54 protein-coding genes and 2 riboswitches (2 of these 56 only partly in view) are annotated in these 55,693 nt (G+C 66.0%); of the genes, 15 read left to right on the top strand and 39 right to left on the bottom strand.

All coding sequences use genetic code 11. From position 1 onward, the window contains the following. Positions 1–595, top strand: the 3' portion of a protein-coding gene (locus HF027_RS04700; protein ID WP_168013384.1) for an OmpA/MotB family protein. The gene continues 65 nt to the left of window position 1, outside the view; 595 of the gene's 660 nt are visible here — the last part of the coding sequence; the start codon falls outside the window, past its left edge; the stop codon is at positions 593–595. Between the two features lie 4 nt (positions 596–599). Here HF027_RS04700 and HF027_RS04695 read toward each other — a convergent pair whose 3' ends face one another. The 7 genes from HF027_RS04695 to cbiE all read right to left on the bottom strand — a co-directional run bounded on the left by HF027_RS04695 (position 600) and on the right by cbiE (position 7,063). Then, on the bottom strand, positions 600–2,072 hold the full coding sequence (locus HF027_RS04695; RefSeq protein ID WP_168013382.1) for a cobyric acid synthase: 1,473 nt from the start codon (positions 2,070–2,072) through the stop codon (positions 600–602). Between the two features lie 10 nt (positions 2,073–2,082). Next, positions 2,083–2,808, bottom strand: a complete 726-nt coding sequence (bluB, locus tag HF027_RS04690) for a 5,6-dimethylbenzimidazole synthase (protein WP_168013380.1) — start codon at positions 2,806–2,808, stop codon at positions 2,083–2,085. 277 nt (positions 2,809–3,085) lie between these two features. Continuing rightward, entirely contained in the window at positions 3,086–3,691 is a 606-nt protein-coding gene (cobO, locus tag HF027_RS04685; RefSeq protein WP_168013378.1) for a cob(I)yrinic acid a,c-diamide adenosyltransferase, read from the bottom strand. A 144-nt stretch (positions 3,692–3,835) separates the two neighbouring features. Next, the gene (cobF, locus tag HF027_RS04680) at positions 3,836–4,621 is read right to left on the bottom strand and encodes a precorrin-6A synthase (deacetylating) (protein WP_168013376.1); all 786 of its coding nucleotides are present in this window, start codon (positions 4,619–4,621) and stop codon (positions 3,836–3,838) included. Next, positions 4,618–5,403 (bottom strand): precorrin-4 C(11)-methyltransferase, encoded by a 786-nt coding sequence (cobM, locus tag HF027_RS04675; RefSeq protein WP_168013374.1) that lies wholly within the window; start codon positions 5,401–5,403, stop codon positions 4,618–4,620. The genes cobF and cobM overlap by 4 nt, the downstream gene beginning before the upstream one ends. Next, the gene (locus HF027_RS04670) at positions 5,400–5,843 is read right to left on the bottom strand and encodes a cobalamin biosynthesis protein (protein WP_245184517.1); all 444 of its coding nucleotides are present in this window, start codon (positions 5,841–5,843) and stop codon (positions 5,400–5,402) included. Before HF027_RS04670 ends, cobM begins: the two co-directional genes overlap by 4 nt. Continuing rightward, the gene (gene cbiE, locus HF027_RS04665; RefSeq protein WP_168013372.1) at positions 5,840–7,063 is read right to left on the bottom strand and encodes a precorrin-6y C5,15-methyltransferase (decarboxylating) subunit CbiE; all 1,224 of its coding nucleotides are present in this window, start codon (positions 7,061–7,063) and stop codon (positions 5,840–5,842) included. The genes HF027_RS04670 and cbiE overlap by 4 nt, the downstream gene beginning before the upstream one ends. A 254-nt stretch (positions 7,064–7,317) precedes the next feature. Here cbiE and HF027_RS04660 point away from each other — a divergent pair, with 254 nt between their 5' ends. Continuing rightward, positions 7,318–8,064, top strand: coding sequence for a cobalt-precorrin-6A reductase (locus tag HF027_RS04660; protein WP_168013370.1), 747 nt, complete (start codon positions 7,318–7,320; stop codon positions 8,062–8,064). Here HF027_RS04660 and cobJ read toward each other — a convergent pair. The 8 genes from cobJ to HF027_RS04620 all read right to left on the bottom strand — a co-directional run bounded on the left by cobJ (position 8,058) and on the right by HF027_RS04620 (position 20,085). Next, positions 8,058–8,885, bottom strand: coding sequence for a precorrin-3B C(17)-methyltransferase (cobJ, locus tag HF027_RS04655; protein WP_245184515.1), 828 nt, complete (start codon positions 8,883–8,885; stop codon positions 8,058–8,060). The two genes, HF027_RS04660 and cobJ, sit on opposite strands and share 7 nt — an antisense overlap. Positions 8,886–8,970: 85 nt before the next feature. Further along, complete coding sequence (gene cobI / locus HF027_RS04650) at positions 8,971–9,723, bottom strand: precorrin-2 C(20)-methyltransferase (RefSeq protein WP_168013368.1); 753 nt, start codon at positions 9,721–9,723, stop codon at positions 8,971–8,973. After that, positions 9,720–10,349 carry a precorrin-8X methylmutase gene (locus tag HF027_RS04645; RefSeq protein WP_168013366.1) on the bottom strand — a complete coding sequence of 210 codons (630 nt, stop codon included), beginning with the start codon at positions 10,347–10,349 and terminating at the stop codon, positions 9,720–9,722. Before HF027_RS04645 ends, cobI begins: the two co-directional genes overlap by 4 nt. A gap of 68 nt (positions 10,350–10,417) precedes the next feature. Further along, positions 10,418–11,611, bottom strand: a complete 1,194-nt coding sequence (locus tag HF027_RS04640; RefSeq protein ID WP_245184513.1) for a cobalamin biosynthesis protein CobG — start codon at positions 11,609–11,611, stop codon at positions 10,418–10,420. After that, the gene (gene cobN, locus HF027_RS04635) at positions 11,608–15,633 is read right to left on the bottom strand and encodes a cobaltochelatase subunit CobN (protein WP_168013364.1); all 4,026 of its coding nucleotides are present in this window, start codon (positions 15,631–15,633) and stop codon (positions 11,608–11,610) included. The genes HF027_RS04640 and cobN overlap by 4 nt, the downstream gene beginning before the upstream one ends. After that, positions 15,633–16,757 carry a cobalamin biosynthesis protein CobW gene (gene cobW / locus HF027_RS04630; protein ID WP_168013362.1) on the bottom strand — a complete coding sequence of 375 codons (1,125 nt, stop codon included), beginning with the start codon at positions 16,755–16,757 and terminating at the stop codon, positions 15,633–15,635. Before cobW ends, cobN begins: the two co-directional genes overlap by 1 nt. Further along, a complete protein-coding gene (locus HF027_RS04625) occupies positions 16,754–18,187 on the bottom strand; it encodes a cobyrinic acid a,c-diamide synthase CobB (protein WP_168013539.1) in 1,434 nt (477 codons plus the stop codon). The genes cobW and HF027_RS04625 overlap by 4 nt, the downstream gene beginning before the upstream one ends. Positions 18,188–18,192: 5 nt before the next feature. After that, entirely contained in the window at positions 18,193–20,085 is a 1,893-nt protein-coding gene (locus HF027_RS04620) for an AAA family ATPase (RefSeq protein WP_245184511.1), read from the bottom strand. An 84-nt stretch (positions 20,086–20,169) separates the two neighbouring features. Then, positions 20,170–20,380: riboswitch (cobalamin riboswitch) on the bottom strand. Between the two features lie 233 nt (positions 20,381–20,613). Here HF027_RS04620 and HF027_RS04615 point away from each other — a divergent pair. The 5 genes from HF027_RS04615 (at position 20,614) to HF027_RS04595 (ending at position 24,128) form a co-directional block, all read left to right on the top strand. Further along, complete coding sequence (locus tag HF027_RS04615; protein ID WP_168013360.1) at positions 20,614–21,630, top strand: ABC transporter substrate-binding protein; 1,017 nt, start codon at positions 20,614–20,616, stop codon at positions 21,628–21,630. Continuing rightward, positions 21,627–22,724 (top strand): FecCD family ABC transporter permease, encoded by a 1,098-nt coding sequence (locus tag HF027_RS04610; RefSeq protein ID WP_168013358.1) that lies wholly within the window; start codon positions 21,627–21,629, stop codon positions 22,722–22,724. Before HF027_RS04615 ends, HF027_RS04610 begins: the two co-directional genes overlap by 4 nt. Next, complete coding sequence (locus HF027_RS04605) at positions 22,721–23,485, top strand: ABC transporter ATP-binding protein (protein ID WP_168013356.1); 765 nt, start codon at positions 22,721–22,723, stop codon at positions 23,483–23,485. Before HF027_RS04610 ends, HF027_RS04605 begins: the two co-directional genes overlap by 4 nt. A 79-nt stretch (positions 23,486–23,564) precedes the next feature. After that, a complete protein-coding gene (locus tag HF027_RS04600) occupies positions 23,565–23,951 on the top strand; it encodes a hypothetical protein (RefSeq protein WP_168013354.1) in 387 nt (128 codons plus the stop codon). After that, positions 23,952–24,128, top strand: coding sequence for a DUF1289 domain-containing protein (locus HF027_RS04595; RefSeq protein ID WP_168013352.1), 177 nt, complete (start codon positions 23,952–23,954; stop codon positions 24,126–24,128). It begins immediately after the preceding gene. 12 nt (positions 24,129–24,140) lie between these two features. Here HF027_RS04595 and HF027_RS04590 read toward each other — a convergent pair whose 3' ends face one another. The 11 genes from HF027_RS04590 to cobT form a co-directional block, all read right to left on the bottom strand. Continuing rightward, positions 24,141–24,908: an ABC transporter ATP-binding protein gene (locus HF027_RS04590; RefSeq protein ID WP_168013350.1), complete on the bottom strand. Its 768-nt coding sequence runs from the start codon at positions 24,906–24,908 to the stop codon at positions 24,141–24,143. Then, positions 24,908–25,906: a FecCD family ABC transporter permease gene (locus tag HF027_RS04585; protein ID WP_209316397.1), complete on the bottom strand. Its 999-nt coding sequence runs from the start codon at positions 25,904–25,906 to the stop codon at positions 24,908–24,910. The genes HF027_RS04590 and HF027_RS04585 overlap by 1 nt, the downstream gene beginning before the upstream one ends. Next, entirely contained in the window at positions 25,893–26,789 is an 897-nt protein-coding gene (locus tag HF027_RS04580) for a cobalamin-binding protein (protein ID WP_168013348.1), read from the bottom strand. Before HF027_RS04580 ends, HF027_RS04585 begins: the two co-directional genes overlap by 14 nt. Next, positions 26,789–28,639: a TonB-dependent receptor domain-containing protein gene (locus HF027_RS04575; RefSeq protein ID WP_168013346.1), complete on the bottom strand. Its 1,851-nt coding sequence runs from the start codon at positions 28,637–28,639 to the stop codon at positions 26,789–26,791. Before HF027_RS04575 ends, HF027_RS04580 begins: the two co-directional genes overlap by 1 nt. A gap of 85 nt (positions 28,640–28,724) precedes the next feature. After that, a riboswitch (cobalamin riboswitch) is annotated at positions 28,725–28,896 on the bottom strand. A gap of 255 nt (positions 28,897–29,151) precedes the next feature. Beyond that, a complete protein-coding gene (locus tag HF027_RS04570; protein ID WP_168013344.1) occupies positions 29,152–29,577 on the bottom strand; it encodes a bifunctional adenosylcobinamide kinase/adenosylcobinamide-phosphate guanylyltransferase in 426 nt (141 codons plus the stop codon). Next, a complete protein-coding gene (locus HF027_RS04565) occupies positions 29,529–30,179 on the bottom strand; it encodes a histidine phosphatase family protein (RefSeq protein WP_168013342.1) in 651 nt (216 codons plus the stop codon). The genes HF027_RS04570 and HF027_RS04565 overlap by 49 nt, the downstream gene beginning before the upstream one ends. Then, on the bottom strand, positions 30,131–30,889 hold the full coding sequence (cobS, locus tag HF027_RS04560) for an adenosylcobinamide-GDP ribazoletransferase (protein ID WP_168013340.1): 759 nt from the start codon (positions 30,887–30,889) through the stop codon (positions 30,131–30,133). The genes HF027_RS04565 and cobS overlap by 49 nt, the downstream gene beginning before the upstream one ends. Further along, entirely contained in the window at positions 30,886–31,440 is a 555-nt protein-coding gene (locus tag HF027_RS04555) for a bifunctional adenosylcobinamide kinase/adenosylcobinamide-phosphate guanylyltransferase (RefSeq protein WP_168013338.1), read from the bottom strand. The genes cobS and HF027_RS04555 overlap by 4 nt, the downstream gene beginning before the upstream one ends. Then, positions 31,437–32,528, bottom strand: a complete 1,092-nt coding sequence (cobD, locus tag HF027_RS04550; protein WP_168013336.1) for a threonine-phosphate decarboxylase CobD — start codon at positions 32,526–32,528, stop codon at positions 31,437–31,439. The genes HF027_RS04555 and cobD overlap by 4 nt, the downstream gene beginning before the upstream one ends. Further along, on the bottom strand, positions 32,525–33,520 hold the full coding sequence (gene cbiB / locus HF027_RS04545; protein WP_168013334.1) for an adenosylcobinamide-phosphate synthase CbiB: 996 nt from the start codon (positions 33,518–33,520) through the stop codon (positions 32,525–32,527). The genes cobD and cbiB overlap by 4 nt, the downstream gene beginning before the upstream one ends. A 132-nt stretch (positions 33,521–33,652) precedes the next feature. Beyond that, positions 33,653–34,720 carry a nicotinate-nucleotide--dimethylbenzimidazole phosphoribosyltransferase gene (gene cobT, locus HF027_RS04540; RefSeq protein ID WP_168013332.1) on the bottom strand — a complete coding sequence of 356 codons (1,068 nt, stop codon included), beginning with the start codon at positions 34,718–34,720 and terminating at the stop codon, positions 33,653–33,655. Between the two features lie 249 nt (positions 34,721–34,969). Here cobT and HF027_RS04535 point away from each other — a divergent pair, with 249 nt between their 5' ends. From HF027_RS04535 to HF027_RS04525, 3 genes are all read left to right on the top strand, one after another. Continuing rightward, positions 34,970–35,437: a 2-hydroxyacyl-CoA dehydratase gene (locus tag HF027_RS04535; protein ID WP_168013330.1), complete on the top strand. Its 468-nt coding sequence runs from the start codon at positions 34,970–34,972 to the stop codon at positions 35,435–35,437. 177 nt (positions 35,438–35,614) lie between these two features. Further along, positions 35,615–35,917 (top strand): winged helix-turn-helix domain-containing protein, encoded by a 303-nt coding sequence (locus HF027_RS04530; RefSeq protein WP_168013328.1) that lies wholly within the window; start codon positions 35,615–35,617, stop codon positions 35,915–35,917. Positions 35,918–36,299: 382 nt separating this feature from the next. Continuing rightward, complete coding sequence (locus HF027_RS04525; protein ID WP_168013326.1) at positions 36,300–37,841, top strand: EAL domain-containing protein; 1,542 nt, start codon at positions 36,300–36,302, stop codon at positions 37,839–37,841. A 62-nt stretch (positions 37,842–37,903) separates the two neighbouring features. Here HF027_RS04525 and HF027_RS04520 read toward each other — a convergent pair whose 3' ends face one another. Continuing rightward, positions 37,904–39,160 carry an NAD(P)/FAD-dependent oxidoreductase gene (locus HF027_RS04520; protein WP_168013324.1) on the bottom strand — a complete coding sequence of 419 codons (1,257 nt, stop codon included), beginning with the start codon at positions 39,158–39,160 and terminating at the stop codon, positions 37,904–37,906. Positions 39,161–39,404: 244 nt separating this feature from the next. Between HF027_RS04520 and cobO (HF027_RS04515) the strand changes: the two genes are divergently transcribed. Next, positions 39,405–40,004 carry a cob(I)yrinic acid a,c-diamide adenosyltransferase gene (gene cobO, locus HF027_RS04515; RefSeq protein ID WP_168013322.1) on the top strand — a complete coding sequence of 200 codons (600 nt, stop codon included), beginning with the start codon at positions 39,405–39,407 and terminating at the stop codon, positions 40,002–40,004. A 90-nt stretch (positions 40,005–40,094) separates the two neighbouring features. Beyond that, positions 40,095–40,814: a tellurite resistance TerB family protein gene (locus HF027_RS04510; RefSeq protein ID WP_168013320.1), complete on the top strand. Its 720-nt coding sequence runs from the start codon at positions 40,095–40,097 to the stop codon at positions 40,812–40,814. On the opposite strand, the gene HF027_RS04505 is transcribed toward HF027_RS04510, so the two are convergent. Beyond that, positions 40,811–41,194, bottom strand: a complete 384-nt coding sequence (locus HF027_RS04505) for a GFA family protein (protein WP_168013319.1) — start codon at positions 41,192–41,194, stop codon at positions 40,811–40,813. The two genes, HF027_RS04510 and HF027_RS04505, sit on opposite strands and share 4 nt — an antisense overlap. Before the next feature lie 318 nt (positions 41,195–41,512). Here HF027_RS04505 and HF027_RS04500 point away from each other — a divergent pair, with 318 nt between their 5' ends. Together HF027_RS04500 and HF027_RS04495 are read left to right on the top strand one after the other, a co-directional pair. Continuing rightward, positions 41,513–41,764: a type II toxin-antitoxin system Phd/YefM family antitoxin gene (locus HF027_RS04500; protein ID WP_168013317.1), complete on the top strand. Its 252-nt coding sequence runs from the start codon at positions 41,513–41,515 to the stop codon at positions 41,762–41,764. Further along, complete coding sequence (locus HF027_RS04495) at positions 41,761–42,000, top strand: type II toxin-antitoxin system YoeB family toxin (protein WP_168013315.1); 240 nt, start codon at positions 41,761–41,763, stop codon at positions 41,998–42,000. Before HF027_RS04500 ends, HF027_RS04495 begins: the two co-directional genes overlap by 4 nt. A 315-nt stretch (positions 42,001–42,315) precedes the next feature. Here the strand turns inward: HF027_RS04495 and HF027_RS04490 are convergent, their stop codons facing one another. From HF027_RS04490 to HF027_RS04450, 9 genes are all read right to left on the bottom strand, one after another. Then, entirely contained in the window at positions 42,316–42,669 is a 354-nt protein-coding gene (locus HF027_RS04490; RefSeq protein ID WP_168013313.1) for a hypothetical protein, read from the bottom strand. Between the two features lie 71 nt (positions 42,670–42,740). Next, positions 42,741–43,175 (bottom strand): hypothetical protein, encoded by a 435-nt coding sequence (locus tag HF027_RS04485; protein WP_168013311.1) that lies wholly within the window; start codon positions 43,173–43,175, stop codon positions 42,741–42,743. Between the two features lie 85 nt (positions 43,176–43,260). Continuing rightward, positions 43,261–43,593 carry a hypothetical protein gene (locus HF027_RS04480; protein WP_168013309.1) on the bottom strand — a complete coding sequence of 111 codons (333 nt, stop codon included), beginning with the start codon at positions 43,591–43,593 and terminating at the stop codon, positions 43,261–43,263. Positions 43,594–43,680: 87 nt separating this feature from the next. Then, positions 43,681–44,241 (bottom strand): 2-thiouracil desulfurase family protein, encoded by a 561-nt coding sequence (locus tag HF027_RS04475; protein ID WP_168013307.1) that lies wholly within the window; start codon positions 44,239–44,241, stop codon positions 43,681–43,683. Between the two features lie 50 nt (positions 44,242–44,291). Next, on the bottom strand, positions 44,292–45,326 hold the full coding sequence (locus HF027_RS04470) for an HTH domain-containing protein (protein WP_168013305.1): 1,035 nt from the start codon (positions 45,324–45,326) through the stop codon (positions 44,292–44,294). A 443-nt stretch (positions 45,327–45,769) separates the two neighbouring features. Then, positions 45,770–46,375 carry a cell wall hydrolase gene (locus HF027_RS04465; RefSeq protein WP_168013303.1) on the bottom strand — a complete coding sequence of 202 codons (606 nt, stop codon included), beginning with the start codon at positions 46,373–46,375 and terminating at the stop codon, positions 45,770–45,772. A 187-nt stretch (positions 46,376–46,562) separates the two neighbouring features. Continuing rightward, positions 46,563–48,380, bottom strand: a complete 1,818-nt coding sequence (locus tag HF027_RS04460) for an acyl-CoA dehydrogenase C-terminal domain-containing protein (protein WP_168013301.1) — start codon at positions 48,378–48,380, stop codon at positions 46,563–46,565. A 270-nt stretch (positions 48,381–48,650) separates the two neighbouring features. Then, the gene (locus HF027_RS04455; protein ID WP_168013299.1) at positions 48,651–49,409 is read right to left on the bottom strand and encodes an SDR family NAD(P)-dependent oxidoreductase; all 759 of its coding nucleotides are present in this window, start codon (positions 49,407–49,409) and stop codon (positions 48,651–48,653) included. A gap of 162 nt (positions 49,410–49,571) precedes the next feature. After that, positions 49,572–50,159, bottom strand: a complete 588-nt coding sequence (locus HF027_RS04450; protein WP_168013297.1) for a TetR/AcrR family transcriptional regulator — start codon at positions 50,157–50,159, stop codon at positions 49,572–49,574. Positions 50,160–50,256: 97 nt separating this feature from the next. Here HF027_RS04450 and HF027_RS04445 point away from each other — a divergent pair, with 97 nt between their 5' ends. Continuing rightward, complete coding sequence (locus tag HF027_RS04445; RefSeq protein ID WP_168013295.1) at positions 50,257–51,444, top strand: acetyl-CoA C-acyltransferase; 1,188 nt, start codon at positions 50,257–50,259, stop codon at positions 51,442–51,444. A gap of 22 nt (positions 51,445–51,466) precedes the next feature. Here the strand turns inward: HF027_RS04445 and HF027_RS04440 are convergent, their stop codons facing one another. After that, positions 51,467–54,934 carry a translocation/assembly module TamB domain-containing protein gene (locus HF027_RS04440; RefSeq protein ID WP_168013293.1) on the bottom strand — a complete coding sequence of 1,156 codons (3,468 nt, stop codon included), beginning with the start codon at positions 54,932–54,934 and terminating at the stop codon, positions 51,467–51,469. A gap of 176 nt (positions 54,935–55,110) precedes the next feature. After that, on the bottom strand, positions 55,111–55,693 hold the 3' portion of the coding sequence (pstB, locus tag HF027_RS04435) for a phosphate ABC transporter ATP-binding protein PstB (RefSeq protein WP_425338665.1). Its footprint extends 254 nt past the window's final position; only the last 583 of its 837 coding nucleotides appear in the window; its start codon lies off the right edge, out of view — the gene reads right to left on this strand; the stop codon is at positions 55,111–55,113.

Below are 55,693 nucleotides of genomic sequence, written 5' to 3'. Positions count from 1 at the left end.
GAGCTGGCTGACCAGCTACCTGGACGTGCTGACCCTGCTGATCACGCTGTTCGTGCTGTTGATCTCGATGACCGGCGGTGACGCAGGCGACCCCACCACGCCCCATGAGAGCGCCTTCCCCGGCTTGGCCCAGGTAGGTGAGCGCCAGGCAGGCATACTGCCGCGCCAGGGTGATGGTGTTAATGCCGCCTTCGACGACCTGGCGGTAGATGGCGTGGTCGTGGCCCGCCACGCCCAGGGCATGATGCTGCGCATCGCCGATCACCTGCTGTTCGATAGTGCCAGCGCCGCGCTCACACCCAGAGGCAAGGCCACCCTCGCCCAATTGACCGACAAGCTGGCGGCCTTCCCGGGGAGTATCTCTGTCGAGGGGCACTCCGACAGTCGCCCCATTACCACGGCGCGTTATCCCTCCAACTGGGAGCTATCGAGTGCCCGCGCCAGCGCCGTGCTGAGATTCCTGACCGAGCAGGGTATCGACGCCACACGTCTGCGTGCCATCGGCTATGCCGATACCCAGCCGCTCGCAGGCAACGAGACGGCCGCGGGCCGAGCCAGCAACCGCCGGGTGGAACTGGTGCTACACGACGATTGAGGCCTCAGCCCTCGGCAGGCCGCACCAACGACAGCAGCTGCTCCATGTCGAGGTGCGCCTCCAGGGTGTCGGCGAGGCGGTCGAGCTCACGCTCCCGGTGGGCCGCGTAATCGACCGCCGCGCCATCAGCCTCGAGCCCCAGCCGAGCGAGCAGCGCACTCAAGGCGCCGGCCTCGTCGAAGAGCCCATGCAGGTAGGTGCCCAGCACCTGGCCGTCCTCGCTGACCGCCCCATCGGGGCGGCCCTCGAGATGCATCAGCGGCATGTCGAGGGCCGGCCCCTCGCTGATGCCGTTGTGGATCTCGTAGCCGCTCACCGCCACCTCATCGCCGGCCGGGGTACCAACGAGGGTGCCGCTCACGTTGCGCAACTGCTTGCCCGCCACCATGCGAGTGCGCATGGCAAGAATCCCCAACCCCGCCACACTTCCCGGCGGCCCCTCCAGGCCCTCGGGGTCGTCGATGGCCTCGCCGAGCATCTGGAAACCGCCGCAGATACCCAACACCTTGCCGCCATAGCGCAGGTGTCGGCGGATGACCGGGTCCCAGCCCTGGGCGCGCAGCCAAGCCAGGTCACTGGCCGTCGCCTTGCTGCCCGGCAGCAGGATGACGTCGGCAGGCGGCATGGTCTCCCCGGGCCCCACCAGGGTCAGCGCGACCCGCGGATGCAGGCGCAGCGGATCGAGGTCGGTATGGTTGCTGATGCGCGGCAGCATCGGCACCACGATATGCAGCTCGGGCGCCGCCGTTTGCTGGGTGGCGAGCCCGACACCGTCCTCGGCGTCGAGCAACAGCCCATTGAGGTGCGGCAGCACACCGAACACCGGCTTGCCGCTGTAGGCGGTGAGCCAGTCGAGGCCGGATTCGAGCAGGGCGATATCGCCACGAAAGCGATTGATGATGAAGCCCTTGGTGCGGGCCTGCTCGGACTCCGCGAGTAGCGCCAGGGTGCCGACCAGCTGGGCGAAGACCCCGCCGCGGTCGATGTCGCCGACCAGCAGCACCGGGCAGTCGATGGCCTCGGCGAAGCCCATGTTGGCGATATCATTGGCCCTCAGGTTGATCTCGGCGGGACTGCCCGCCCCCTCGGCGATGACCACCTCGAAGCGGCTCGACAGTCGCTGCCAGGCCGCCAGCACCGTGGCGCGTGCCTGGTGCTTGAAGGCGTGGTAGTCGAGCGCGTCCATGTGGCCATGCACCCGGCCATCGAGGATCACCTGGGCGCCGCGGTCGGTCTCGGGCTTGAGCAATACCGGGTTCATGTCGGTATGCGGTTCAATCCCGGCAGCGCGGGCCTGCAGGGCCGTGGAACGCCCGATCTCGCCGCCTTCTGGCGTCACGGCACTATTCAGCGCCATGTTCTGCGGCTTGAAGGGTGCCACCGAGATGCCACGGCGGGAAAGTGCCCGGCACAGCCCCGCGACCACCGTGCTCTTGCCGGCGTCAGAGGTCGTGCCCTGGATCATCAGGGTCGGCATGGCGGTGTCCTCATGAATGGGGTGTCAGCTCGTCGATAGCCGAGGAAAGCGCTGCATCCGTCGGCGGCGTTTGCCAGCCGTTGCCGTGCACCCGCTCGGCCAATGGCAGGCGCTGCCGCCAGCCGGCTCGGGCCAGCTCCGGCCGGTCGAGAAAGTCGTCGACGTAGCCCAGGCACAGGTAGGCTAGCGGATAGACGTTCTCCGGCAGGCCCAGCACCTCGGCCAGATCAAACTGGTCGAGGATGCTGACCCAGCCCACGCCGATGCCCTCGGCCCGGGCCGCCAGCCATAGGTTCTGGACCGCCAGGCAGGTGCTGAACAGGTCCATCTCGACGATGCTCTGGCGCCCCAGGACGTGCTCGCCGCCACGGCTGCGGTCGCAGGTGATGCACAGGTTGAGCGGGCTCTCGAGGATGCCCTCCAGCTTGAGGCGGCGATACAGGGCGCCGCGCTCACCGGTGTGCGCCTCGGCCGCCTTGGCGTTCTCGCGCTCGAAGATGGCGTGCACCCGCTCGCGGACCTCGCGGTCGTCGATCAGCAGGAAGTCCCAGGGCTGCATGAAGCCCACCGAGGGCGCGTGATGGGCGGCCTCGAGCAGGCGGGCCAGCACCTCGGGCGGGATCGGGTCCGGGCGGAACTGGGCGCGCACGTCGCGGCGCTCGAAGATGGCCCGGTAGAGGCCCTCGCGCTGCACCTCGGGAAAGGCATGGTTGGGGCGCCCGGTCGGGTCTGCCATGCAGCGGTCTCCTGAAAATACTGTTTGTGGCATAGCACTGAACTGCAGGATGATGAGCTTACCCGGCGGAGCCGGACCTCCGCGAGGGCGCTGTGAACCCCTCCCTGGGCGCTACTTTTGCCCTGCTGCGCTCTCGCTTCCTGCTTCGCTTGCAGGACCTGGGCTGGCCATCCATGGCCAGCCCGTTCAGCGGAATCCGCCTCACCCATGGCAAAAGACCCTCGCTTCGCCCTGCCCCCGGCGCTCATCTCTCTGGCAGCAGTGTCGAGCGTACCGACTACAACTCGATCCCTTTCTGAGCCTTGATCCCCTGCTCCTTGAAGGCGTGCTTGACCACCTTCATCTCGGTCACGGTGTCGGCAAGCTCGATCAGGGCTTCCGGCGCGTGACGACCGGTGACCACCGCGTGCTGCATGACCGGGCGCGCCTGCAGATCATCGAGCACCCGGTCGAGGGCCAGGTAGCCGTGGCGCAGGGCGATGTTGAGCTCGTCGAACAGCACCAGGCCATACGACGGGTCGGCCAGCATGCGCCGGGCCTCGGCCCAGGCCGCCTCGGCGGCGCGCACGTCGCGCTCACGATCCTGGGTGTCCCAGGTGTAGCCCTCGCCCATGACGTGGTAATCCACGCCCGGCAGCGAGCGAAAGAAGGCCTCTTCCCCGGTCTGGAACTTGCCCTTGATGAACTGCACCACGCCGACCTTCATGCCATGGCCCAGGGACCGGGAAACCATGCCGAAGCCGGAGCTGCTCTTGCCCTTGCCGGGGCCGGTAAGCACCAGGAGCACGCCCTGTTCCTTGTCGGCAGCGGCAATCCGCTCGTTCATGATGCGCTGCTTGTGGGTCATACGCGCCGCATGGCGTTCGGGGTCGACGTGCTTCATCGGGCTCTCCAACATTCGAGGGAATAGCGTTGTGGTTCTGATGCCAATCCGGCGACAAGCCGGGAGCTCCTACGCCACGGACGGCGTCGGGAGCTACAGAGACGTATTCATCACGTCTCCGCGTCGTCTTGTCGCTGGTATCTCTCATTCGCCCGGCCGGGACAGCAGTGGCGTGCGCGCCAGCAGATAGACGTCCATGATCCAGCCGTGGCGCTCGCGCAAGGCGGCGCGACGCTCGACGATGGACGGCCCCACCTCGGCCAGCGGCCCGCCGATCAGGCACTGCTTGTCCATGCCGAGATAGGCGCCCCACCAGATGTGCAGGCCCTCCGGCGACAGCGCCTGGAAGGCGCCGCCGCCGTCGAGCATCACGGCCACGCTCGGGGCATCGTCCGGCCAGCCGCGCTCGCGCAGCCGCCGCCCGGTGGTGATCTGCACCGGCTCGGCCAGGGCGTTGAGGGGAATCCGGTGCTCGGCGGTGAGCACCTGCAGGCTGGTGATGCCGGGCACGATCTCGACCGCCAGCGCCGCGTCTCCCTCTCGCCCCTTGAGGCGCTCGGCGATGCGCAGGCTGCTGTCATAAAGCGAGGGGTCGCCCCAGATCAGCATGGCGACCCGCCCGCCCTGTGGCAGGTGGCGCGCCATCCGCTCGCCCCAGACGTCGGCGATCGCCGCATGCCAGTCATCCACCGCGCCCAGGTAATCGTCGCGCGTGTCGCGGCGCGGCAGGTCGAACTCCACCACCCGCGAGTGCGCGGCCTCGTCGAGCAGCTGGCGGCACAGCAGCCGGCGCAGGTCGACCAGGTCCGAACGCGCCTCGCCCTTGCGCGGCAGCAGGATCAGCTCGGCCTCGCGCAGCGCGCGAACCCCGGCCAGGGTCACGTGCTCGGGGTTGCCGGTGCCGATGCCGATCAGCGACAGATGGATCATGCGTCGCCCTCGGCGAAGGGCGAGTCCGCCGACTGGGGCCGGAAACGGCGGTCGTAGCCGATGGCGTAGAGGCGGCTGTCGTCGAAGTCGTCGCTTGCCAGCGCCGGGCCGACCAGGATCAGCGCGGTGCGATTCATGGCCGGGTCGAGTCGCGCGGCGATGGTGTCGAGCCGGCCGCGGATCACCTGCTGGTCGGGCCAACTGGCGCGCCAGACGATGGCCACCGGGCAGTCGTCGCCGTAAAACGGCACCAGGTCTTCCACTACCTGAGCAAGGTTATGGATGGACAGATGAATCGCCAGGGTCGCGCCGGTGCGCGCGAAGTTGGCCAGGCTCTCGCCGTCCGGCATGGCACTGGCCCGGCCCGGGGTGCGGGTCAGCACCACCGACTGGGCCACGCCCGGCAGCGTCAGCTCCTGGCCGAGGGTGGCGGCCGCCGCGGCGAAGGCCGGCACCCCGGGGGTGATGGCGTAGGGAATGTCGAGTGCGCGCAGCCGGCGCAGCTGCTCGCCCATGGCCGACCATACCGACAGATCGCCGGAATGCAGCCGCGCCACGTCCTGGCCCGCCGCGTGGGCCGTGGCGATCTCGTCGATGATCTCGTCGAGGGACAGCGGCGCGGTGTTGATGACGCGGGCGTCCGCCGGGCAGTGGGCGAGGATCGCCTCCGGGACCAGCGAGCCGGCATAGAGGCACACCGGGCTCGAGGCGATCAGGTCGCGTCCACGCAGCGTCAAGAGGTCTGGGGCGCCGGGGCCGGCACCGATGAAGTGAACGGTCATGTCGTGTCTCCTGCCGGGGTATCTCTTGTCACAACGGCGCTCGCCATCGCGGCGGTCGCGCCTTGATCCGGGGAAATCAGCCGGGGGCCGAGCAGCTCGCCACTCGGGCCCGCCGCCAGCAACGCCACGGCCTCGGCGACGCTGCCCGTACCGCGGGCCCGGCGGCTATGCGAGGAACGGGTGAGGGTCTCGGCCGTGGCCAGTAACGCATCGGGCACGGTCAGCGTCTCGAGCCCCCGGGCCTCGCCCAGGGCCTGAACCTTTAGCCGCATGCTGTCGGCCGCCGCCAGCCGGTCGACTGCGCCATATTGTTCCTCGATCCGCTCCAGCGCGTCGGCAAGTGAATCAAGCGTCGCTTCCCGGCGAAAGCCGAAGCCCGCGACCCTCAGCACTTTGCTTTCCATAGCCCCCTCCACCGCGCCGTTCATTTCACCGTTCATTTCACTATCCGCCACTGCACGATGGGATAGGCGGCCTTCCAGCCGCGCCGGCTACCGAGGGCGGTCGCCGAGGACAGCTCCAGGCGCAGCAGCTCGCCACCGGCCTCCTGCTGCCAATGAGCCAGCAGCGCCTCGGATTCCAGGGTGACGGCATTGGCCACCAGCCGCGTGCCCGCCGGCAGGCATGGCCATAGCACCGCCAGCAGCGCCTCGCAGAGCCCGCCGCCGATAAAGACCGCATCCGGCGCCGGCGCGTCGACCAAGGAATCTTCCAGCAGCGCCAGGGCATCGCCTTCGACCACCTCGAGCCAGTCGACGCCGAGTTCGCGAGCATTGCGGCGTGCCCGCTCGGCCCGTTCGGTGTCTCGCTCGATGCCCAGGGCGCGATTATCCGGGTGCGAAAGCAGCCACTCGATGGCGACCGAGCCCGAGCCGGTACCGAGGTCCCACAGCCGCTCTCCTGCTGTCGGCGCCAGGGCGGCAAGCGTGGCGGCGCGCACCGCCTGCTTGGTGATCTGGCCATCGTGGGCAAACCAGTGATCCGGCCGCCCGGGCGTCAGCGGCAAGGCCGGCCCGTCGCCCGCGACCTCAAGCCCCACCGCTACCGGATGGACGATGTCACCAGGCACCTCGGCATCGGCGCGCAAGGTGCGCACGCGCTCCTCATGGCCCCCCAGCGCCTCCAGCACGTGCAGCCGACTGGCGCCAAAGCCAATACGCCCAAGCAGCGCGGCCAGCTCGCCCACCGCCGGGCCGTCGCGCAGCAGCACCAGCAGGCGGCGTCCGCGATGCAGGTGCGGTCGCAGGCGCGTCAGTGGCCGGGCATGCAGGCCCAGGCAGGTGACGCGTTCCAGCGCCCAGCCGAGCCGTGAAGCTGCCAGGCTGAAGGTCGAGGGCGACGGCAGCGAGTGCCATTCGTGAGGCGCCAGATGCCTCGTCAGGCTGGTGCCGGCGCCGAACCAGAAGGGATCGCCGGAAACCAGCATCACCGTCCGCCGGCCGCGCTCGGCCAGGAGCTCGGGAATGCCGTCGGCGAAGGGTACCGGCCACTCGCGCACCTCGGCGGAAAGCGTCGGCAGCAGCCGCAGGTGGCGCCGGGCGCCAAACACCACTTCGGCGGCCTCTAGCGCCTCGCGGCTTGCCGGCGTGAGCCCGGCCGTGCCACTCTCGCCCCAGCCCACCACCGTCAGCCAGGGAGCGTCGTCCGCGTCAGTCATCATCCGAGTCCCGCTAAAAGAGCTGGGCTTTGCCGGCACCAAACCGCCGCGAGAGCGCTGTGAACCCATCCCTGGGCGCTACCGACGCCCTGCGGCGCTCTCGCATCCTGCTCCGCTTGCAGGGCCGGTGTGGGCCATCCATGGCCAACCCGTTCGGAGGGATCCTCCTCACCCCTGGCGTAGGACCCTCGCTTCGGCTTGTCCCCGGCGTGCCTTCTGCCAATTATCTGAAAGTTAAAAGAGCCCAAGAAGCTTTTATGAAAGTCCTTATTCTCGGCGGTACCACCGAGGCGAGCGCCCTGGCCCGCGCGCTCGCCGAGCGCGAGATCCCCGCGCTTTACAGCTACGCCGGTCGCGTCAGCGCACCCAAGCCGCAGCCGTTGCCCACCCGCGTCGGCGGCTTCGGCGGTGTGGAAGGCCTGGTCGACTTCCTGAGGGCAGAGCACATCACCCATCTGGTCGACGCCACTCATCCCTTCGCCGAGCGCATGAGCTGCAACGCTGTGGCGGCGGCCGAGCGAAAGGACACCGCACTGATCGCCCTGACTCGCCCGCCCTGGGCGCCTCAGCATAGCGATTGTGGACAGCAGGGCGATGACTGGCAGCGAGTCGATAGCATCGAGGCGGCGGTGGAGGCCCTCGCCGGCCCGCCGCAGCGGGTGCTGCTGGCGATCGGGCGCATGCACCTGGCCGCCTTTGCCGCGCGCCCCCAGCATCATTACCTGCTGCGGCTGGTCGATCATCCCGATACGCCGCCGCCATTGCCACGCCATCACGTGATCGTCGATCGCGGTCCCTTCACGCTGGAGAGCGATCTGGCCTTGCTGCGCGAACATGGCGTCGAGCGCCTGGTGTGCAAGAACGCCGGCGGCACGGGGGCAGCGGCCAAGCTCGAGGCCGCCCGCGCGCTTAAGCTGCCGGTTTTGATGATCGACCGCCCGGCGCTGCCGCCGCGTCGCGAGGCGCACGACGTTCAGGCTGTAATGGCCTGGCTGGGTCATTGAGCCGCCTCAAATGACGGCACCGACCTTGGCGTATAGACCCACTCGCTTTCCGCCCTCGTCCCGTGCGGGATACGCCGTGTCAGGCTGGAGCCCACCATCACCAGGGTACGCATGTCGGCCATCTCGGGTGTCGCCTCGCCCAGCGTGGTCACGATCAGGCGCTCTTCCGGCGTGGAGACGGCGCGGGCGAACATGATCGGGCGCTCATTGCCGCAGGCCTCGCGCAGCACCGTCAGGGCGCGGGCGAAGCCTTCCGGCCGCGACCGGGAGCGTGGGTTGTAGAAGGCCATGGCGAAATCGGCCTCGGCGGCCAGCCGCAGGCGCTTCTCGATCAGCGCCCAGGGCTTCAAATTGTCGGAGAGGTTGATACAGCAGAAGTCATGGCCAAGCGGCGCACCAAGCCGTGCGCTGGCAGCCAGCATCGCCGAAACGCCCGGCAGTACCTGGATATCCAGCGCCCGCCAGGCAGGATCGCCTGCCTCGAGCGCCTCGAACACCGCCGCGCCCATGGCAAACACGCCAGGGTCTCCCGAGGAGACCACCACCACCCGACGTCCCGCGGCGGCCATCTCGAGGGCCTGCTCGGCGCGGCGGACCTCCTCGCGGTTGTCCGAGCCGTGTCGGGTCAGGCCCGGCCGCGGCGACAGGCGCTCGACGTAGGGCACATAGCCCACGGCATCGGTGGCCTGTTCGAGCACGCTCGAGGCCTCGGGGGTGATCAGCGTCTCGCTGCCAGGCCCAAGACCGACAATCCTCACCCATCCTTCACGGCCTGCTGCGCGTCGGTCATACGGCGCTGCCATCGTCTTCGAAATGCTCATTTAGTACCCCTAAACTGCGCGCTCTCAGATGATGCCGCCTTGTCTGTCACTAGCTCGCCAGGCCGTGATTCGACTTTTTCTCCGCTCATGGCCGCCTCCCGTTGCCGTGAATCACCAGGATCGAGAAATAGGGCACGCGCTTTCCAACCTCGGCCAGCGGAACCACCCTCTGCTGCTCCATTGAGGCGTACTCGATCAGCCAGGCCTCCTCCTCGCGATCGGCGCTCTTAAGCGCACGGCGCAGCTTGTCGAGGTGGCGGCCGATCTTCATCACCACCAGGGCATCAGTGTGTGCGATGCGCTCAGTCAACATGGCCTCCGGCTGGGTCGCGGTCAGCACGGTCAGCACATCGTCGCCCCAGGTGATGGGCCGGCCCGTCGCCGTCCAGGCAGCAGACATGCCAGTGATGCCGGGCACTACCTCGACGGGCACCTTGCCCTGTAAGCGGGTATAGAGGTGCATGAAAGAGCCGTAGAAGAAGGGATCACCCTCGCAGAGCACCGCTACGTCATGGCCGGCACCTGCGATCTCGGCGAGCTGAGCCACTTGGTGTTCATAGAAGGACCCCAGCCAGGCGTTGTAGCGCGGGTCGTCGAAGGGAATCTCGGTGGTGACCGGATATTCCATCGGCAGTTCGACGGCATCGGGCACCAGCATGCCCTCGACGATGGTGCGGGCGTGCCCGCGACGCCCCTTCTTGCGGAAGAAGGCCACATGGGTGGCGCCACGAATCAGCCGGTCAGCGCGCACGCTCATCAGATCCTGGCTGCCGGGACCGAGGCCGACGCCATAAATAGTGCCGGAGCGGGTATCGGAGTGGGAGCTGAGCGTCGTCATTCGCGGCGATCCGCCATGGCATTGATGGCGGCCACCGTCACCGCGCTGCCGCCGAGCCGGCCGTCGACAATCACACAAGGTGTTGCACCGCTCTCCCACAGCGCCTGCTTCGATTCCGCCGCACCAACGAAGCCCACCGGGCAGCCGACGATCGCCGCGGGGCGCGGGCAGTCCGGGTCCTCGAGCATGTTCAGCAGGTGAAACAGCGCGGTCGGCGCATTGCCGATCGCCACCACCGCGCCCTCGAGCCGGGGCCGCCACAGTTCCAGCGCCGCCGCCGAGCGGGTGTTGGCCATCTCCCGGGCAAGCCCCGGCACCCGCTCGTCGTGCAGCGTGCAGATCACGGCGTTATCCGCCGGCAGGCGCGTACGGGTAATGCCCTCGGCGACCATCCGCGCGTCGCAGAGGATCGGCGCCCCATTCTCCAGGGCCGCACGCGCTCGATTCACCGCGTCATCGCGAAAGCGAATGTGCGGCGCCAGCGCCACCAGACCGGCGGCATGGATCATGCGCACCGCCACCGGTTCTTCTTCAGGCGAGAAGCGCTCAAGCTCGGCCTCACGCCGGATGGTGGCGAAGGACTCGCGGTAGATCGCCGGTCCGTCGGTTTCATAGACGTGAGGCATCCGTTATCTCCCAATCGATTCGTCATCGGGCACAAGGCGTCGCGAGACCGCGCCTCCTCATTCCCGTGTTATGTACTTTCCAGGACCGCGACGATGCGCTCGATGGCATCGGCTGGGCTGAGGTCGGTCGCGACCGGCGTGTCGTCGGCACGGCCACCCAGAATCAGGTCATAGCGGCCATCGCGCCCAGTCAGGCAGACCTCGGCCGAGCGACCGCGGGCGCAGCCCTTGGCGCAGCCGGAGATATGCACCCGGCCGCCACCTTGTTCGCTAAGCCGTTCGGACAGGCGCCCTTTCAACCGATCGGCCAGCCTCAGGGTCGCGACGCTCGCCTGGGTGCAATAGGGCGCGCCGGGGCAGGCGTCCATGGCCAGCCGCGGGTCACGCGCGTCATCGATCAGCCCCTCGACCGGCGCGGCATCTGCGCCGCCCTCGCCTTCCAGCAGCAGGCGTCGCCAGGGCGTGACGCGTACGCCGGTGACATCCTCGGCGCAGAAGGCAGAGCGAAGCACCGAGGCCGGTGCCCGGCCGAAGGGCAGCCCGACCACTCGGCCTCTAGGATGTGCGCCCGGCACCAGATGCGGGCCGGACGCAGCAGGCGCCGTCGTGGCCGCGGCATCAGCCGCCGCCCAGTCCGGCAGCGGCGCCGTGAAGCGCCGCATGCGCCCGGCCTCGAGGCCGCCAACGTCGACAAACCACCATGCCAGACGCGTCATCAACGCGACGGCGTCGTCGACATCATCGACCGGAATGCCGAGATCACGGCCGTCGACCCGCACCAGCAGGCCGCCCTCGCTCGAACGCTCGAGGCGCAGGTCGGCGGAGGCATCGGTCAGCACCGGCTCAGGGCCGGCGTCGATCGCCAGGCCCCACTTGTCGGGCAGCGTCGGCCAGGTCTCTAAGCGCTCCACGAGAAGGCTCGCCGCGCGGTGGGTGGCATCACCGTCGCGCCAGTCCGGGGCAAGCATCAGCGCCGGGCGGCGCTCGACCTCGGCGTTCGAGTCTACCAGGCCGTGCTCGACCAGAAACGCCATCAAGCTGGGCCAGCCGGCCTCGCTCACGCCACGCAGCTGCAGGTTGGCGCGGCGGGTGAGCTCGATCAGCCCGCTGCCGAAAGTCTCGGCGGCGTCACAAAGCGCCAGCCCCTGCGCCCGGGTGAGCCGCCCCAGCCGCGGGCGCACGCGTACCAGCAGGCCATCACTGCTGGCCATGGGCCGCCAGGCGCCGGGGCACCAGCCACGAACACGGGGCGAGGTCGTCAAGATGCCTCCCCTCGGGCCGGGCTCTCTTGACCAGGACTCTCTCGACCAGGGCTCTCCTGGGACGCCCCCTCTCGCCGTTCGTCGAACTCGAGCAGCAGGTCCTGTAGGGCTTCACCACGCTCGCCGGCGTCTTCCCACAGGCCGCGCTGGACCGCCTCGAGAAGCCGCTCGGCCATCTCTTCGAGGGCATCGCCGTTGTGCTCACGCAGGAAGCGCTGGTTGGCCTCGTCGAGCACCAGGGCATCGGTTACCTGGGCGTACTGGTAATCGGCCACCAGGTCAGTGGTGGCATCAAAGCCGAACAGATAGTCCACGGTGGCTGCCATCTCGAAGGCGCCCTTGTAACCGTGCTCGCGCATGGCCTCGATCCACTTGGGATTGAGCACCCGGGAGCGCACCACTCGCGCCAGCTCTTCCTTCAATGAGCGAATCCGCGGCCTGGCCGGATTGGCGTGGTCGGCGTGATAGATCGCCGGCGCCTCGCCGCCCAGGGCACGACCGGCGTTGGCCATGCCGCCCTGGAAGGCGTAATAGGTGCTGGAATCGAGGATGTCGTGCTCACGATTGTCCTGGTTATGCATTACCGCCTGCAGGCCCTCCATCTGGGACTCGAAGGCGCGCCGCGCCCCCGTACCGGAGTCGCTGAACTGGCCGTAGGCATAGGCGCTGGCCGCCAGATACGCCTCGGCCAGGTCATCAGTGCTCTCCCAGGCGCAAGCGTCGACCAGCCGGTCGAGGCCGGTGCCGTACTCGCCGGGCTTGCTGCCGAACACCCGGTAGCCGGCCTCCTGATCAGCCGCCTCGGGCGATAGCCCGGCGGCCTCGAGCTCGTCTCGGCGCGCCTCGACCGCCGCGCGGATGGTATTGCCGTTACCCGGTTCGTGATAGTTGGCTACCGCCCGCACAGCGGTATCGAACAGTCGAATGACGTGGGGAAAGGCGTCGCGGAAGAAGCCTGACACTCGCAGGGTGACATCCACCCGGGGCCGGCCCAGCAACGTGCTGGGGATCACCTCCACGTCGAGGACCCGCTGGGAGCCCAGCGACCAGATTGGCCGCACACCCATCAGCGCCAGGGCCTGGGCGATGTCGTCACCGCCGGTGCGCATGGTGGCGGTGCCCCATATCGACAGCCCCAACCGACGCGGATAGTCGCCATGGTCCTGCAGGTAGCGCTCGATGAACGCCTGGGCCGAGGCCTCGCCCAGCGACCAAGCGGCGGGTGACGGCACGGCGCGGTTATCGATGCTGAAGAAGTTGCGCCCGGTGGGCAGTACGTCGAGCCGGCCACGGCTCGGCGCGCCACTCGGGCCGGGCGGCACGAAGCGACCATCGAGCCCATCGAGCAGTGCACCGATCTCGCGCTCGGCGCCGTGGCGCATGGCGGCCCAGAGGCCGTCACGGGCGTAGCGGCACAGCGCCGCGGTGGCCGGATAGTCGCGGGCCAGTCCAACGAGATCACCCGACTCAAGTACAAAGCCTTCGACCAGGCGCTCGGCGAGGCCTTCGAGGCGCTCGCGGGTATCGGCGCCACTGCGCCAGGGCGCGTCATTCAGCTCGGCCAGGGCCGCCGGACGCAGCCCCTGCCAGGGCTCGGCGCCAGCCGCCAGGGGATCGAAGCGCTGATGGGGCTTTTCACCATCACGTAAGCCCAAGTCGTCGGCCAGGGCATGCAGCAGCCCTTGGCGTTCAGGGCCCTCGCCCCGCGGCAGCCGCAGGATAGCGACCAGCGTCGCCGCCCGCTTCTCCGCCGGCGGCAGGGTGCCGAGCACATGCAGGCCGTGGCGGATCTGGGCTTCCTTGATGTCGCACAGGTAGGTGTCGAGCTCGTTGAGCAGTCGCTCGTCGTCGCTCTGACCGCTCGTCTCCTCACAGCTTGATGCCGAATCGCCGTTGACGCCCGCCGACTGGCTCAGCTCACTTTCGATGCCGGTACGCCTCAGGTGCGCGAGGATCCGCTCGCGCAGCAACGCCTCGCGGCGCGGGTCCATGCCCAGGGCCTGATAATACTCATCGGTCAACGACTCCAGCTCGGCCAGGTCGCCATAGAGCTCGGCCCGTGCCAGCGGCGGCATCAGATGGTCGATGATCACCGCCTGGCTGCGCCGCTTGGCCTGGGCGCCCTCACCCGGATCGTTGACGATAAACGGATAGAAGTGCGGCAGCGGCCCCAGGGCGACGTCCGGCCAGCATTCGGCGGAAAGCGCGGTACTCTTGCCGGGCAGCCACTCGAGGCTGCCGTGCTTGCCGACGTGAATCACCGCGTCCACCCGATAGTGCTCGCGCAGCCACAAATAGAACGCCAGGTAGCTATGGGGCGGCACCAGCTCGGTGTCGTGATAGCTCCTGGTCGGGTCGGCATCCGGAGCGTCGCTGATGTCCCGGGATGGCTGGATGCCGACGAAGGTCTCACCGAGGCGGATGCCGGCGATCAAGAGCCGGCCCTGGCGATGCTTGGGGTCGTCTTCGGGAGCACCCCAGCGCCGCCAGACCGCCTCCTGCAATGTCGCCGGCAGGGTGCGGAACCAGGCCAGGTAGTCGTCGACGCCGAGGCTCTGCCAGCTGCCGCGCCAGGCAAGCGACTGCGGGTCGTTGGTCACGCTGCCCTGCAGCCGGCGAATCAATGCATCGCCGTCCGCGGGCAGATCGTCGAGCGGATAGCCGGCCGCCTCGAGCGCGCGCAGCAGGTTGAGCGTGGATGCCGGGGTATCCAGGCCGACGCCGTTGCCGATACGGCCATCCCGGGTGGGATAGTTGGCCAGCACCAGGGCCAGGCGCTTGTCGGCGTTGGCGGTGTGGCGCAGCCGCGCGTAGCGCCTTGCCAGCTCGGCGACGAAGGTGGCGCGCTCGGGATGCAGCCGATGGCGGGTCACCGTCAGCTGGCAGCGCTCGCTGTAGTGAGATTCCGCCTTGAAGCCCACCGCGCGGGTGATGATGCGCCCGTCCATCTCCGGCAGTACCACCTGCATGGCCACATCGCGGCTGTGCAGGCCGGCCGCCTTGTCGCGCCAGTCGTCTTCGGGGCTGCTGGCGAGTATCGCCTGCAGGACCACCGGGCGGCCGACGAAGAGGCCGTTCCGCTCTCCGGTGAAGGCGCCATCCTGGGTGTCACCGGCGACCTCGCCCTCGTCGGGCTCGCGATTGACCGAGAAGCCGGTGGTGTTGACCACCAGGCCGGCGCCTGTCTGCTCGATCAGGTGGTTGACGAAGGCAATGCAGGCGTCCTCCTTCAGCGAGGCCACCGCCACCGCCAGCGGCGCGAGGCCGCGATCACGCAGCGCCTCGATCAGGCCGTCCAGCACCGCCGTATTGGCGCCCTGCAGGTGGCTGCGATAGAAGAGCAGCAGGCAGACGGGGCGTGAGGGATCACGACGTTGGCGCCAGTCCGCCAGGGTCGCCGGCTCGTAGAGCAGCGCCGCAGGAATCTCCTTGGGTTCGCGCCAGTCGAGCGGCGTCGCCGGGCCCTGTTCACAACGTTCGTTCAGGCTTTCAGCGTCCAGACGCTCTTTCAGACGTTCTCTCTGACGCTCTGTCAGACATTCTGCGGCGACGAAGCGCAGCAGCTGTTCGGCGTTGTCGGCGCCCCCCTCGCGCAGATAGCGCCACACTCGATGCGCCGCCTCGAAGGACACGCTGGAGGCCGCCAGCAGGGCATCATCCGGGGCGTCACAGCCCGGCACCAGGATCAGCCGGCGACGCGAGTCCGCCGCCGCCCAGGCCAGCAGGCGCTCATGGCCATACTGCCAGTAGGCGCTGCCGCCGAGCAGCGAGGCGATCACCAGGTGCGCGGGCTCCAGCACTCTATCTTCGTAGAGGTCATAGGCGGCGGGCTTGACTAGGTTCATCCAGTTGGCGAGCCGCACCGAGGGGTAGCCGTCCCCCAGCCGGTCGACCGCCTGGGCCAGCGCCGAGAGGCTGCTGTCGGCGGCCGACAGGATCACGACCTCGGCGGGGTCCTGCTGCAGGTCGACAATGCCTTCATCATCGACGAAGCCCCCGGGTTTGGCGGCGAACAGGTGCATCAGGCGGGCGTCACGGTCTCGGCGCCCGCCAGCGCCGCGTGCAGCGCCTCGCGGTCGAGCCGGCGGCCGATGATGACCAGTTCGGTATGACGCGGCTCGTCCTGAGCCCATAGCCGATCATAGTAGCCGTCCAGCCGTTCGCCGACGGCCTGGATCACGCGGCGCATTGGCTTGTCGGGAATCGCTGCAAAGCCCTTGGCGCGATAGATCTCGTGGGCCTTCAGCAGCGCGGCCAGTCGCGTCTCCAGCGCTTCGGCGTCGACCTCGCCCAGGCGGATCACCATGCCGTCGAAGTGATCGTGGGCGTGGTCGTGATGGGCGCCCTCGGCGTGGTGGCGGTCGTGGTGGTTATCGATGCGGTCGATGCCCGCCTCGCTGGCCGCACCGATGCCCATCAGGGCTTCCAGGCGGGCAGGATCGTCGGCCAGGCTCGGATCGATGAAGAGCGTGCGGACCGCTTTCGGTACCCGTGCCTCGATCAGCGCCTCGACCCGCTGCTTTTCGTCCGCCGTGAGCAGGTCACTCTTGCTGACCAGCACCAGATCGGCCGCGCTCAGCTGGTCATCGAGCAGCTCGCGCAGGCTGGGGTCGTGATCCAGGCTGTCGTCGGCACGGCGCTGGGCCTCCACCTGCTCGACATTGCTTGCATAGCGGCCAGCGGCCACCGCGGGGCCGTCGACCACGGTGATGATGGCATCGACGGTGCAGTGCTGGCGCACCTCCGGCCAGTTGAAGGCCTGCACCAGCGGTTTGGGCAGCGCCAGGCCGCTGGTCTCGATCAGGATATGATCGATGTCGTCGCGACGTGCCACCAGCTTCTTCATCACCGGCAGGAATTCTTCTTCTACCGTGCAGCAGATGCAGCCGTTGGCCAGCTCGAAGATGCTGCCGTCCTCGTCTTTTTTCATCCCCGGAGCAGTCGCGCCCTGTTCTTCAGCGCCATCTTCACAGCCGATGGCGCAGCCCCGCAGCAGGCTGGAATCGATATCCTGTTCGCCAAACTCGTTGACGATGACGGCAATGCGCTTGCCGGTAATCTGGCGCAGGATGCCGGCCAGCAGGGTCGTCTTGCCGCTGCCGAGAAAACCGGTCACCACCGTGGCGGGGATCTTGTTGAGCTTCATGCTGGGCTTTCCTTGGTCTGGACGGTCATGTCGTTCATAGAGTCGGGGCGCTCGGCCTCCACCGCCTGCGCCCCGAACAAGCGGGCCACGGCGGCGGGATTGTCGGGGAAGAACAGATGCAGGTAAGAAGCCGTCAGGCGTCGCGCCCGGAAGATCGCCTCGCCCGGCGCGGGATGGCGCTGGCGGCGACCATGAGCGATGGGCTCGGGCGTACCGCTGGACTGGGACCGGTGGTGGGCATGGCCACGCACCGGCCCCTCGGGTAGCTCGGCAGTCTGCATGCCCTGACAGCCCCGCCGCCCACGCATGGCGCCTGCGCCGGGCAGCAGGCCCAGCATGGCATGGGTCTGCTCGTCGGTGTGGGTCAGGCTATCCAGGCAATAGAGCAGGCCGCCGCACTCGGCCAGGATCGGCAGATCCGCGGCGAAGGCTCGGCGGATGTCGTCGCGCAGCGCCGTGTTGGCGGCGAGGCCGGCGGCGTGCAGCTCGGGGTAGCCGCCCGGCAGCCAGAGGGCATCGCAGGCCGGCAGGGCGCGATCCGCCAGTGGCGAGAAGAAACACAGCCGCGCCCCCATGCGCTCGAGCAGGTCCAGGTTGGCCTGATAGATGAAGCTGAAAGCGGCGTCCTGCGCCACGGCGATGGTGCGACCGGCAAGCCAGGTCGGCGGCGCGGAGGCCTCAGTGGGTGCAGGGGTGAAGGCCACTGGCGGCAGCGACAGCAATGCCTCGGCCAGGCCCTCGGCGGCGAGCGCCTCGGCGCCGGCATCGAAGCGCGCCTCCAGATCGTCACGGATTTCCTCGGCCTGCACGAGCCCCAGATGACGCTCGGGCAGCGCCAGGGCCTCATCGCGGGGCACCGCCGCCAGCAGCGGCACACTCGCCGGCAGTGCCGCCTCGATCAGTTCGCGATGGCGCTGTGATCCGCAGGCGTTGGCAATCAGCCCGGCGATGCGCACATCGTCGCGAAAGCCGGCCAGGCCGGCCACCAGCGCCGCCGCGGTCTGGGCCATGCCCTTGACGTCCATGACAATGACCATCGGCAGGCCGAACAGTGCGGCGAGATCGGCGCTGGAGGGCTCGCCATCGAAGAGCCCCATGGCGCCCTCGACGAGGATGAGATCGGCCTCACTAGCGGCCTCGAACAGCCGCTGACGACAGTAGGCCTCGCCGGCCATCCACAGATCGAGCTGGTCGACCGGCTGGCCCGAGGCCTGGGCCAGCACCCGGGGGTCCAGGTAATCCGGACCAGTCTTGAAGACCCGCACCACCTTGCCCTGGCGGTGTAGCATCCGCGCCAGCGCCGAGGTCACCGTGGTCTTGCCCTGGCCCGAGGCCGGCGCGGCGACGAAGACCGCCGGGCAGCTCACGGCAGAAACGCGCTCGCTCGTCTCGTTCGTCTCGTTCGTCTCGTTCGTCTCGTTCGATGCCATCATGCTCAGGCCTCCAGGCCGGCCAGGGGCCGGTAATCGGCGCCCAGCGCACGGGCGATATCGCGTCCCCGCCCGCGCTTCACGGCGGCGGTTTCGGTATCGACGACCACGCAGTCACCAAGCGACGGCAGGCCGGTCAGCGACTGACGGGTGCGGCCATCGGTGATCAGGTAGGTACGCACCCTGAGGCCGGCGTCCTGGCGATGCCACTGGCAGACCAGGCGATACGCCCGCTGCACGGCCTCGCGCAGCGGTGTGCCGCCACCGCCGGGTGCAGCATCGAGGCGCTCGAGCAGGTCCTTGGGGGCGCGACACCTGGGCTGGATGGTGGCCACGCCCTCGTTGCCGAAGCCCAGCACCGCGATCTGCTCGCGGGCGGCATAGGCCTGGCGTGCCAGCCGGTCGACCACGCCCTTGGCGCGGCCAAGCAAACGCCGGCCGAGAGTGGAGGCCGAGGTGTCCAGCAGCACGAGGTGCAGCATCGGCTGGCCGGTGCGGGGGCGACGATAGCAAAGGCGCCGCCAGGGCCAGCGCCCACGGTTCTCGACCAGGGTCGCAAACCAGTCCGGGCGCGAAATGTCGCGACGAACCTGAGGTGAGCGGCGGGAGCGACGCTGTCCCGCCTGATGGCCGGGTCGCCGGCTCGACGAGGCGGGCGAACGAGAGGTCTTATCGGCCTTCGCTGATGCGGCGGCGCTCTCCGGCAGCGCCGGCATCGGCACGCTCACGCTCGGCTGCGTCACCGGCGGCATGGCGCCCCACTGCCCCTGGGGATTGAGCCCTTGTGAAGTGCCGGAGCCCGGCGCTTGTGAGGTGTCGGAGGCTGGGGCCTGAGCGCCGCCACCAGGCCCGTGCCCCGACTGATCGCGATCCGCGTCGTTCTGGCTAGATCGGTTCTGACTCGCTCCGTCCTGGCGAGGACCATGCTGGCTCGACCCGCTCTGGTCGGAACCAGGGCCGCTCGCGCCATCATCGGGCGATGTCTCGGGTTCGACGGTACGGCGATGGGCCAATACCCAGGGTTCGACGGCGTCAATATCCTCGCGGGCCACCTGATTCGCGCCGCGCCAGGCCGCATGGGCCCGGGCGGCGCGGTGCCAGGTGACGTCGGCACGCATGCCTTCGACGCCGGCGGCCTCGCTCTGGGTGGCGATATGCTCGTAGACCCAGGACGCCGCCGAGATCTCACCCAGCCGTGCACGTGCCTCGCTCAGGCGCCGGGTCAGCGCCGCCTGCTCGGCCCGACATGATTCGACGAAGGCCTTGGGGTCATGATCGAAGGCCTCGCGCTGGCGCATGATCGCCACGCGCTCGGCCACGCTGGAGCCGGCCGCCTGCTCGACGCACAGGCCGAAGCGGTCGAGCAGTTGGGGGCGCAGCTCGCCCTCGTCGGGGTTCATGGTGCCGATCAGGCTGAAGCGTGCGGGGTGGGCGTGGCTGATGCCGTCGCGTTCGACGCGGTTGACGCCACTCGCCGCCACATCGAGCAGCAGGTCGACCAGCGAATCCGCCAGCAGGTTGACCTCGTCGACGTACAGGAGTCCCCCATCGGCGCGGGCCAGCAGACCCTCCTGAAAGCTGGCCTCACCCTCGGCGAGTACCCGCTGCAGGTCGAGGCTGCCGGTCAGGCGCTCTTCACTTGCGCCCAGCGGCAGGGCCACCAGCGACGGGCGCTGGCCATGGGCATCATCGGGCAGGATCTCTGCCAGTGCCCGGGCCAGGGTCGACTTGGCGCTGCCCTTGGGGCCGCTGATCAGCACGCCGCCGATGCGGGGATCGATAACGTTGAGCAGCAGCGCGGTCTTGAGCGGCCGCTGTCCGACGACGGCGACGAAGGGAAACTCGGGCACGTCCATCATGGCGTCACGGCCGGCCGGCGGCGGACACACACGAAACATGCACCACGGCGGAGGCTCCACCGTGAGGGGAAAGCGGAAAACGCAGACATGCTGATCCTCTCGGTGCCCACCGCACCGTACTGGGATGACTCGAAACGACGGGCCGGTCTCCGGGCTAGAAGGCGACATGTGCAGAAACACCATGTCGTGATCTGCACCTTCCCGGCGGGACGCCAGTGGTATTTGCAGATCGCGCTTCATTACCGTTGCGGGGGCAGCGATGGAATCGGCCGAGGCCTCACCATACTTCCCGATTATCCCCTGACCACCAGGGGCACCTGTCTTCGGATGGGTATCGTAAAGGACCGGCCATGTCCCGCGCAATCGGCATCGCACGCGGCCCAACCGTCTTGCCAGCCTTATTTCCAACCGCAATTGTTATGGTATATCATTTCTTTTTAAGCGGGGAATATAGCCTCGCGCGCGAGCCGCAAGCATCAGTCAGTAAGGGTGGATAATGCATCGAAACTCGTGGCAAGCTCCCAGCGCCAGTCGGCCACCTCATCTCCCTTACCTGGACACAGGCGCATGAAGCTCGCTCGTCAAGTATTGGCCATAGTCGCGCTTTTTTCGGCATCATTTTCCTTGGCTCATGCTGCCGAATTTCCGCTAGAAATCGACAATTGTGGAAGAGATATCATCATCGATTCACCCCCCAAGAGGGTAGTGACCGTCGGTCAGTCGGCAACCGAAACCCTCTATGCATTGGGCCTCGCGAAAAAGGTTATCGCCACCTCGGTATGGTTTACGCCGGTGCTGCCTGAATTCCAGGATGCCAACGCCGATATCGAGCGCATTGCCAATAATGATCCCAGCTTCGAGAGTGTCGTTAATCGCAGGCCAGACCTGGTCGCCGCCCAGTACGAGTGGCATGTCGGCCCCACTGGCAGCGTGGCGACCCGTGATCAATTTCATGACCTGGGCATCGCCACCTACATCATGCCCGCTGACTGCGATACCAAGGACAATGCCACCGGCGGCGATGGTACTCGCACCGCCGCCTTCACCACCGATTCCGTCTATAAAGGCATCCTTGAACTGGCCACTATTTTCGACGTAAAAGCGAGCGGCAACACCCTGGTCGAGGAGCTGGAAGCTCGCGAGAAAGCTGCCATTTCCCGGGCCCAAGACCTCGTGCTTCCGGATGATCTTTCGGCGGTCTTCTGGTTTTCATCTCCCGACAGATCATCGGATCCCTATGTGGCCGGAAGGCTCGGCGCGCCTGGCTACATGATGGATAAACTGGGTATCCGCAATGTCATCGAATCAGACGAGGAATGGCCGACCGTCGGCTGGGAATCAATTGCCCGTGCCGACCCGGATATCATCGTGGTGGCGCGCATGGATCGCCGCCGCTATGCGGCGGATAGCGTCGAAGCCAAGCTCGACTTCCTGCGCAATGATGCCGTGGCAAGCGAGATGTCGGCGGTAAAAAATGGCCACATCATCGAGATGGATGCCCACGCCATGAGCGCCACAATGCGCACCGTCTTCGGCCTTGAAACCCTGGTCGATGCCCTGTCGGCCCAGTCGTTCGACCGATGACCGACGCCGTTCGCTCAGTGGCGCAGGCCCCGCGCCTTCCTCGTCTCGCTCGCCCTGTCCGTTCCGCCTGGCACTGGGGCTGGCTAGCCCCACTTCTGCTGTTTCTGGCGGTGCTTGCAGGTACCGCCATCGGCGAGACCGCGATTCCATTGGCTACCATCCTAAAGGTACTGGCCAACCAGCTCTTGGGAGCAGCGTTTCCGGTAGACCGCATCGATGCCGGCATCATCTGGAGCTACCGCCTGAGCCGGGCGATTCTCGCGGCCTGCTGCGGTGCCGGACTGGCCCTGGCCGGGGTGGTGCTCCAGGCACTGCTGCGCAATCCCCTGGCCGACCCCTTCCTGATGGGTATCTCCGCCGGCGCCTCGACCGGTGCCGTCTCGGTCGCCGTCCTTGGGGTCGGCGCCGGCACCCTGACGCTGTCGCTGGGCGCTTTCGTCGGCGCCGGCCTGGCCTTCGCCCTGGTGGTGGTGCTCGCCCACGCCGCCGGCAGCGGCACCGGCGGTGGCCGCGCGACTCAGGCGGCGGGAGCCATCATCCTCGCCGGCATCGCCGGCTCTCAGCTATTCAACGCCCTCACCGCGCTGATCATCGCCAAGTCGGCGAGCGCCGAGCAGGCCCGCGGCATCATGTTCTGGCTGATGGGTAATCTGTCCGGCGTACGCTGGGAAGACGTCGCCCTGGGGCTGCCTGTCGCCCTGGCGGGCCTGGCGATCTGCCTGTGGTACCGGCGCGCCCTTGACGCCTTTACCTTCGGCGCCGACAGCGCCGCCTCGCTGGGCATCCCCGTGCGCCGGGTACGCGGCGTGCTGATCGCCACCATGGCCCTGGTCACCGCCGCCATGGTATCCATGGTTGGTGCCATCGGCTTCGTCGGGCTGGTGATCCCTCACGCCATGCGCTTCCTCGTCGGCAGCCGTCACACCCGTCTGGTGCCCGCCTCGGCGCTGGCCGGCGCCGTCTTCCTGATCGGCGCAGACGTGCTCTCGCGTACCCTGGTCAGCGGTCAGGTCCTGCCCATCGGCGTGGTCACGGCATTGATCGGCGCCCCGGCCTTCGCCCTGATACTGATCCGCGGCGCGAGGTCACGATGAGGCTCTGTGCCGAGCACGTCGACTGGCGGGTCCACGGGCGCCGGCTGCTGGAGGACGTCAGCCTGACGGTGGAAGCGGGCGAGACCTTCGGCCTGGTCGGCCCCAACGGCTCGGGCAAGACCACCCTGCTGCGGGTGCTGGCCGGGCTGCGTCGGCCGAAGACCGGACGCGCGCTGGCGGACGACCAGCCGATGCGCACCATGAAGCCTCAGCAAATCGCCCGTGCCATCGCCTTCGTCGAGCAGCAGGCGGATACCCTCGACCGTCTGGAGGTACGCCAGGCGGTGGCGCTGGGGCGCACGCCCTTCCTGTCACCGCTGAGCCCCTGGTCCGAGGAGGACGAGGCCATCGTCGACCGGGCGCTGGCCGATGTCGACCTTGAGCCCCTGGCCGGTCGCCTCTGGCATACCCTATCCGGCGGCGAGCGCCAGCGCGTGCATATCGCTCGCGCCCTGGCCCAACAACCGCGCGCCCTGCTGCTCGACGAGCCCACCAATCACCTGGATATTCGCCACCAGCTGTCGATCCTGCGACTGGTCCGGCAGTTGCCGGTGACCGTGGTCATCGCCCTGCACGATCTCGACCAGGCCATGGACTGCGACCGCATCGGGGTGATGGACGGCGGACTCCTGGTGGCCGTGGGCCCGCCCCGCGAGGTGCTGACCCTCGAGCGGCTGCGCAATACCTTCGGCGTACACGCCGACTTTATCGACGACCCCGATGAAGGACGCACCATCCTGCGCTTTCGCCGCGCGCTCTAGTCCATCAGATGAGTCCATCAGATGAGCCGATCGCATAAGCTGTGCCCTAACTGACACCAAGATTGACAGGAGAGCCCCTATGACAACCTCGACGAAAGCCACGGTGCTCGACAAGAAAGCCAGCGCCCGGATGGAGCGCCAGCTGACAAAAGCCCTGACCGACGCCTGCGAGACCGCCAAGCCGATGCTTCCCGGCTTCGCCTGGCTGACCCACCTGGTGGACTACCGTCGCTTTCCGGACAGCCTGCGGGTGATCTGGGTATTCAAGACTCAGGACGACCTTGCCCGTGCCCTCAAGGGCGATGGCCGCCAACGCATGCGCGAGCTCACCGAAGCTGCCTTCTTCGACGCCGAGATCAAGATTGCCGACATCGACGCCCATCTGGACGCCGACAGCGAGGAGGAATGCCGGCGCGTACACGGCGGCGACTGGGAGCACCGACTGGCGATCATGGAGCGCCACTGAATGGCCAAGAGCATCGAAAGCCCCTGCGTCTCGATCTGCAAGCTGAAGGGCGGGCTCTGCGTCGGCTGCGGGCGCACCACCGAGGAGATCACCCACTGGCGCTCGATGAAGCGCCCGGAGCGCATGGCCACCAACCAACGCGCGGCGCAGCGGCTAAAGAAGCTCGACAAGGACTGAACGCCCTACCGCTCAACGCCTCGGTACGAAGACCGGGGCACCATCGACCATGGCAGTCGTCAGGGCCTGGCCATAGAGCCGCTCGAGGGCCTCGGGCACCAGCATGGTATCCGCCGCGCCCCAGCAGGCTTCGCCGTCGGGATAGAGCAGCAGCAGGTGGCTGCACCAGCGGGCGGCCAGGTTGAGATCATGCAGGCACATCATCACCCCGCAGCCGCGTTGGGCCTGCTCGGTCAGCAGCTCCATGACCGCCACCTGGTGGTGAAGATCGAGGTGATTGGTGGGTTCGTCGGCCAGCCATAGCCGAGGCGACTGAGTCAGCAGCGTGGCGAGGCTGACCCGCTGACGCTCACCGCCCGACAGGGTGGCGAGCTCCCGCTCGGCCAGGTGCGAAAGGTCAAGGCGCTCAAGTGCGGCCTCGGCCCGAGCGATATCCTCCGGCCCCTCCTGTTGCCAGGGCGCGATGAAGGGATGGCGACCGATCAGCGCCGTCTCGCGGACGGTGGCGGGGAAGTCGTCATGCTGTGACTGAAAGACGATGCCCAGCCGACGCGCCAGGGCACGACGCTTGAGGCGCGACAATCGCACGCCACCCAGACGCACCTCACCTCGGCGCGGCGCGCGCAGGCCGGCGAGCGTATGCATCAGCGTCGTCTTGCCGACGCCATTGGGACCCAGCACCCCCCAGCGCTCGCCGGGCGCCACGGCGAGATCCAGCGGCCGCCCCGCGCCGCGTCCGGGGATATCGATGACCAGACGATGCGCCTCCAGGGTCTCCATCAGCGACTCCGATAGAGCAGGTAGAGGAAACTGGGGACCCCGAGCAGCGCGGTGATGACCCCGACCGGCAGCTGCTGGGGGGCGATCAGGGTGCGCGCCAGGGTGTCGGCAAGCGTCAGCAGGGTGCCCCCGGCCAAGAGGCTTGCCGGCAAGATCAATCGCTGGTCGTTGCCGAGCCGCAGGCGCAGCATGTGAGGTACCATCAAGCCCACGAAGCCGACGCTGCCGGCAGTGGTGACCGCCACCGCGGTGAGCAGGCTTGCCAGCAGATAGAGCGTCCACTCCAGCGGTCGCACCGCCACGCCCAGGGCCGCCGCCTGCAGCCCGCCGCGAGCCAGCACATTGAGAGTGCGTCCAAGGGGCATGACCACCGCCAGGCTCACTACGGCCACCCCCAACACCGGCCAGGGGCTACCGGCATAGGCCATGTCGCCCATCAGCCAATAGAGCATGCCAGGCAGCCGCTCCACCGGGCTCACCGCCAGCAGGAAGCTGATCAGCGCGCCCCAGCCGGCAGCCATTACCACGCCGGTGAGCAGAAGGCGGGTCGGCGTCCAGCTACCGGTGCCGTGCGCCAGTCCGAAGACGATCAGGGTCGACAGCAAGGCACCGGCGAAGGCCGCCCCGGTAACCAGCGCCACGCCGAGGCCGGCGAGCATCGCGGCGAGTGCGGCCACCGAGGCGCCGCCGGAGAGCCCCAGTACATAAGGATCGGCCAGGGGATTTCGCAGCAGTATCTGCATCAGGGCGCCGGCCAGCGCCAGCAAGGCACCGGTACCGAAGGCGGCCAGTGCCCGCGGCAACCTGAGCTCCAGCACCAGCGTCTGATGCAGGGAATCGCCGCCGCCGCCGAGCACCGCCAGGAGCGCCTCGGGTGCGATGGCAACGCTGCCTAGCGCAAGCGACACCGCAAGCGAGAGCAGCGCGGCCAGCGCCAGCCAACCCAGGGGGCGCAGGCGCAGCCCACGACTAGCCGCTTGGCCACTAGCGTCGCTCACGGGCGACCTCCAGGTGCTCGCAGAGCCGCCGAGTGCCCTCTACCAGCCTGGGGGCGGCCCGCTGCACCAGATTGGGATCGATGAAGAATAAGTTATCCCGCTGCACCGCCGTCAGCCGAGGATAGTCGCGCCAGGCCTCGAGCCAGCCGGAATCGGCCTTGCCCATGCCGCCGGTGATGATCGCCTCCGGGTCGCGGGCGAGCACCGCCTCGACGCCTATGCGTGGCACCAGGGCGGAAGCATCAGCGAACAGGTTCTCGCCACCACATAGCTCAAGCGAATGGCTGATCCAGTGCTCGCCATTGACGGTCATCAACGGCTGCTCCCAGACCTCGTAGAAGACCGGCACCGGTTCGGCATCGGCGTAGCGCTTGCGCAGTGCCGCCACTTCCGTCCGCAGCGCCGCCGCCGCGGGATCCGCGACGGCGCTTGTATCCGCCAGCTCACCGAAGCGCTCGAGGCTCTCGGCGATGCCGGCAAAGTCGTCGACATCGGAAAAGAACACCGGTAGCCCAAGCGTCGGCAGCCGGGCGAGCTGCTCCTGAGGATTGCCGGCCTGCCAGGCCACCACCAGATCGGGTTCGAGGGCCAGCAGCGCCTCGAGATCTAGTCGATCATAGCTGCCCACACGAGGCAGAGACGCGGCGGCAGCCGGATAGTCGCTGAAGCCGACCGCCCCCACCAATCGCTCGCCGGCGCCGGCGGCATACAAAAGCTCAGTGACGCCGGGCGAGAGCGCCACGATGCGCTGCGCCGGGGCGTCCAGGCAGACCTCGCGGCCGACATCGTCTGTGACGCAGACCACGCCGGCCGCCTGGGCCGGGCCAACCAAGCCCATGATGACTAGGGCCGCCAGCGTGAGGAGCCGTGCGCGCCAGCTCATCACTCGCCGAAGTTCACGCTGAGGAAGGCCGCCCGGCCGGGACTCAGATAGGGCTCGTCAGCTGATGTCAAAGCCGTTGAATATTGACGATCGAAGACATCCTCGAGTATCAAGCGCGCGGTCCACAGCGGTGCGAACTGCCAGCCAGCACGCAAATTCAGAGTCGCATAGCCCGCCAGACGGTCTTCGTTATTCTCATCGTCATAGCGATGATTCTGAGCGATGACGGAGCCACCCAGCGTCCAGTCGCCAAGCACACGATCGGCGTCCATACGCAGGCTCTTGGTGGAGCGACGCTTCAGCTGGTTGCCGGTCTCACGGTTCTCGGGATCCATATAGGTCATGGCTACGCCAAGATCCCAGGAGACGAGCTCGACACCGGCACCGAACTCGACGCCACGAATCCGCGCGCGATCCACATTACTCGGGGTAGTATCCCCGTTCACCGTAGTTGAGCTGATCATGTCCTCGATATTCGTCTGGTAGGCCGCCAGATCCCAGAAGAAACGCCGATACTGCGCCCGCACACCAATTTCGGTACTGGTGGAGGTTTCCGCCTCTAGATCAGGATTGCCTTCATAGGTGCCGAAGCTCCCGAAATCTTGGAACGGCCAGTACAGGTCGTTGAAGGTGGGCGCCCGGAAGGCGGTGCCGTAGCTCGCTCGCAGGGTATGCACCCGGTCCAGCGCATAGCCCAGTGCCAGGCTACCCGTGAGCTCTTCGCCGAAGGCCTCGTTGTCATCGTGGCGCAGCGCAGCCTGAACAGTGACGGGCGAGAAGTCGAGCAATGCCTGAGAAAACACGGCGACGTTGTTGCGGTTGGTCTCCGAAAAATCGGTGCTGGCGCTGACCTTGTCCTCGCTGTACTCGGCGCCGGCTACCAGCTCGTGGCGGCCGAAGGCCAGCGTATTCTCCCAGCGGGCGGTCAGCGTGCGGGTATCAATCACCGAATCACCGAAATCATCGACATTGTCGCTCTCGTCGCGGGCCTCGCTGAGCGTCACGCGGCTCGTCCAGCGTTCGCTGACCGGCAGCTCGCCATAGATACCGGCGACCTGCTGGACGTAATCGGTGTTGCCACCGACGAATTCGGTGTTGCCCCGGGCACGCAGCCCCAACACACCCAGCTCGGCTCCGCCCGCGAAGGTATGCGAGAGACGCATAAAGCCCGTGGTGTTGTCGTAACCCTTGTCGCCCTCTCCCTCGACAACTTCATAGCCATCTGTGCTGAACTGGCTGGCCGAGAAGGCATAGCGGGTGTCGCCTTCGCTGCCGGAGAGCGAGGCGCTGGCGCGCCGGGTATCGAAGCTCCCACCACCCAGTGAGATGCGAGGCGTGGGCTCCCTGTCCCCTTCCGGGGTGAACAGCTGTACCACGCCGCCCACCGCATCGGCGCCGTAGAGACTCCCGCGCGGCCCCCGCACCACTTCGACCCGCTCGAAGAGGCGCGGCTCGAGGAACTGCCAGGCCGGGCTACCGGTGGTAGCCGAGCGCAACCGGATGCCGTCGACCATCATGACCGTGGAGTTGCTGCTGGTACCCCGCAGGTAGACGCTGGTGTTCTTGCCAAAGCCGCCGCTGGAGATGACATCCACGCCGGGCTGGGCCCGCAGCAGATCGGTGATGTCCTTGGGATCCTGACGGCGCAGGTCGGCCTCATCGAGTACCGTGACCGAGGCCAGGCTCTGATCGGCGGTGCGCGGCGCCAGGGTGGCGGTCACCACCAGTGGGTTGAGAGTCTCGGAGGCGGCGTCATTGGCCGTCGTAGAGGCATCACCCTGGGCCTGGACGGCCAGCGGCAGTGCGGCTAAGGCAAAGGCCAGGCCGCGGGAGGGATGGGGCTTGTTCATGGGTGTCCTTGTTCACCGTGCTCACCCGCACGGCTTCTCGGTTTTTATCGAGCCACGAGGCTGTCTCGCGTCGTGGCATTGGCTCCCAGGCCGGTCTCCGGGCTGACGAGCGAGGCGCTGGCGCGCCTCTCCACCGCCGCCTTCCCGTGCGAGGCACAGTGGCGTGAGGCGGTGGTTGACTCGATCACCGTTGCGGGGGCAGCGTCGGACTGGATCACCGACTTCCCGTTTACCCTGGCCTTCTTGGCGGGGCCTGATGCGTCTGCCGGCGAGGCAGACTGGCGGGTCACCTGAGAGTGCGGCGTAAGCTAGCAATCGCCTACCGGGGCGTCAACGCAGCATGGGCCATTAGCTACGAGACCGCCGCTTGCCGGTTCGCTCGGGCTATGCCGGCGACAAGCCTCCGAAGAAACGCTGTGAATACTTCCTTGTAAGCTCCCGACGCCATCCATGGCGCAGGAGTTCTTCTTCGGCTTGTCCCCGGCGTCCCTCGCGGGCAGACCCGACCCCACTTAGAGGCGTCGTGCCAGCCCGTGGCGCACGTACCAGACCGCCTCGGCGCGGGCGGCGGCGTCCTGGGCCAGCCAACCGGCCAGATCGCGCAGGCGGCGATCCTCGACCGCCATGGGCACGATGCCGCGGCCCATCTCCGGCACAATTAGCACGATCTCGCCGCATCCCTGACGCTCGGCCTCGACCATCGCCTCGAGTTCATCGGCCAACCGCCGTCGTATCCGGTCGTCATCGCCTTCATCGACCAGGGCGCGGGACAGACAGCCGCTCCATCCGCTGATCACCAGGGGTCTACCCGGCGCCAGCCGATCGCGCCAGCCGCTAAGCCCACCTCCCTCACCCGCCTTTAGCCATAGGGCACCGGGAAAGCGCGTCGTTACGATGTCGCCTTTGCCGGCGCAGGCACCACCGATGAAGAGCTGCATGTCCAGCCGTCCTCCTCGTGCGTGAAAATGAAGCAGCGCCCCTGGGCCTGGCCGACCACACCGTCCCAGAAGTCTGCCGCCTCCAGGCGACGCCGCAGCTCGCGGATGGCACCGCCATGGCTGACCGCCAGCACGCGACGATGCCGGGCCTCGCGGGCCTCGGCCAACACCTCCTCGAGCCAGGCGGATAGCCGCGCCCAGAGATCGTCCGCCGACTCGCCCCCGGGGGTGGCCAGGCGACCGTGGCTGTCGACCCAGGCCCGGTAGTCGTGATCGTCCTTCAGCGCGGCCCAGGTACGGCCTTCGTAGTCGCCGAAGTTCAGCTCACGCAGGCGTGCATCGACACGCGGCCTCTCCCGCTGGTCGTCATGGGCAAGGCCCTCGCGCAGATGGGCAAGCGTCTGGCGACAGCGGGTCAGGTCGCTGCAATGAACGGCATCGAAATCGAGCGCTGCCAGGTCATCGCGCAGCCGGTCCAGGTCGGGCTCTGCCTCGGGCAGCAGCAGCGGAATGTCGCGATGGCCCTGATAGCGTCGTTCAAGGTTCCAGCTCGTCAGGCCATGACGAACGACCACCAGCTCCAGGCGATCAGCAGCAGCCATAACTCTCCTCCCTCGATGGCGGCGCCGACGATATCGCCGTTGATGCCGCCAAAGGCCCGGCGCACCGCCAGACCATAGATGATGATGAAGACGACAAGGCCCGCCACCAGCCAGGCCATCCCCGAGGTGACGACGATCCCCAATAGCGGCAGCAGCGCCGCCAGGGCGAGATCCCGCCCACCGAGACTCTGTTGCCAGGCGTGGGCCAGGCCCTCGGGCCGGGCCGCCGGAATGCCCACCAGCAGGCAGACACCGCCCAGTCGCCCCAGGCCCGCGATCGGTACCAGCCACCAGGAGCTGGCGCCGGCCTCGAGCAGCGCCCATAACAGCATGACCTTCCAGGCCAGCTGAAAGATCAGCGCCAGCATGGCGAAGCTGCCGACCTGGGCGTCCTTCATGATGGCCCAGCGTCGTTCCAGGGGCGCGTTGCTGCCCAGGGCATCGGCCAGATCCATCAGGCCATCCAGGTGCAGGCCCCCACTCAGCGCCACCCACAGGCTGAGCAGCAAGAGAGCCAGCATCGGAGTAGGCAGCAGCGGCTGCACGGCGACGCCGACCGTGGCCACCAGGCCGCCGAGCAGCGCCCCCACCAGCGGATAGGCCCGTGCCGCCCAGCGGCGGGTAGCCGGCGTCCAGGGACAGGCCACGGGCACCGGCAGCCGGGTCAGGAACTGGATCGCCAGCAGTGTGCCGAAGACCGCATCCTTCATGCACGCTCTCCTTCGAAGTCGTTGAGGGGCTTCCATTCGATCGATTGGCCGACCACCACCTCGATCACCCGGTCGGCCTGTCCGGCCAGGTCACGGTGCAGGCACTGCAGGAAGGCCAGGTAGCGCCAGACCAGCGCATCCGAGGGCGGCAGGTCCTCGTTGAGATCGTTGGAGACCACGACCAGCGTGATCCCCCGGCGGCGGGCCGAATCGAGCAGTCGTTGGAGCCTCGCGCGCCCCTGCGCCTCTGTCAGGCCGGCCTCGAACATCAGCTGGCTTGACCACAGGGTCAGGCAATCGAGCAGCACGCTGGCGCCGTCGGGGACCCGGTCCAGCGCGGCGGCAAGCTCCAGGGACGCCTCCAACGTCCGCCAGCCCGCGCCCCGCTCGCGACGATGACGAGCCACGCGGGCCGCCATCTCGTCGTCGCCGACCCGCGCCGTGGCCAGATAGACCAGGCCGCCGGGCTCGGGCGATCGCCATAGCCGAGCCAGTTCCTCGGCCACCGCACTCTTGCCGGAGCGCGCACCACCCGAAACAAACGCAATCATGTCCGTCTCCAGGCGGCCAGTGCCTCGAGTAACCGGACATTTTCCGGGCTGTCACGCAGGGCCAGGCGCAGCCAGCGACCGTCGAGGCCGGGAAAGTTGTGGGTATGCCGGGCCAGCAGGCCGCGGCGCAGCAGAAAGGCGAACAACGCCTCCGCCTCAGCCGCGTCATGCCCGCTGCGCAACAGAAAATAGTTGGCCTGGGTGGACGGCACCGCATAGCCCATTTCTCGTGCCGCCTCGGGCACGGCCGGGCGTACTCCGTCGAGCCAGGCCCGGGTTCGAGCCAGGTAGTCGACATCGGCCAGCAGCGGGGCCACCAGCCCCAGCGCCAGGGCATTGACGCTCCAGGGCATCTGGCGTTCTCGGGCCCGCTTGACCAGCGCAGGCGAGCCGAGCAGATAGCCGAGCCGCAGCCCCGGCACATCGAAGAGCTTGGTCAGCGAACGCAGCAGCAGAAGATTCGAGGCCCCGGCCAGCAACGGGGTGAGCGATGCCTCGTCGCTGAAATCGATGAAGGCCTCGTCGACCACCAGGGTCGTGCCCGTTTCCCGGCCTCGAACCAGCAGGCGCTCAAGGGCCTCGCGGGGCATCAGCGTACCGGTCGGGTTGTTGGGGCGACACAGGAAGAGCACCGCAGCGCCCTGCATGGTGCGCTCGGCCGCGCCGAGGTCGAGCGCGAAGCCCTCGCCGCGCAGCGCAAGCGGCTCGATCGTAAGACCGTAGTGTGCACAGGCGAGGCGGTACTCGCTGAAGGTCGGCTCGACGATCAAGGCCCGGCCACCGGCGTGCAGGGCCGCCGCCAGATAGATCGCCTCGGCGCCGCCGTTGGTCACCAGCACCTGTTCGGGCGTAAGCCCCTCGCGCTCGGCGATGGCCCGCGCCGGCGCCTGATCATCCGGGTTCGGGTAGGCGGCAAGGCGAGAGACGGCACCGCTCAGCCACTCGCCCAGCCAGGCCGGCGGGCCCAGCGGATTGAGATTGGCGCTGAAGTCGATCAGCGGGTGATCCGGCGGCAGGCCGAAGCGCTTGAGCAACGCCGTCCGGCGGCCGCCGTGCTCCGGCCAGTCTTGCGGGTTCGCCGCCTTCATATCAGCCACTCCCGCAGCAGCACCAGGGGGAGGGCCAGCAACAGGAAGGCAAGCCAGCCGCCATGCATATACATAATGGCCCGCTCGATATGGCCGGCGGTAAGCCTCTCGTGGGGCATGCCCAGGGTGGCACGCGGCGAGGGGCGACCGGCGTAGTAGTTGAGGCCGCCAAGCCGCACGCCCATCAGGTTGGCCACCATGGCTTCCGGCCAGCCCGCATTGGGGCTCGGGTGATGAGGCGCCTCGCGACGCGTGGTCGCCAGCACCCCGGGCAGGCGGCTGCCGGGAATCAGACAGGCGGCCAGCCACAACGACAGCACCGTCAGGCGGGCCGGCAGCCAGTTGACGGCATCGTCGAACCGCGCCGAGGCGCGGCCGAAATCTTCAAAGCGCGGGCTGCGATAGCCGACCATGGAATCCAGCGTATTGGTGGCCTTGTAGGCCAATGCCAGCGGCGCGCCGCCGAGCAACGCCCAGAACAGCGGCGCGGTGATGCCATCCACGGTGTTCTCGGCGACAGTCTCCACCGCGCCCCGTGCAAGCTCGCTCTCGTCAAGTTCGGCCGTGTCGCGACCGACGATCATGGCAAGCGCCTGGCGGGCCGCCGCCATATCGCCCCGCGTCAGAGGCTCGGCCACCGCCCGGGCGGCGTCGGCAAGCCCCCGAGACGCCAGCGTGGTGGCCAGCAAGACCAGCTCCACCGCCGCCGACAACCAGGGGCTGACCCAAGAGAGAGCGGCAAGGACGCCCCAGGCGAGCACCCAGGTGGCGCCCACCACCAGTACCGTCAACCAGCGGCCGCGGCGCCGGCGATCGGCGGCGGGACCGTGGTTCCAGGCCCGCTCGAGCCGAGCGATCACCCGGCCGATGCCGACCACCGGATGCGGCAGCCAGGCAGGGTCGCCAAGCGCCAGATCGAGAAGCACCGCCGCGATGACAAGGGCCAGCAGCGCCAGGGATAGAGGCTCGAACGCCGGAAGCGCCAGGCTCATCATGTTTCCGCCCCTGCGATGGCCAGAGAGGCCTGAATGGCCCGCAACACGCAGCCCCCGATGGCTCGGGGTGCGAGACCGCTTTTGTCATCCAGCCAGGACCCGGGGTAGCGGTAGCGGACCGCCATCGACTCAGCAGCCATCACGGTTATCGACGCCAGCATCGGAAAAGGTCGCCATCTCACAGAGCATGGCACTCGCCGCCTCGAGCAAGGGGAAGGCCAGGGCCGCGCCGCTGCCCTCGCCCAGCCGCAAGGAAAGATCCAGCAGCGGCTCGGCGTCAAGTGCCTTAAGCGCCCGCGCATGCCCGGGCTCGTGGGAGTGGTGGCCAAATATCAGGTAGGGGCGCAATGCCGGCTCGAGGCGACAGGCGGTCAGGGCCGCGACGGTGGCGATAAAGCCATCAACGAGGATCGGCAGGCGCTTGGCGGCGGCGCTCAGGTAGGCGCCCATCATGGCCGCGATCTCGAGCCCGCCGAGACGCGCCAGCACGTCCAGAGGATCGTCGGGGTCGGCACCGCGCGCCGCGATCGCCGCCTCGATGACCGAGCGCTTGTGGGCCAGGGCTTTGCCTGCCACACCGGTGCCCGGCCCCACCAGCTCGGCCACCGGCGAACCGGTCAGGACTGCCAGCATGGCACTGCTGGCGGTGGTGTTGGCGATGCCCATCTCGCCGACAATCAGGCAGCGACAGCCGCTCTGGAAAGCACGCTCGGCCGCTCGCCGGCCGATCTCGATGGCCGATAGCGCCTCGTCTCGAGACATGGCGTCTTCGCGGGCCAGGTTGCCGGTCCCCGGGCGCACCTTGTCATGCACGATGCCCGGGCCCGACACGTCACTCGCGACCCCGACATCGACGATCTCGAGCCGGGCGTCGATACGCCGCGCGAAGACATTGATGGCCGCACCGCCTGCGACGAAGTTGGCGACCATCTGGGCGGTAACGGACTGCGGAAAGGCCGAGACACCTTCACGCGCGACGCCGTGGTCGGCGGCGAAGACCACCACGCCGGGTGGCGTCACGCTCGGAAAGTCGTCGCCGGTCATGCCGGCCAGCTCGACCGCCAGCGACTCGAGACGGCCAAGGCTCCCCGGGGGCTTGGTGAGGGTATCGAGATAGCGGCCAACCCGCTCGGCACAGTCCGTGTCGGGGGGCGAGATCAGCGGCGATAGATCATTCACGGGGCGTCTCCGGGACATCCTTTTTCGGGCCCCGCATCTTACCAGAGGCAATCAGGCTCGGCCCGTCTGCTCGCAAGCCCGAGACGCCGCCGCACCTGCTGGACGACGGCACAACGGAGGCGAGTGCCGGCTAGCGAGTGAATCTCTCGACAAACCCACCCAGCCCCGGGGCCTGATCTGTATCAACTCGCGGGACGCAGACTCGGCTAGCCTGAAGAGAGGCCCCAGCCAGAGGGCACGGCGGCAATCACCACAGAGGATACGACGATGCGTTTTCATCAGGTAAGAGAGCTGGTGCGCTGGGCAGCGGATTTCCATGCGCGCATGGCGCAGCAGTATGACGCCCAGGCGGACGCCGGCGAGGTCGACGAGCGGGTGCGCATGTCCCTGGGGTACCTGGCCGAGCACGAGCGCAAGATGCAGGCTGACCTTGCGGGCTACCTCACCGACGGTAGCGATCACCGCGGGGTCCTGGACACCTGGTTCGACGACCCGGCTGACTTCCCCCACCCGCCGGTGCTCGACCGACTGCTCGAAGGCATGGACTGTGCCAGCGTTCAGGATGTGCTGATCTCGGCCCTGACCACCCACAAGACGCTGCAGGATCTCTATCGGCATCGGGCCGACCGGGCCAGCATCGAAGAGGAACGTGACTTCTTCGCCTCCCTCGCCGCCGGTCACGAGGGCGAGGTGCGCCGCCTCGCCCGGGACATGCAACGCCTCGAGGACTATTGAGTCCTGCCGTCGAGCCCCTGCCCTCGCGTAAGCGGCGGTGGCGGGCACCTATTTCATGCCGTAGCGAGGAGCGGAAGAAGCGTGGCATCAATGAAGAGCGTAAGGCCTCGAGCGCAGCGCTTTACGCGTTTGCTGCCTCGGGTAGGATAATCGAGCCACTCGTTGCCAGGAGTACCGATGTCAGCCACACCCCTCAGCAAGACCAAGACCAGCTTCTATCGCCGCCTCTACGTGGCCTATCTGATCGATCAGGGCGTCGCCAGTGTGCCCGCCCTGACCGAGGCCACCGGCATGCCCCGGCGAACCGCCCAGGACACCATCACGGCCCTGGCCGAACTGGACATTGACTGCCAGTTCGAGCCCGGTGAAGGCGAGCGCCATAATATTGGTCGTTACGTGATCCGTGACTGGGGCGCCATCGATCCCGACTGGATCTCGCGCCATCGAACCGCCATCAAGACGGCGCTGGGGTATCCCTGATGCGAGTTGGCCCCTGGCATGGCGCCTGCCGGCCTCAGGACTGCTGGCTTCGAGACTGCCGAACGGCCAATGCCCCGCCGGCCAACCTCAGCGGAATGATGCTAATCGCTGAGACTTTTCATTACTGGCGCATCACGCGGACTCCCCCTACGTTTAAAAATCAGGCCGTCAATCGCAGTGCGTCGGGGCATGGCCCGCCCGCACTGCTCGACCGCCTGACGCAGGGATTTGCTCATCAAGGCTTTACCATCGGTCTCGACGATCGCGCTAGCCATGCTTAGTCACAGAAATACCAAGATACTAATCAACGTGACGTGATGACATACATGTCTTCTCAGCGTGACGTGATGACATACATGCCTTCGATGTGGACGGATACGCCATGCCAGTCACAGCCCAGCGCCAGTCTCACGAGCCGACCCACGACCATTGCGTCCAGTTCTACGACGATGACGCCTTCCTGGCCGAGGTGATCGCCGACCACCTCCTCGAAGGCGCCCAGGCGGGCGAGCGCCTGTTCGTCGCCCTCACCCCGGCCCACCTGACCATGGTCAAGACGCGGCTCGAGGCGCAGGGCATGGACGTGGCGGAGGCCGAGCGGCGCGGCCAGCTGGTCGTGCATGACGCCCACCAGCTGCTGGCCGCCATCATGCGCAATGGCATGCCCGACAGGGCACGCTTCGACGCTCTGGTGCTGGAGACCCTGTTTCCGGCGAGTGCTGCTGCCGAGGCGCCTGTGCCGGTGCGTGCCTACGGTGAACTGGTCAACCTGCTGTGCGAAGACGACCAGCCGGATGCCGCGGTCTACCTCGAGGCCCTGTGGGATGAGGCCTGCCGCCGATTGCCGCTGAACCTGCTCTGCGCCTATGCCATGCACCATTTTCAGCGACCCGACGACAGCCACGTCTTCCAGGCCATCTGTCATGGGCACTCCCATGTCTTGCCCGCGGAAGACTTCCGCCGTCTCACGAGCCCTCATGCTCGCCAGCGCCAGGTGTCCCTGTTGCAGCAGCGGGCCAACGCCCTCGACCACGAGATCCGCAGACGTCAGCAGGCCGAGGCGCACCTCGACGAGACCAACCGACGCTGGCAGGGCCTCCTCTTGGAAATCACCGACCAGTTCGCGGCGCTCACCACGACATCGGCGCCTGAGGGGCCCCCCGGCCACGAGGAGACCCTTGCTCAGCGCCATGCCCTGCAGGGCGCCCTGGCAAGGGGCGAGGTCGCACTCTACTATCGGCCGCTGATCGATGCCGCCAGCGGTCAGATTGTCGGTGTCGAAGCCTCGCCGCACTGGCAGTCGCCGCAGTTCGGCGTGATCGCGGGCGCGCCGCTCCTGGCGCTGATCGAGCAGACCGACCAGCTGCCGGCCATCGGTCAGTGGGTACTGGAGCAGGCCTGCCGGCAGGGCCAGGCCTGGGTTGAGGCGGGACTGGAGTTCCGGATCGCCTTCAACGTCTCGACCAACCAACTGCTGCATGAGGACATCGTCGAGCGCATCGCCGCCGCCCTGAGCGATACCGGCTTGTCGGGTGACCGGCTCGAGATCGAGATCACCGAACGGGTCCTGGCCAGCGACCCGGTCCATGCCGAGAACATCCTGACGCGGCTCAAGGCCCTGGGGATCCGCTTGACCATCGACGAATTCGGCAGTGGCCAACCGCTGCTCCGCCACCTGCATCGCTTTCCGGTGGATGCCGTCAAGCTCGATGGCACCCTCACCGAGCAGTGCAGCGACGCCCCTCACCAGCAGGCGATCATCCGCGCCCTGCTGCTGCTGGCTCGCCAACTGGGGCTGGCGGTGTCCGCTCAGGGCGTCGCCACCCGCGCCCAGGCTGAGTTCCTGCGCAAGGAGGGCTGCGAGATCCTTCAGGGCCCGCTCTGGGCCCCCCTGGAGTATCGCGGCGACCAGGCGGTGGCCTGAGGAGGGCATCACCCCACGACGCCGCCCGCCGCCTGCGCGGCCGGTCGCCCCCGAGATGCCCGCTAGAAGCGATCCGCACGGAAGGGGGACATGTCGATGGCCGGTGTCTCACCATCCATCAGCTCGCCGAGCAGCCGCCCGGTGGCCGGCCCCAGGGTGAAGCCCTGATGCCCATGGCCGAAGGCAAACCACAGCCCCTTGTGCGACGGCGCCGGGCCGATCACCGGCTTCATGTCCGAGGTGCAGGGGCGAGCTCCCTTCCAGGGCGTCTCGTCGCGCCTTTCTCCCAATGGCACCAGCTGGCGGGCCACGGCCTCGGCGGCATCCAGCTGGTCGAGATCCGGCGGCGCATCGCGGTTTGCCAACTCGGCGCCGGTGGTCAGGCGCACGCCGGCACGCATCGGCGCCAGCAGGTAACCAACCTCGGCATCCATGACCCAATGCTTGAGTGTGTGCCCTTCCTTTAGCGCGTAATGCATATGGTAGCCACGCTTGACGAACAGCGGCAGTCGATACCCCAGGCGACTCAGCCAATCTCCCGACCAGGGGCCCATCGCCATCACCAGCTCACCGGCCTCCAGGGAGCCAGCGTCAGTCTCCACCCGCCAGCCATCAGTGCTCTGCTCAACCGATTCGACGCTTGCCTTGATGACCTTGCCGCCCAGCGCCTTGAAGGCCTCGGCGTAGGCAGCGACCAGGCCACCAGGGTCGGCGACGGTCCAGCTATCCCGCCACAGAATCGCCCCGATGGCATCCTGGGAAAGATCCGGCTCCTGCTCGACGAGTGCCGCCCGATCGAGCCGCTCATAGGTGAGGCCAAAGCGCTGGGCTAGCGGCTCCACCTTGGCCAGACGTGTCTCGAAGGCCTCATGTGTGCGATAGAGCTCCAGCCAGCCATCGCGGCTGACCAGGGAATCGGCCCCCGCCGCGGCGATCATCGGCGCATGTTCCTGGGTCGACAACCCGATCAGGGAGGCATATTCCGGCAGGATGCGAGCGTAAGGCGCAGGCGCCGAGTTCTTCCAGTAATGAAATAGGGCGCTGGCCGACTCCAGCATGCCGGTGGGCCGATAGCGGATATCCACGCGCCGGTTGGGCACGACCTGCATCAGGGTCCTGGCGTCACGCGGGAAGGGATAAGGCGCCACGGCTTCACGCTGAATGATGCCGCCATTGCCAAACGAGGTCTCATGGCCCGGCTCCCGGCGGTCGACCAGCACCACCGAACGCCCCCGCTTGGCCAGATGGTAGGCGATCGAGACCCCGACCATGCCAGCCCCCAGAACAATCGTATCGCTGACATCAGATTCCTTGGACATGCGCACTCCTGACCGTGAAGGAAGACAGCCGGCATCCACCGGATTCTCCATTCTAGGGTATACGACGGCTCATGCCATGCCGATCACGGGGTCCCGGCTCTACCCATTGTGGTGAGACACCATCCTCCACCTCGCTGACACGTCATTCTCGATGGCCTTGCTCCGAGCCCGCCACGTGAGGACGGCTGACGCCATGTCGGTGCTCGCGTAAGCTTCTGGGCTTACCTTTACCGCAGGAGCCCCCATGACCGATCGCGACACGCGCCATCAGCAGTCGATGCAGAAACTCAAGGACCATGTGGACGACAAGGTCGCCAGCGCGACCGAAGAGCGTGGCCTCTTGCTGGTGTTCACCGGCAACGGCAAGGGCAAGACCACCGCCGCCTGGGGGACTGTGACCCGGGCGCTGGGCTACGGCTATAAAGTCGGCGTGATCCAGTTCATCAAGGGGCTATGGGAATGTGGCGAGCGCGAGCGGCTTGAGGCCGATGCCAACCTCGAAGTCGCCATCATGGCCACCGGTTTCACCTGGGACACGCAGAACCGAGAGAGTGATACGAAGGCCTGCCAGGAAGTCTGGCAGGAAGCGAAGCGCATGCTCGAGGATCCCGAGGTTTATCTGGTCGTCCTTGACGAGATTACCTACATGCTCAAGTTCGGCTATCTGGATGTCACCGAGGTAATCACTGCGCTCAAGAACCGCCCAACGGAACAGACCGTGATCGTCACCGGTCGCAACGCCAATCGCGACGTAGTGGCCATGGCCGATACGATTACCGAGATGCAGGAGACCCGCCACGCCTTCAATGCAGGCCTAAAAGCACGCCGCGGCATCGACTACTGAGCCACGAACTTTCTTGCTGTCTGCGGCTCAGACATGACGATACCCTCGCCTCACAGGCCGAGCTGGCCCCATTCGGAAATGGAGACGACCATGAATGCCAAGGGAATCCTCGATCAACTGATGAAGCAGGCCGGCGGCCAGAGCAACGCCAGCGGCGGCAGTGGCTTCGACGCCCAGCAACTGGTGAAGGGGTTGTCCTCTCAGTTCGGCGGCAATAGCGGCAAGGATGGCTCATCCAGCGGCGGCTTCGACGTCAAGAGCCTGCTCGGTGGCGGCGCCATGGGCGCGCTGATCGGTTCCAAACGCGGCCGCAAGATGGGCGGCAAGGCACTCAAGTACGGCGCCATTGCCGGCGTCGGCGTGCTCGCCTGGAAGGCGTGGCAGAATCGCCAGGCCGGTGGCGATGCCGCCCAAGAAGGCGCTCCCATCGACGACCTGGATGGCCGGGCCCAGGAACAGCGCAGCCTGGAGATCCTGCAGGCGATGATCATGGCAGCCCGGGCCGATGGTCATATCGACGAGGCCGAACGCAGCCAGATCAGTGAACAGATAGAAGCGCTGGGCGCCGACGCTGAGCTGCAAGCCTGGGTCGAACGACAGTTTCAGGCCCCGCTGGATGCCGAAGCACTGGCCCAGCAGGCCGATTCGCCCCAGGCAGCCCGGGAGATCTACCTTGCCAGCGTGGCGATCATCGATGACCAGAACCCCATGGAGCGCGCCTGGCTCGATCAATTGGCCGCGGCCTTGGAGCTGGACGCCGAGATGAGCGCCGAGCTCGAACGTCAGGCCCTCGGCGCGACACAGGGCTAGTTGACCGCAGGCTTACCCCGACGGTGGCCGAGCCGAACCAGCAAGGCCGTACCATCGACCACAGGTTCGGTCACCTCGGGCAACACCTCGGCCGGCAGCTCCATGATGCAGGCCTGCTCGTGGACAGTAAGCACCCATTCTTCACAGTGCCTGCATCGATACTGGTCGCCGCCGTGGCTCGCATGCTGCCGCTCGAGCTCATCGAGCCCTGTGGCAAACTGCACGGCGACCTCCGGCCAGAACATCAAAGCTGTGGCTGAACCATCGGCCTTGCGGCAATCCTCACAGTCGCAATTCACTGTACCAAGCGGCGTGCCAGTGGCCATCAGCGACACCGCGCCACAGCTACAGCCGCCCTGGTAGAAGGGTCCGTTGCTCATGATGCGCTCCATTGATCAACAATGATGTTGCCAGTGTGACAGCGACCGGCAGCGCCCTACCAGCCAATATATTGCTCGCAGATCGCGACCCCTACCAGGAAGCCTCGACAGACCGGAACATCAAGTAAAAATGCAAGCAAAGGGCGCTTGAAGCTGAGAGTAAAAAGGCGCTTCTAGATCAAAACAGCGCGGCGCTTAGGTGAGTTTGGCGGCTATCGGCCAGAAGCGGCGGAAAATCGATCATTGTGCAGCCGATTGTTAACCGTCTCTCCGTACGGCATCCTGAACATGAACAACCTCCTGCACAGGAGCAACCTTATGGATGCCATCAGCTACACAGCCGCCAGAACCAATCTGGCAAAGATCATGGAGCAGGTCTGTGAAGACCACTCGCCTGTGATCATCACCCGGAGCAAGTCGCAGTCTGTGGTAATGATCTCTCTTGAGGACTACGAGGCACTGCAAGAAACTGCCTACCTTCTGCGCGGACCAAAAAGTGCTCGCCGCTTGCTGGAATCCGTTGCCGAACTGGAGCAAGGTAGTGGTGAGGAAAAGGAACTTCTTGAATGAAGCTGATCTTCTCCGGTAACGCTTGGAAAGACCATCTGTACTGGCAGAAAACCGACAAAAATATTCTTAACCATTCTAACACCTACTCGAATGCCGTCAGGGTCGCTGATATTGATAGTTCGACCCCAAGCATTCTCTTTGATGGCAGCTTGAATGCCCCATGCCCTAATTTCTGCCAAGGCAACCTCCAGGTCTTCGACGTTGAAACGAAGCTTGAAGCTACCCTCTTGAGGTGACTTGATGCCGTCCTTTGCTTTGCCCCCTTGCTTAATCATCAAGTAGCCGTCGCCTACTCAAGGCAGGTAAGCCTAAAACCGTTCTCGTCTTTTTCCAACAGCTGACGCAAACCGAAGAGATCCCGATAGAACGCCACGCACTCCTCGAACCTTTCAGTGTTGAGAATTATTCCATAGTGAGCGATATTCGCGTGCCTGAAGCCTCCTTGTGCTTAACGCCTTGGCTTTGCGGCGCACCGGAGCTCAGCGCAGTTGGCGTCCCGTTGACCACCTTGTTATACGAAGGACTCTATTTTTGACGCGGCATGCGAGAACTCAATTCATCGCAATACTTATGGCTATTGCGTCGTCTTTGGCTTTCTCAATTTTCTCGAGCAGCTCCTGCGTCTGCATTTCAGAATCAGCCAATAGTTTGTCTAGCTCTTCTTTTGTCGCGTACGCTTCCTCTACTGTCTCAGCCAGCTGAGCTTCAAACCCTGCACCGCGAAACCACTTAAATTTATCTAAATTCAGGAAGGCACCACCAATTGCGCACGCAAGAATCATGAGCGCCATTTCTTTTGGTTGCTGAAGGTATCCGAAGAAGAAAACGGATGAGAGGAGCACAACTAACAAAATATAGTTTGCTACATCGCGGACTATTTGGCGGATTCCCCTATGCTTCGACATTACTTAAACCTACTCCTCGTATAACGCGAAAACGAAGCGTCGCTTCTCACGCGTCCGCCTTCCGTGACTGGTTAGGCATTTTGATCACCGAGGAACTCAGTAATCAAATGCCAGCTCTCTTCATATTCTCGGCAGTCAGGAATGTCTTTTAAACTCACTTTTCCCCAGCCTTTACTCCGCGGTGCGCTGCGAATAATTTCTACGGGAAAAATATAGTAACTAGGGGGTCGCACTTCCTTTTTTCCATCCTTGGAGCCACGATTCAGCAAAACCACTACGACAAAATCACAGCCTAAGTTTTTGATCGGAAAAGCTGCAGCACCAGTGCGCCATCTGCTTTTAACCTGAATCATTGCTGATTTATTCGACTCAGGATTAGTCGCTACCAAGTCATACCCTGGCATATTCGTGTAGGTTTTGTATGAAGCTATCTTGTGCAATAGAAGCTGGCCTAGCACCAGAAACTCAGCACCTTCTGCTTCGAGCCTAGTATCAAGTCGTTGCATGCCTCTCCTTGATGCCTAACGTTGAGCACAGCGGCGGCCCGTCAGGGACGTCCGGCGGCCATCGGCCGCGAACTGCTGCGACTGGTTAAAAGTCATTGGCACATGCTTCTAACAGCGCGATTTTGACGATCAACTTCTGAATGAAACTGGAAACTTCAAGTTGATGCTTCTGAAGAACCGACGAAAGGTGAGACTCGATTTCTTTGACCTGCTCGTCGGTGAGTGAAGAAGTAAAGCTCACTTGCAGGTTCTGCCCAATTGTAGATTTCGACTCTTGAAACAGGGGCATGGTGCTCGAAATCGCTGCCTCAATGGCATCTGACGAAAATCCATGGCCAGCCAGACCCTCACGAAGCCCTCTTTCTATTTCCGCATCGTTTCTTACCGAGGCACTTGGAAAATCGATTACTTTGCTCATAATCTCTGACCGTTTAACAGATAGTTAGTCAGCACGCTCGTTTATTGACTTGAACGAGCGTGCGCGTCCTTTGCCAGCAGGGCATCTTTAGGTCGTAGGCCGCCATACTTTATTCGACCATAACCCTTCGCTTATATAGGCACAATGCCGACGATGGTCACGCCCGTCTCTCTTGTAGCGCTCGCTCCGCTTGATCGAGTTCGAACTGACTAAAACTCGCACGCCGTGGCGTTCGAGCAGTGCGGCGGTTACGCCTTGGCCGGGCACGCGGTGGCCGGTGAAGCTGCCGTCGTAGAGGGTGTGGCTGCCGCAGGAGGGACTGGCTTCGCTGAGAATAGCAACGCGGATGTGATGCCGCTGGCAAAGCACCAGCGCCTGCTTGGCACCGCTTAGGAAGGATTGGCTGACATCTTCGCCGTCCCGGTCGATCACCCGGGCGGTACCGTCCAGCACCCCGTCGCCTCCGCCGTCCTGGATCTCGGCGGGAGGCCGCGGTGTGCTCAGGCCAGCCTGCACTTCGGGGCAGGCGGCCACCAGGCGCCCTTCCCGGCGCCAGCGCTCTAAGGTGGCATCATGCAGCGTCTTGGCGCCGCCATCGTAGCGCACCGGCTGGCCAAGCAGGCAGGCGCTGATCAGTAGCTTTTCCATAAGCGCTAGCCTGCCATGCCATACCGGCGCATGGCATATCATTTACCGCCTCAGGCCCCCTGCGCCATGGCCTGCTGGAGAAAGGCCTCGCAGCGCTGGCGCGCTGGGCGCTCATTAAGGCCAGCACAGTAAGCTTCGAACTCGGGACGCCAGGGGATCGAGCCAAACTGCAGGCCCCAGCTGAGATGAGACCCTACATAGATATCCGCGGCACTGAAGGTGTCTCCGGCGATATAGCGCCTGCCGGCGAGAACGCCTGCCAGCGTATCGAGCACCGTCTGAAGGCTGCCGCAGCCAAGCTGCATCTGCTGTTGTTCGGTGGGATGGACCCCGAGCAGGCCATTGAGAGACAAGGCAGTTTCCAGGGGACCGGCGGTGAAGAACAGCCAGCGGTAGTAGTCACCCCGATGCGCCGGCGGCGGCGCCAGACCGGCCTCGGGGAAGGCGTCGGCAAGATAGGCACAGATGGCAGCGGTCTCGGTGACCACCACATCACCGTGGCAAATCGCCGGCACCTTGCCCATTGGGTTCAAAGCCAGGTAGTCCGGGTCCTTCATGGTCGTGCCGTAATCCAGCACCACCATGCGATACGCCACACCGAGCTCTTCGAGCATCCAGTGGACGATGCTTCCCCGCGACAAGGGGTTGGTATAGAAGACCAGTTCGGCTGATGGCGCGTGCTCGTCCGTGAACGCATGCGTAACAGGCTCAGCAACGGCCCGATCAACGCCTGCCAGGCGCTGTGCCTGCTCATCGGACAAGGCATCGACCATCTTGCCGCGCAGCTGTGCGGCCGGGGCAGCCAATGGGCCTGCCGAGTCTTCGACCTTGCCAAGCCCCAACGCCAGCGCATCGAGCTCGTCGTCGGTCAGCATCAAGGCCGGCAGCAACACGCCGGGGGCCAGCGCATAACCGGTGCCCGGGACATGCTCGATATCAGCGCCTACTGCTTTCAGGACGGCGACATCCTGATAAAGAGTCCGCAGCGAAATACCCAGCGTCTCGGCAAGTGTCGTGCCGCTGACCGGTTCTCCATGGCGGCGCATCAAACTGACAAGATCCTGAAGGCGAGTCTTACGGGACATGTGGTCGGTCTCCTCGAGTTGCTGGCATTCCCGCCAGCGCAACGACTGATTGCTCAAAATATGATGCAAGGGGCTGATACACGGGGCTTATGAAAAGCCCGATGGCAAAGGACCGACAAAAGGGTCCATCACCATAGCCACCGTGTTGATAGCCACCTGGGTGCGGCCATCATGCGCCCGAGTGGTGTGCACTTCCAGTGCTGGTATTCGTTCCGGCCATTGGCACTCGTCGCGAGGCGACACAGTTGTCTTGGCCCTCCACAGGCGCCATCACAAGACATTCAGCCAGCGAGAGGCAAATGGTCACTACAGACTAGCAGCAAGCGCCAGGAAGCAGATGGATGTTTATCCCACACGGCAATGGCACCTCATGGCTTCGTGCGTCACGAACAAGCATTACGTAGCTACAGACACCCCCACCGCATGGCTATTGGCTCTGGGTCTCAGGGCCTGTAGAAGACAAAATCACCGATCCTGGCCGTTTCGGTGAACTCTGCCGCCCAATAAGGCGAAATGGTGCGTTGGTGAAAGAACATCGCCCCATTGGTGTTGTCGGTTAGCTCACCATTGAGCGCCTGGCGGGCGACTTCCTTGACGATATCGTAGCGCTGCGGCTCCAGGACATAATCCCCTCGGCCGTCGCACCACCATGAGAACTGGCAGTAGCCCTGCTCGCCGCCCTGCTTGACCACACCGCAGATGGTGTCCGGAAAGCCGGAATTGCCTAACCGATTCATCACCACATGCGCCACAGCCGCCATGTCTTTGGGCGTTTCTCCCTTCGCTTCCCAGTAGATGGCCCGCGCGAAGCAGGTAATCGTATCGTCCAGGGGGGCGGCCCCGGTTGGGTCCACGGCGTCGATCCCCGGTCGCGTGATGGTAACGGCAGGCATCTCATCACCACCGTCGACAATGCCCTGCTCAAGTTGCTCGGCCTTTTCCTCAGCAATTTCAGCACGCTTTTCAAGATCGGCCGCCATGACCGGGCCCGCTACTACCAGCATCGCCAAGCAGAGCGCCATAAAGAGCGCCATAACTGAGTGGTACATGATGAACTCTCCTCACTACATCTCTGCGGCGCCATGCCGTAGATAGTGCACTTGATGATACTCCCCGAAAGCAATATCCGTGAGGATAGTCAAAAAAACGGCGAACCTATTTCGTCGTGATAGGTTCGCCGTGAAAGGGTCAGAGCGCCTGACCGAGAGAGACAGTAGTAGGCTGTTGCGACGCCGCTCAGATCTCGAAGCCGAGGCCGAAGTCCGCAGCGGAGATCGCCATCAGCGAGGCACCACCGGCCTTGATCATCTCGGCATGGGCGCGGGTACGGGGCAGCAGGCGCTGATAGAAGAAGCGCGCGGTACCGAGCTTGGCCCGGTAGAAGGCATCCTCCTCGCCGCCGAGCGCCTGGCTTGCCTGCTTGGCGGCGCGGGCGAACAGGTAAGCAAGGGTCACGTAGCCCGAGTACATCAGGTAATCGACGCTTGCCGCGCCCACCTCTTCGCGATCACTCATCGCCTTCATGCCCACGCCCATGGTCAGCTCGCCCCATTCGGCGTTGAGCCTGGCAAGCGGTTCGATGAATTCAGCCAGCGCCGGGTTGCCGGCCTCGGCCTTGCAGAACTGATGAATCTCCTTGGTGAAGACCTTGAGCGTCTCGCCCTGGCTCATCAGTACCTTGCGGCCCAACAGATCGAGCGCCTGGATGCCGGTGGTGCCCTCGTAGAGGCGAGTGATGCGCGCGTCGCGCACCAGCTGCTCCATGCCCCATTCCTGAATGAAGCCATGACCGCCGAACACCTGCACACCTTCGTTAGTCGCCTCGAAGCCGACCTCAGTGAGGAAGGCCTTGACGATGGGGGTCAGCAGGCCGAGCAGCGTCTCGGCCCGCTCGCGCTCGGCCGGGTCTGTTGCTTGCTCGACCAAATCGACCATCTGGGCGGTGTACATCACCAGCATCCGGCCGCCCTCGGCGAAGGCCTTCTGGGTCAGCAGCATGCGGCGCACATCCGGGTGCACGATGATCGGGTCGGCGGGCTTGTCTTCGGCCTTGGCGCCGGACAGCGCCCGCATCTGCAAGCGATCGCGGGCATAGCCCAGCGAATTCTGGAAGCTCGCCTCCATGAGGCCGAGGCCCTGGATGCCCACGCCGATGCGCGCCACGTTCATCATCGTGAACATGCAGGAAAGCCCCTTGTGGGGCCGGCCCACCAGGTAGCCCCGAGCGCCGTCGAAGTTCATCACACAGGTCGCGTTGCCGTGAATGCCCATCTTGTGCTCAAGCGACCCACAGGTGACACCATTGCGCGCGCCAGGATTGCCGTTTTCATCCGGCATGTCCTCTGGCAAGTACTTCGGCACCACGAACAAGGAGATGCCCTTGGACCCTTCCGGGGCGTCGGGCAGTTTGGCAAGCACCAGATGCACGATGTTCTCGGCCAGGTTGTGATCGCCCGCCGAGATGAAGATCTTGGTGCCGGTGATGTCATAGCCGCCATCGTCGGCCGGTACCGCCCGGGTCTTGATCAGGCCGAGATCGGTACCGCAGTGAGACTCGGTCAGGCACATGGTCCCGGTCCAGACACCTTCGACCAGCTTGGTCAGGTAGGTGGCCTTCTGCTCGTCACTGCCATGATGGCGCAAGGCATCGGCAGCGCCGTGGGAAAGCCCCGGGTACATGCCCCAGGCCAGGTTGGTGGCGCAGGTCATCTCGGAAAGTGCCATGCCCAGCGAATGCGGCAAGCCCTGGCCGCCGAACTCCGGCTCGGCGGCAAGACCCGGCCAGCCACCCTCGACATACTGACGATAGGCTTCCTTGAAGCCTCCGGGTGCCTTGACCTCGCCGCCTTCCAGCAGACAGCCCTCGCGATCGCCACTCTGGTTGATCGGCAGCAGCACCTCGCGGGAGAAGCGCGCGCCCTCCTCGAGAATCGCGCCGACGACATCAGGGGTGGCGTCCTCGCCGCCCGGCAGCCGCGCGTAGTGGCCGGGGAAGTCCAGCAGTTCGTCCATCACGAAGCGCAGATCGCGCAGGGGGGCCTGATAGTCGGGCATCTCGAATACTCCTGAAGGGGGCGTCCGCGCGACCACTGCCGCGGGACTTCAAACATGTGTTTGAAAATACCCAGCCGCCCACCAACAGTCAAGCGTTCGTTTTATTATCGCTCACCACCATGGTCTCACTCCGTAGAAGAAGGCATAAATAAGCGTGACTTACGGCAAACGCAAGAGGAGACAACGTCAGATGCGTAGGCACCCGACACCAGACAGAGCCGTCAGCTAGCACGAGACGATAGAGCCGTCAGCCGACCCGAAGCGAGAGCCCTATTGCATGCGGATACCGCCGTCGAGGCGGATCACCTCACCGTTGAGCATCACGTTGGTGATGATCTGCTCGGCGAGGCTCGCGAACTCTGCGGGTTTGCCCAGGCGTTTGGGGAAGGGCACGGCGGCGGAGAGCGACGCCACGGCATCCTCGGGTATGCCACTCATCATCGGCGTCTCGAAGACCCCGGGAGCGATACTCATCACACGAATGCCGTGACGCGAGAGCTCGCGCGCCAGTGGCAATGTCATGCCCACGACGCCTGCCTTGGAGGCGCTGTAGGCGGCTTGGCCCACCTGGCCATCGAAGGCGGCCACCGAGGCGGTGGTGACGATCACGCCACGCTCGCCGTCCTCGCCCGGGGTGTTTTCTGCCATGGCCGAGGCGGCCAGGCGCATGACGTTAAAGGTGCCGACCAGGTTGATCTCGACGGTGCGGGCATAGGCGGCGAGATCGGCCGGGTTACCCTCGCGGTCGAGCAGCTTGGCCACGCTGACCACGCCGGCGCAGTGCACAACGCCGTGCAGCCCCCCCATGGACACGCCAAGATCGACGGCAGCCTGGATATCGGCCTCTTTGGTTACATCGCCGCGACAGGCCGTTGCCGAATCCCCAAGGCGACCGGCCAATTCCTCCACGGCCTCGTTCAGGTCGCACAGCACAACCCGCGCGCCGCCGGCGACTAGGCGCTCGGCGGTAGCAGCCCCCAGCCCCGAGGCGGCGCCGGTGATCAGAAAGGTGCGTTGATTAACCTGCATGGTATCTCCCCCAATGGTTGCTCTTCCCGACCATTTCTAGTTAACGTTAACGTCAAAAGATAAGTTAGCAGCAGAGCCAGCCCAAGCAAATGCTTGTGCACCTTTGTCTATCCGCAAGGGGTCGCATAGGAAGGTATCGGTGGAAGGTATCAGCGCGGCGAATCAGGCGGGAGTCTTTGCTGGCGCGCCCAGCATGCCGATCAGTTCGCTTGCCAGCGTCTCCGGCGATTGGACACCGTCGGGGTCGTACCAGCGCACCGTCCAGTTCAGCGCCCCAAGCACGAAGCGCGAGAGCAGCAACTTGTCGCCGCGGATAAGCCCCGCTTCGAGCGCCTCGCCGATCACCTCCTGCCAGATCTGCTCGTAGGCATCGCGCAGGTGGCCAAGATGATCGCGAGAGTCGCCGTCCAGTCGACGCCACTCGTAGAGGGCGACGACGTGGGCGTTACGGTCGGTCAGCAGGGTCTGGAGGTGAGCCCGCGCCATGGCATGCAGGCGCATTTGTGCATCGTTATCGCATTGGGCAAGGGCCTCGCGAGCCATGGCGAGGGCGTTTTGGGTGCCCTCTTCGATCACCGCGCAGAGGATCTCCTGCTTGTCGCGGAAGTGATGGAAGAGGCTGCCCGACTTGATGCCCATCTGCTGCGCCAGCATGCGCACGGTGGTGCGATCGAAGCCCTCCTGCACGAAGAGCTGGGCGGCGACGCGAATCAGTTCCTGGCGCCGCGGCGAGTCATTCACTACGTTCATCGCATTTACACTAGCGCTTGCTTGGTTAGCCTTGAGAAGACCATAGCCCCCATCTGCGGTCAACGGCCATGGCCGGCGATCGCCAAGGAGTCTTACCATGTCATCTTCCCACGAGATCGTGATCCTGGCCGCCACTCGCACGCCGATGGGTGGCATGCTCGGCAGCTTGTCGAGCCTCACCGCACCGGAGCTTGGCGCCACCGCCATCCGGGCGGCGCTGGAGCGTGCCGGCGTCGATGCCGCGGCTGTCGACGAAGGCCTCTTCGGCTGCGTGTTGCCGGCGGGGGTCAAGCAAGGCCCCGCGCGCCAGGCGATGCGTCAGGCGGGCGTGCCCGACGGTGTCGGAGCCACCACTATCAACAAGCTGTGTGGCTCCGGCATGAAGGCCGCCATGCTGGCCCACGACCTGATACACGCCGGCAGCGGCGAGCTGGTGCTGGCAGGCGGAATGGAGTCGATGTCCAATGCGCCCCACGTGCTGACCAAGGCTCGCCGTGGCTATCGTCTGGGCCATGGCGAACTCAAGGATCACATGTTTCTGGATGGCCTTGAGGATGCCGAGACCGGCCAGCTGATGGGCGCGTTCGCGCAGAACATCGCCGACCAGCGCGGCTACAGCCGCGAGCGCATGGACGACTTCGCGATCGCCTCTCTGGAACGCGCCATGACCGCCCACGAGGCCGGCCACCTGCATGGTGAGCTGGCGCCGGTCACGGTCAGCGGTCGCGGTGGCGAGAGCCTGGTGGATCGCGATGAGCAGCCCTTCCAGGCAAGGCCCGACAAGATCCGCGACCTTCGCCCGGCCTTCACCAAGGACGGCACTATCACCGCCGCCAACGCCAGCTCGATCTCCGATGGCGCTTCAGGGCTGGTAATTTCCAGCCGCGAGGCCGCCAAGGCCCACGGCGCCCGCCCGCTGGCCCGGATTCTCGATCACAGCACCCACTCCCAGCACCCAAGCGAGTTCACCATCGCCCCGGTGGGTGCCATCGACACGCTGCTGAAACGCCTCGATTGGAAGGTGGATGACGTCGATCTGTTCGAGATCAACGAAGCCTTCGCGGTGGTCACCCTGCTGGCCATGGATGGGCTCGACATTCCCCACGACAAGGTCAACATCTTCGGTGGCGCCTGCGCCCAGGGGCATCCGATCGGATCAACCGGCTCGCGGATCATCGCCACCCTGATCAATGCCCTGCGCGTGACCGGCGGCAAGCGCGGCATCGCCAGCCTGTGTATCGGCGGCGGCGAGGCCACCGCCCTGGCCGTGGAGCTATGTGACTGAACACTCCGTTTTGGCGATGGCGTTACGGCGCCATCGCCGGCGACATCGGCAATGATTGTCGCCAGTCCCGCTCCTCCTGCGGCGTTGTCTCGGGCCAGATCACGGCACCATCGCGGGACGCCTCGTACCATTGTCGTGGCGTTACGAAACGCAGCCGGCTTTCGCCATCCTGCAGGGCCACACCAAGGCTCAGGGCGCCAAAGCCCGCGTAGAGGGCTCCCGTCAGGGTCTCATTGCGCCTCACCAGATCGGCCAGAAGCTCAAGCTTCTGCCCGGTCAGTCGCGCTTCGCTGATCCTCAGGCCTTCGGGGCCGAGCTGCACCCGGGCAGTACCCAAAATGCCCGACACATCCAGCAGCCGACCAAGCCAGCGGCGCTCACGGGCCGAGGCCAGAAGCAGCCGGGCCGGCAGGCCACTGTCGCGCATGGCCATCGACAAGCGTGCATCCAGCTCAAGGGGGCGCGCCCAAAGAAGCCGCCCCTCATCGAGGTCGAGCTGGACCCACCACGCCTGATCATTTTCGCCATTGGCGGCCTCGCGCGAGACGTTATCGAGGCGCAGGCGCGAGCCGGAGGCATCGAAGCTCATGCTCGCCAGGTCGCCATCCCGCAGTCGCGCCTCCAGTTGCAGATCCCCCCTCACCCGCTGCTCGCCGAGTCGCACACCGGCATCGAAGGCCTTGAGGGTCAGCTCCCCCTGCGCCTGCACGCCTTCAAGGGACAGATCCATCGACATGCTGGCCTGCCCCGACAGCCACTCGAGCCCGGCACCCGCCGGCAGGTAGGCGTTGAACATGACCAGGTCGTCTACCTCGGCGATCGGTAATTGGATACGAGTGGTCTGGCGCTCGAGCGCCTCACCATCACCTCCTATCAGGCCCATCGGCAGCGTGGACTCCAGCGAGAAGTGGCGCCCGGTGATCTGATCATTGGCCTCACCCTGACGCTCCAAGGCGACGCTTGGTAGCGAAATGCGCCAGCGCAGATCGGGAGCGGCTGGCTCGCCCTCGACCCAGGCCTCCAGGCGACCGTCACCACGGGCCTGATGGTCGAGGAAGCCTACCGTAAGCGAATCTGCACCGATCGCCAGTTGGCTGCCGGGCAAGAGGGTGGCGTCGGAAAACTCAAGCTCGGCGCTAAGCCGCCCCTTTCCTTGCACCGCCAGTCCGTGCGCCTCGGGCAGGAAGGTATCGAGGAAGCCCAGGTTGGCGACCAACCCGTCCAGCATCAGTTGGCCGCTTAGCGGGGCCGTCGTCGCCTCGACCGGCCAGACATGGTCGAAACGTGCCTGGCGGGCGATCAGGGTGCTGCGCAAGCGCGCCTCGTCGCCGGCCGCCTGCATCGCATCGTGCTTACTCGCCGCCTGCATCTCGAGCCGGGTCCCGGACAGGTCGAGCCGGCTGCCATCAAGGTGTGCCTCGGGCATCTCAAGCGTCAGGGCCAGCTCGCCTTCCAGCGTCTCTCCCCAAAGCCGGCCGCGGATGGCCTCGCCATTCAGCGAAAATCGGCCTCGCCCCACGGCGCCCGAGAAGCTCAGCTGCCCGGCAGACGTCGCCTGACCACCCAGCAAGGTGAAGGGGGCCGCGGAGGGCAAGTAGGCGTTCAACACGGAAACGTCCGGCACCTTGGCGTCCTGCCAGGCGAGTTCGAGACTCAGGTCATCGACCGCCGCGAGGGAGGCGCCTCCCTCGCTCACCGCCTCCAGGCTCAGGCGCTCGGCCTGCAACAGGCGTTGTCCATCGGCCTTGCGCTCGAGCCAAGCATCGGTGAGCGATACCCGCAGCCGTGCCGGCTCATCGGTGGGCCAGCGAGCAACCAACATTCCCTCTCCGCGGGCACGAACATCCAGGAAGCGGGCGCCCAGTCGTCCGGCATTGATGGTCAGTTGGCTGGCCGGCGCCAGCCGTCCTTCGCGGATTTCAAGCGTCGCGGCAAGCTCACCCTCGCCTTCCAGCGCCAGCCCGCGGCCGTCGAGTGCCGACTCCAGGAAGGCATCAAGAAAGTGCAGCTGGCTCACCCGACCGCTGATCACCAACCGCCCCTCTACAGGCAGATCATCCTGGGCCTGTCGGCGCTCGCCCAGTGGACGCGTCCCGCTGAGTACCGCCTCTTCAAGGACCAGCTCGGTGACCGGCATAGCGCCCTCCTCTGCCTGCCCCACGCCCACCCGCAATCGCGTGCCGGAAAGGTCCAGACGCTGCTCGAGAAAGTCGAGCTCCTTGATGGCCAGGTCGAGTCGTAGCTCGCCGCCGACACGATTGTCGAGCAGCGTCAGGTTCACCGCCTCGCCGGCCAGGGTCAAGGCACCCTCGAGCACGCCGTCACGGTAGTCGAGGCGTCCCTCGAGCGTCGCGTTGCCATCGTGCAAGGCGAATGGCAGCGGCTTGGGTAGGTAACGCGACAGGACGCCGACATCGGGTAGCCGGGCGCCCTCCCACACCAGGGTGGCGGCAGTCGGCGGTCGGGGCGGCACAGCCAAATCAGCATCCTCAAGGCGAGCCTCCAGCCGGAAGTGACGGCTGGTCATGAAAAGGGCCGCGGCCTGGGGGTTTCGCATCAGCATGTCATCAAGGGTTACCGTCAGGCGGGGCTCGCCCCCTGCCTCGACCCGCACGCCGACGCTGCCACGCCCGTCCAGTCGAACGTGCTGGCCAGCGGCATCCACAAGTGCCACGGAAGCATCATCACTCGCCGCGGCCTCGAACCAGGCGCCTTCCTTGAGCGTCAGTTGCAGATGGGAGGATGTGAGTGCCAATTCACTGCCGGGAACCAGTCGGCCCCGTTCGAGGGTGAGATCGCCCACCAGGCGACCTCGACCGGCCAGGCTCAGCCCGTCGAGACCACCCAGGTAAGGGGCAAAGACATCCCAGGCATCGGCCTGGGCGGCCAGTGACAAGCTGCCGGAGACGGCGCGTGCGGCGCCTCGACCCGCCAGCTGATCGGCACGCAAGGCCGCCAGACTCAGATCGGCGTCGAGACGAATGTCACGGGCCAGTCGTTTGTCATCGCGCCAGACCTCGGCCTCCTGAAGCGACAGCCGAAAGCGCGAGAGAGAAAGGTGCTGGTCATAAAGCCTCAGGCCGCTCAATGCCACTCCGCCCTGCCCCGACAGACGGTGCTCGCCAAGCGACAACGAGCGAAGCCCGTCGGCCTTGAGTACCAGGATCTCGACTCGGCGCATGAGCAATGCCCATAACGATACGTCGAGTTCGGCCGTCTCGAGTTCCAGCCCCAGCGACAGATCGCTGCCCTCACGTTGCAGCTTGAGGTCATGCACCCTGAGCTGTCCGGGGACGTGACTGCTGGCCGCCGACCAACTCACCGTCACCCCGGGGACCTGTGACAGGCGCTTTTCCAACCAGCCGCTGTTGAGCAGCCAGTGCGTGCCAACCAGATAACCGATTACCAGCAGCAAGACACCGGCAAGGCCCAGCGCGCCTATCCGCAGACGATGCTGGCGGGAGGAAGGGGTGACGTTGTCTCTTGGCATGATGATCCTTGCATGAGGGATGCACGATCAATGTAGCCTGACGGCATCCGGCTGCACACCCGGCAGCCCCAGCCCCTCCAACGACAACGTCCACGTAAACGCCGACGTCCATGCAAACGACAACGGGGAAGCCTGATGGCTTCCCCGTTGCATGTGCGAAGGTCGGTACAGCCCGCTTAGCCGTAGCGGCCAGTGATGTAGTCCTCGGCCTTCTTGGTATGCGGGTTGGCGAACATGGTCTTGGTGTCGTTGTACTCGACAATCTCTCCCAGGTGGAAAAACGCCGTGTAATCCGCCACACGCGCCGCCTGCTGCATGTTGTGTGTCACCGTGATGATGGTGAACTGCTGCTTGAGCTTGTCCATCAGGTCTTCGATGGTTGCCGTGGAGATCGGGTCAAGTGCCGAGGTCGGCTCGTCCATCAGGATCACATCGGGCTGCACGGCGATCGCGCGGGCGATGCACAGACGCTGCTGCTGACCACCGGAGAGCGAGGTACCCGGCTCATGCAGCTTGTCCTTGACCTCGTTCCACAGGCCGGCATCACGCAGGGCCCGCTCGACCAGCTCATCCTGGTCAGCTTTGCGACTGACCAGGTCGTGCATGCGTGGTGCGTAGGCGACATTCTCGTAGATGGACTTGGGAAAGGGATTGGGCTTCTGGAACACCATCCCTACCCGACGCCGCAACGCGACCTCGTCCATCTTGACCTCATTGACATTACGCCCATCCATCTCGATCAGCCCCTCGAGCTTCACG

This window comes from Halomonas salinarum (genome assembly GCF_012062845.1).
In the GTDB taxonomy this organism is placed as follows: domain Bacteria; phylum Pseudomonadota; class Gammaproteobacteria; order Pseudomonadales; family Halomonadaceae; genus Onishia; species Onishia salinarum.
Note: the sequence above shows the minus strand (reverse complement) of the source record. Positions and strands in the feature narration are given on the sequence as shown.

Coding starts and splice junctions, on each gene's coding strand:
- HF027_RS04695 (WP_168013382.1), bottom strand. CDS start 2,072: ATGCCGACCCTGATGATCCAGGGCACGACCTCTGACGCCGGCAAGAGC.
- bluB (WP_168013380.1), bottom strand. CDS start 2,808: ATGGCAGACCCGACCGGGCGCCCCAACCATGCCTTTCCCGAGGTGCAG.
- cobO (WP_168013378.1), bottom strand. CDS start 3,691: ATGAAGCACGTCGACCCCGAACGCCATGCGGCGCGTATGACCCACAAG.
- cobF (WP_168013376.1), bottom strand. CDS start 4,621: ATGATCCATCTGTCGCTGATCGGCATCGGCACCGGCAACCCCGAGCAC.
- cobM (WP_168013374.1), bottom strand. CDS start 5,403: ATGACCGTTCACTTCATCGGTGCCGGCCCCGGCGCCCCAGACCTCTTG.
- HF027_RS04670 (WP_245184517.1), bottom strand. CDS start 5,843: ATGAACGGTGAAATGAACGGCGCGGTGGAGGGGGCTATGGAAAGCAAA.
- cbiE (WP_168013372.1), bottom strand. CDS start 7,063: ATGATGACTGACGCGGACGACGCTCCCTGGCTGACGGTGGTGGGCTGG.
- HF027_RS04660 (WP_168013370.1), top strand. CDS start 7,318: ATGAAAGTCCTTATTCTCGGCGGTACCACCGAGGCGAGCGCCCTGGCC.
- cobJ (WP_245184515.1), bottom strand. CDS start 8,885: ATGAGCATTTCGAAGACGATGGCAGCGCCGTATGACCGACGCGCAGCA.
- cobI (WP_168013368.1), bottom strand. CDS start 9,723: ATGACGACGCTCAGCTCCCACTCCGATACCCGCTCCGGCACTATTTAT.
- HF027_RS04645 (WP_168013366.1), bottom strand. CDS start 10,349: ATGCCTCACGTCTATGAAACCGACGGACCGGCGATCTACCGCGAGTCC.
- cobN (WP_168013364.1), bottom strand. CDS start 15,633: ATGCACCTGTTCGCCGCCAAACCCGGGGGCTTCGTCGATGATGAAGGC.
- cobW (WP_168013362.1), bottom strand. CDS start 16,757: ATGAAGCTCAACAAGATCCCCGCCACGGTGGTGACCGGTTTTCTCGGC.
- HF027_RS04625 (WP_168013539.1), bottom strand. CDS start 18,187: ATGGCATCGAACGAGACGAACGAGACGAACGAGACGAACGAGACGAGC.
- HF027_RS04620 (WP_245184511.1), bottom strand. CDS start 20,085: ATGTTTCGTGTGTGTCCGCCGCCGGCCGGCCGTGACGCCATGATGGAC.
- HF027_RS04615 (WP_168013360.1), top strand. CDS start 20,614: ATGAAGCTCGCTCGTCAAGTATTGGCCATAGTCGCGCTTTTTTCGGCA.
- HF027_RS04610 (WP_168013358.1), top strand. CDS start 21,627: ATGACCGACGCCGTTCGCTCAGTGGCGCAGGCCCCGCGCCTTCCTCGT.
- HF027_RS04605 (WP_168013356.1), top strand. CDS start 22,721: ATGAGGCTCTGTGCCGAGCACGTCGACTGGCGGGTCCACGGGCGCCGG.
- HF027_RS04600 (WP_168013354.1), top strand. CDS start 23,565: ATGACAACCTCGACGAAAGCCACGGTGCTCGACAAGAAAGCCAGCGCC.
- HF027_RS04595 (WP_168013352.1), top strand. CDS start 23,952: ATGGCCAAGAGCATCGAAAGCCCCTGCGTCTCGATCTGCAAGCTGAAG.
- HF027_RS04590 (WP_168013350.1), bottom strand. CDS start 24,908: ATGGAGACCCTGGAGGCGCATCGTCTGGTCATCGATATCCCCGGACGC.
- HF027_RS04580 (WP_168013348.1), bottom strand. CDS start 26,789: ATGAGCTGGCGCGCACGGCTCCTCACGCTGGCGGCCCTAGTCATCATG.
- HF027_RS04575 (WP_168013346.1), bottom strand. CDS start 28,639: ATGAACAAGCCCCATCCCTCCCGCGGCCTGGCCTTTGCCTTAGCCGCA.
- HF027_RS04570 (WP_168013344.1), bottom strand. CDS start 29,577: ATGCAGCTCTTCATCGGTGGTGCCTGCGCCGGCAAAGGCGACATCGTA.
- HF027_RS04565 (WP_168013342.1), bottom strand. CDS start 30,179: ATGGCTGCTGCTGATCGCCTGGAGCTGGTGGTCGTTCGTCATGGCCTG.
- cobS (WP_168013340.1), bottom strand. CDS start 30,889: ATGAAGGATGCGGTCTTCGGCACACTGCTGGCGATCCAGTTCCTGACC.
- HF027_RS04555 (WP_168013338.1), bottom strand. CDS start 31,440: ATGATTGCGTTTGTTTCGGGTGGTGCGCGCTCCGGCAAGAGTGCGGTG.
- cobD (WP_168013336.1), bottom strand. CDS start 32,528: ATGAAGGCGGCGAACCCGCAAGACTGGCCGGAGCACGGCGGCCGCCGG.
- cbiB (WP_168013334.1), bottom strand. CDS start 33,520: ATGAGCCTGGCGCTTCCGGCGTTCGAGCCTCTATCCCTGGCGCTGCTG.
- cobT (WP_168013332.1), bottom strand. CDS start 34,720: ATGTCCCGGAGACGCCCCGTGAATGATCTATCGCCGCTGATCTCGCCC.
- HF027_RS04535 (WP_168013330.1), top strand. CDS start 34,970: ATGCGTTTTCATCAGGTAAGAGAGCTGGTGCGCTGGGCAGCGGATTTC.
- HF027_RS04530 (WP_168013328.1), top strand. CDS start 35,615: ATGTCAGCCACACCCCTCAGCAAGACCAAGACCAGCTTCTATCGCCGC.
- HF027_RS04525 (WP_168013326.1), top strand. CDS start 36,300: ATGCCAGTCACAGCCCAGCGCCAGTCTCACGAGCCGACCCACGACCAT.
- HF027_RS04520 (WP_168013324.1), bottom strand. CDS start 39,160: ATGTCCAAGGAATCTGATGTCAGCGATACGATTGTTCTGGGGGCTGGC.
- cobO (WP_168013322.1), top strand. CDS start 39,405: ATGACCGATCGCGACACGCGCCATCAGCAGTCGATGCAGAAACTCAAG.
- HF027_RS04510 (WP_168013320.1), top strand. CDS start 40,095: ATGAATGCCAAGGGAATCCTCGATCAACTGATGAAGCAGGCCGGCGGC.
- HF027_RS04505 (WP_168013319.1), bottom strand. CDS start 41,194: ATGAGCAACGGACCCTTCTACCAGGGCGGCTGTAGCTGTGGCGCGGTG.
- HF027_RS04500 (WP_168013317.1), top strand. CDS start 41,513: ATGGATGCCATCAGCTACACAGCCGCCAGAACCAATCTGGCAAAGATC.
- HF027_RS04495 (WP_168013315.1), top strand. CDS start 41,761: ATGAAGCTGATCTTCTCCGGTAACGCTTGGAAAGACCATCTGTACTGG.
- HF027_RS04490 (WP_168013313.1), bottom strand. CDS start 42,669: ATGTCGAAGCATAGGGGAATCCGCCAAATAGTCCGCGATGTAGCAAAC.
- HF027_RS04485 (WP_168013311.1), bottom strand. CDS start 43,175: ATGCAACGACTTGATACTAGGCTCGAAGCAGAAGGTGCTGAGTTTCTG.
- HF027_RS04480 (WP_168013309.1), bottom strand. CDS start 43,593: ATGAGCAAAGTAATCGATTTTCCAAGTGCCTCGGTAAGAAACGATGCG.
- HF027_RS04475 (WP_168013307.1), bottom strand. CDS start 44,241: ATGGAAAAGCTACTGATCAGCGCCTGCCTGCTTGGCCAGCCGGTGCGC.
- HF027_RS04470 (WP_168013305.1), bottom strand. CDS start 45,326: ATGTCCCGTAAGACTCGCCTTCAGGATCTTGTCAGTTTGATGCGCCGC.
- HF027_RS04465 (WP_168013303.1), bottom strand. CDS start 46,375: ATGTACCACTCAGTTATGGCGCTCTTTATGGCGCTCTGCTTGGCGATG.
- HF027_RS04460 (WP_168013301.1), bottom strand. CDS start 48,380: ATGCCCGACTATCAGGCCCCCCTGCGCGATCTGCGCTTCGTGATGGAC.
- HF027_RS04455 (WP_168013299.1), bottom strand. CDS start 49,409: ATGCAGGTTAATCAACGCACCTTTCTGATCACCGGCGCCGCCTCGGGG.
- HF027_RS04450 (WP_168013297.1), bottom strand. CDS start 50,159: ATGAACGTAGTGAATGACTCGCCGCGGCGCCAGGAACTGATTCGCGTC.
- HF027_RS04445 (WP_168013295.1), top strand. CDS start 50,257: ATGTCATCTTCCCACGAGATCGTGATCCTGGCCGCCACTCGCACGCCG.
- HF027_RS04440 (WP_168013293.1), bottom strand. CDS start 54,934: ATGCCAAGAGACAACGTCACCCCTTCCTCCCGCCAGCATCGTCTGCGG.